General features: G+C 72.2%; 52 protein-coding genes and 3 pseudogenes (1 of these 55 running past the window's edge). 24 read left to right on the forward strand and 31 right to left on the reverse strand.

Going from position 1 to position 56,399, the window contains the following annotated elements:
- The 5 genes from AC3CH1_RS35185 to AC3CH1_RS35205 form a co-directional block, all read left to right on the forward strand.
- Positions 1-5, forward strand: partial view of an alpha/beta fold hydrolase gene (locus tag AC3CH1_RS35185; protein WP_488466585.1) — the 3' end only. 706 nt of this gene lie to the left of the window's left edge; 5 of the gene's 711 nt are visible here — the last part of the coding sequence; its start codon lies off the left edge, out of view; the stop codon is at positions 3-5.
- Entirely contained in the window at positions 2-217 is a 216-nt protein-coding gene (locus AC3CH1_RS35190) for a hypothetical protein (RefSeq protein ID WP_018956405.1), read from the forward strand. The genes AC3CH1_RS35185 and AC3CH1_RS35190 overlap by 4 nt, the downstream gene beginning before the upstream one ends.
- A gap of 138 nt (positions 218-355) precedes the next feature.
- Positions 356-895 (forward strand): DUF6630 family protein, encoded by a 540-nt coding sequence (locus tag AC3CH1_RS35195; protein WP_488466586.1) that lies wholly within the window; start codon positions 356-358, stop codon positions 893-895.
- A 171-nt stretch (positions 896-1,066) separates the two neighbouring features.
- Positions 1,067-1,228 carry a hypothetical protein gene (locus AC3CH1_RS35200; protein WP_018956403.1) on the forward strand — a complete coding sequence of 54 codons (162 nt, stop codon included), beginning with the start codon at positions 1,067-1,069 and terminating at the stop codon, positions 1,226-1,228.
- Positions 1,229-2,072: 844 nt separating this feature from the next.
- Positions 2,073-2,738, forward strand: coding sequence for a lysophospholipid acyltransferase family protein (locus AC3CH1_RS35205; protein ID WP_488466587.1), 666 nt, complete (start codon positions 2,073-2,075; stop codon positions 2,736-2,738).
- 28 nt (positions 2,739-2,766) lie between these two features.
- Here the strand turns inward: AC3CH1_RS35205 and AC3CH1_RS35210 are convergent, their stop codons facing one another.
- The gene (locus AC3CH1_RS35210) at positions 2,767-3,351 is read right to left on the reverse strand and encodes a DinB family protein (protein ID WP_488466588.1); all 585 of its coding nucleotides are present in this window, start codon (positions 3,349-3,351) and stop codon (positions 2,767-2,769) included.
- A 253-nt stretch (positions 3,352-3,604) separates the two neighbouring features.
- On the opposite strand from AC3CH1_RS35210, the gene AC3CH1_RS35215 reads away from it, so the two are divergent.
- On the forward strand, positions 3,605-4,402 hold the full coding sequence (locus AC3CH1_RS35215) for a VOC family protein (RefSeq protein ID WP_488466818.1): 798 nt from the start codon (positions 3,605-3,607) through the stop codon (positions 4,400-4,402).
- 25 nt (positions 4,403-4,427) lie between these two features.
- Here AC3CH1_RS35215 and AC3CH1_RS35220 read toward each other — a convergent pair whose 3' ends face one another.
- A complete protein-coding gene (locus AC3CH1_RS35220; RefSeq protein ID WP_488466589.1) occupies positions 4,428-5,276 on the reverse strand; it encodes an endo alpha-1,4 polygalactosaminidase in 849 nt (282 codons plus the stop codon).
- Positions 5,277-5,531: 255 nt separating this feature from the next.
- Positions 5,532-6,452 carry a LysR family transcriptional regulator ArgP gene (locus AC3CH1_RS35225; protein WP_488466590.1) on the reverse strand — a complete coding sequence of 307 codons (921 nt, stop codon included), beginning with the start codon at positions 6,450-6,452 and terminating at the stop codon, positions 5,532-5,534.
- Positions 6,453-6,518: 66 nt separating this feature from the next.
- On the opposite strand from AC3CH1_RS35225, the gene AC3CH1_RS35230 reads away from it, so the two are divergent.
- The 3 genes from AC3CH1_RS35230 to AC3CH1_RS35240 all read left to right on the forward strand — a co-directional run bounded on the left by AC3CH1_RS35230 (position 6,519) and on the right by AC3CH1_RS35240 (position 9,265).
- On the forward strand, positions 6,519-7,130 hold the full coding sequence (locus AC3CH1_RS35230; RefSeq protein WP_488466591.1) for a LysE/ArgO family amino acid transporter: 612 nt from the start codon (positions 6,519-6,521) through the stop codon (positions 7,128-7,130).
- 329 nt (positions 7,131-7,459) lie between these two features.
- A complete protein-coding gene (gene afsA / locus AC3CH1_RS35235; RefSeq protein WP_488466592.1) occupies positions 7,460-8,404 on the forward strand; it encodes a 2-oxo-3-(phosphooxy)propyl 3-oxoalkanoate synthase in 945 nt (314 codons plus the stop codon).
- Between the two features lie 12 nt (positions 8,405-8,416).
- Positions 8,417-9,265: an NmrA family NAD(P)-binding protein gene (locus AC3CH1_RS35240; RefSeq protein ID WP_488466593.1), complete on the forward strand. Its 849-nt coding sequence runs from the start codon at positions 8,417-8,419 to the stop codon at positions 9,263-9,265.
- Between the two features lie 233 nt (positions 9,266-9,498).
- Here AC3CH1_RS35240 and AC3CH1_RS35245 read toward each other — a convergent pair whose 3' ends face one another.
- A complete protein-coding gene (locus AC3CH1_RS35245; protein WP_488466594.1) occupies positions 9,499-10,431 on the reverse strand; it encodes a helix-turn-helix domain-containing protein in 933 nt (310 codons plus the stop codon).
- A gap of 162 nt (positions 10,432-10,593) precedes the next feature.
- Between AC3CH1_RS35245 and AC3CH1_RS35250 the strand changes: the two genes are divergently transcribed.
- Positions 10,594-11,634, forward strand: a complete 1,041-nt coding sequence (locus tag AC3CH1_RS35250) for an NAD(P)-dependent alcohol dehydrogenase (RefSeq protein WP_488466595.1) — start codon at positions 10,594-10,596, stop codon at positions 11,632-11,634.
- A 76-nt stretch (positions 11,635-11,710) separates the two neighbouring features.
- Here the strand turns inward: AC3CH1_RS35250 and AC3CH1_RS35255 are convergent, their stop codons facing one another.
- Entirely contained in the window at positions 11,711-12,073 is a 363-nt protein-coding gene (locus tag AC3CH1_RS35255) for an ArsR/SmtB family transcription factor (RefSeq protein WP_488466596.1), read from the reverse strand.
- Between the two features lie 135 nt (positions 12,074-12,208).
- On the opposite strand from AC3CH1_RS35255, the gene AC3CH1_RS35260 reads away from it, so the two are divergent.
- From AC3CH1_RS35260 to AC3CH1_RS35270, 3 genes are all read left to right on the forward strand, one after another.
- On the forward strand, positions 12,209-13,324 hold the full coding sequence (locus AC3CH1_RS35260) for an NADH:flavin oxidoreductase/NADH oxidase (RefSeq protein WP_488466597.1): 1,116 nt from the start codon (positions 12,209-12,211) through the stop codon (positions 13,322-13,324).
- A gap of 303 nt (positions 13,325-13,627) precedes the next feature.
- Complete coding sequence (locus tag AC3CH1_RS35265) at positions 13,628-15,268, forward strand: alpha/beta hydrolase (RefSeq protein WP_488466598.1); 1,641 nt, start codon at positions 13,628-13,630, stop codon at positions 15,266-15,268.
- A gap of 130 nt (positions 15,269-15,398) precedes the next feature.
- On the forward strand, positions 15,399-16,415 hold the full coding sequence (locus AC3CH1_RS35270; RefSeq protein ID WP_488466599.1) for an alpha/beta hydrolase: 1,017 nt from the start codon (positions 15,399-15,401) through the stop codon (positions 16,413-16,415).
- A gap of 12 nt (positions 16,416-16,427) precedes the next feature.
- On the opposite strand, the gene AC3CH1_RS35275 is transcribed toward AC3CH1_RS35270, so the two are convergent.
- From AC3CH1_RS35275 to AC3CH1_RS35330, 12 genes are all read right to left on the reverse strand, one after another.
- Entirely contained in the window at positions 16,428-17,546 is a 1,119-nt protein-coding gene (locus AC3CH1_RS35275) for an AI-2E family transporter (RefSeq protein WP_488466600.1), read from the reverse strand.
- A 90-nt stretch (positions 17,547-17,636) separates the two neighbouring features.
- Positions 17,637-19,850 (reverse strand): HelD family protein, encoded by a 2,214-nt coding sequence (locus AC3CH1_RS35280; protein ID WP_488466819.1) that lies wholly within the window; start codon positions 19,848-19,850, stop codon positions 17,637-17,639.
- A 161-nt stretch (positions 19,851-20,011) separates the two neighbouring features.
- On the reverse strand, positions 20,012-21,271 hold the full coding sequence (locus tag AC3CH1_RS35285; protein WP_488466601.1) for a phosphopentomutase: 1,260 nt from the start codon (positions 21,269-21,271) through the stop codon (positions 20,012-20,014).
- Between the two features lie 11 nt (positions 21,272-21,282).
- Positions 21,283-22,446 (reverse strand): YhfX family PLP-dependent enzyme, encoded by a 1,164-nt coding sequence (locus tag AC3CH1_RS35290; RefSeq protein WP_488466602.1) that lies wholly within the window; start codon positions 22,444-22,446, stop codon positions 21,283-21,285.
- Between the two features lie 2 nt (positions 22,447-22,448).
- Entirely contained in the window at positions 22,449-23,576 is a 1,128-nt protein-coding gene (locus AC3CH1_RS35295; RefSeq protein ID WP_488466603.1) for an aminotransferase class V-fold PLP-dependent enzyme, read from the reverse strand.
- Position 23,577: 1 nt separating this feature from the next.
- Positions 23,578-24,534, reverse strand: coding sequence for a phosphotriesterase family protein (locus tag AC3CH1_RS35300; protein WP_488466604.1), 957 nt, complete (start codon positions 24,532-24,534; stop codon positions 23,578-23,580).
- A 48-nt stretch (positions 24,535-24,582) separates the two neighbouring features.
- Positions 24,583-25,917 (reverse strand): YhfT family protein, encoded by a 1,335-nt coding sequence (locus AC3CH1_RS35305; protein WP_488466605.1) that lies wholly within the window; start codon positions 25,915-25,917, stop codon positions 24,583-24,585.
- A 44-nt stretch (positions 25,918-25,961) separates the two neighbouring features.
- Positions 25,962-26,318 carry a DUF2620 domain-containing protein gene (locus AC3CH1_RS35310; protein ID WP_488466606.1) on the reverse strand — a complete coding sequence of 119 codons (357 nt, stop codon included), beginning with the start codon at positions 26,316-26,318 and terminating at the stop codon, positions 25,962-25,964.
- Positions 26,319-26,388: 70 nt separating this feature from the next.
- Positions 26,389-26,775 (reverse strand): PRD domain-containing protein, encoded by a 387-nt coding sequence (locus AC3CH1_RS35315; protein WP_488466607.1) that lies wholly within the window; start codon positions 26,773-26,775, stop codon positions 26,389-26,391.
- A gap of 94 nt (positions 26,776-26,869) precedes the next feature.
- On the reverse strand, positions 26,870-27,808 hold the full coding sequence (gene yhfZ, locus AC3CH1_RS35320; protein WP_488466608.1) for a GntR family transcriptional regulator YhfZ: 939 nt from the start codon (positions 27,806-27,808) through the stop codon (positions 26,870-26,872).
- A gap of 79 nt (positions 27,809-27,887) precedes the next feature.
- Positions 27,888-28,100: a hypothetical protein gene (locus AC3CH1_RS35325; protein WP_488466609.1), complete on the reverse strand. Its 213-nt coding sequence runs from the start codon at positions 28,098-28,100 to the stop codon at positions 27,888-27,890.
- 148 nt (positions 28,101-28,248) lie between these two features.
- Entirely contained in the window at positions 28,249-30,147 is a 1,899-nt protein-coding gene (locus tag AC3CH1_RS35330) for an RICIN domain-containing protein (RefSeq protein ID WP_488466610.1), read from the reverse strand.
- Positions 30,148-30,364: 217 nt separating this feature from the next.
- Here AC3CH1_RS35330 and AC3CH1_RS35335 point away from each other — a divergent pair, with 217 nt between their 5' ends.
- Both AC3CH1_RS35335 and AC3CH1_RS35340 read left to right on the forward strand, forming a co-directional pair.
- Positions 30,365-31,027 (forward strand): TetR/AcrR family transcriptional regulator, encoded by a 663-nt coding sequence (locus AC3CH1_RS35335; RefSeq protein WP_488466611.1) that lies wholly within the window; start codon positions 30,365-30,367, stop codon positions 31,025-31,027.
- A gap of 137 nt (positions 31,028-31,164) precedes the next feature.
- Positions 31,165-32,024: pseudogene (locus AC3CH1_RS35340) on the forward strand (LysR substrate-binding domain-containing protein).
- Here the strand turns inward: AC3CH1_RS35340 and AC3CH1_RS35345 are convergent.
- Positions 32,013-33,080: a MerR family transcriptional regulator gene (locus tag AC3CH1_RS35345; protein ID WP_488466820.1), complete on the reverse strand. Its 1,068-nt coding sequence runs from the start codon at positions 33,078-33,080 to the stop codon at positions 32,013-32,015. The pseudogene AC3CH1_RS35340 and the gene AC3CH1_RS35345 sit on opposite strands and share 12 nt — an antisense overlap.
- A gap of 93 nt (positions 33,081-33,173) precedes the next feature.
- On the opposite strand from AC3CH1_RS35345, the gene AC3CH1_RS35350 reads away from it, so the two are divergent.
- Positions 33,174-34,706 carry an alpha/beta hydrolase gene (locus AC3CH1_RS35350; RefSeq protein WP_488466612.1) on the forward strand — a complete coding sequence of 511 codons (1,533 nt, stop codon included), beginning with the start codon at positions 33,174-33,176 and terminating at the stop codon, positions 34,704-34,706.
- 46 nt (positions 34,707-34,752) lie between these two features.
- Here the strand turns inward: AC3CH1_RS35350 and AC3CH1_RS35355 are convergent, their stop codons facing one another.
- Positions 34,753-35,163 carry an Ohr family peroxiredoxin gene (locus tag AC3CH1_RS35355; RefSeq protein ID WP_488466613.1) on the reverse strand — a complete coding sequence of 137 codons (411 nt, stop codon included), beginning with the start codon at positions 35,161-35,163 and terminating at the stop codon, positions 34,753-34,755.
- 114 nt (positions 35,164-35,277) lie between these two features.
- Here AC3CH1_RS35355 and AC3CH1_RS35360 point away from each other — a divergent pair, with 114 nt between their 5' ends.
- On the forward strand, positions 35,278-35,766 hold the full coding sequence (locus tag AC3CH1_RS35360; RefSeq protein ID WP_488466614.1) for a MarR family winged helix-turn-helix transcriptional regulator: 489 nt from the start codon (positions 35,278-35,280) through the stop codon (positions 35,764-35,766).
- A 27-nt stretch (positions 35,767-35,793) separates the two neighbouring features.
- Here the strand turns inward: AC3CH1_RS35360 and AC3CH1_RS35365 are convergent, their stop codons facing one another.
- Positions 35,794-36,339: a TetR/AcrR family transcriptional regulator gene (locus AC3CH1_RS35365; RefSeq protein ID WP_488466615.1), complete on the reverse strand. Its 546-nt coding sequence runs from the start codon at positions 36,337-36,339 to the stop codon at positions 35,794-35,796.
- Positions 36,340-36,431: 92 nt separating this feature from the next.
- Complete coding sequence (locus tag AC3CH1_RS35370) at positions 36,432-37,940, reverse strand: MFS transporter (RefSeq protein ID WP_488466616.1); 1,509 nt, start codon at positions 37,938-37,940, stop codon at positions 36,432-36,434.
- Positions 37,941-38,093: 153 nt separating this feature from the next.
- Here AC3CH1_RS35370 and AC3CH1_RS35375 point away from each other — a divergent pair, with 153 nt between their 5' ends.
- Entirely contained in the window at positions 38,094-38,705 is a 612-nt protein-coding gene (locus AC3CH1_RS35375) for a hypothetical protein (RefSeq protein WP_488466617.1), read from the forward strand.
- 88 nt (positions 38,706-38,793) lie between these two features.
- Here AC3CH1_RS35375 and thpR read toward each other — a convergent pair whose 3' ends face one another.
- Positions 38,794-39,423 carry an RNA 2',3'-cyclic phosphodiesterase gene (gene thpR, locus AC3CH1_RS35380; RefSeq protein WP_488466618.1) on the reverse strand — a complete coding sequence of 210 codons (630 nt, stop codon included), beginning with the start codon at positions 39,421-39,423 and terminating at the stop codon, positions 38,794-38,796.
- A gap of 222 nt (positions 39,424-39,645) precedes the next feature.
- Here thpR and AC3CH1_RS35385 point away from each other — a divergent pair.
- Positions 39,646-40,671, forward strand: a pseudogene (locus tag AC3CH1_RS35385) (aminoglycoside phosphotransferase family protein); the annotation flags it as partial.
- 25 nt (positions 40,672-40,696) lie between these two features.
- On the opposite strand, the gene AC3CH1_RS35390 reads toward AC3CH1_RS35385, so the two are convergent.
- Positions 40,697-41,623: a LysR family transcriptional regulator gene (locus tag AC3CH1_RS35390; RefSeq protein ID WP_488466619.1), complete on the reverse strand. Its 927-nt coding sequence runs from the start codon at positions 41,621-41,623 to the stop codon at positions 40,697-40,699.
- An 85-nt stretch (positions 41,624-41,708) separates the two neighbouring features.
- Here AC3CH1_RS35390 and AC3CH1_RS35395 point away from each other — a divergent pair, with 85 nt between their 5' ends.
- Complete coding sequence (locus tag AC3CH1_RS35395; protein ID WP_488466620.1) at positions 41,709-42,320, forward strand: helix-turn-helix domain-containing protein; 612 nt, start codon at positions 41,709-41,711, stop codon at positions 42,318-42,320.
- Between the two features lie 154 nt (positions 42,321-42,474).
- Here AC3CH1_RS35395 and AC3CH1_RS35400 read toward each other — a convergent pair whose 3' ends face one another.
- Positions 42,475-43,611, reverse strand: coding sequence for a PQQ-dependent sugar dehydrogenase (locus tag AC3CH1_RS35400; RefSeq protein WP_488466621.1), 1,137 nt, complete (start codon positions 43,609-43,611; stop codon positions 42,475-42,477).
- A gap of 477 nt (positions 43,612-44,088) precedes the next feature.
- Between AC3CH1_RS35400 and AC3CH1_RS35405 the strand changes: the two genes are divergently transcribed.
- The gene (locus AC3CH1_RS35405; RefSeq protein WP_488466622.1) at positions 44,089-46,209 is read left to right on the forward strand and encodes a glycoside hydrolase family 6 protein; all 2,121 of its coding nucleotides are present in this window, start codon (positions 44,089-44,091) and stop codon (positions 46,207-46,209) included.
- 101 nt (positions 46,210-46,310) lie between these two features.
- On the opposite strand, the pseudogene AC3CH1_RS35410 reads toward AC3CH1_RS35405, so the two are convergent.
- The 7 genes and pseudogenes from AC3CH1_RS35410 to AC3CH1_RS35440 all read right to left on the reverse strand — a co-directional run bounded on the left by AC3CH1_RS35410 (position 46,311) and on the right by AC3CH1_RS35440 (position 53,685).
- A pseudogene (locus AC3CH1_RS35410) lies at positions 46,311-48,241 on the reverse strand (HtaA domain-containing protein).
- A 151-nt stretch (positions 48,242-48,392) separates the two neighbouring features.
- The gene (locus AC3CH1_RS35415) at positions 48,393-49,568 is read right to left on the reverse strand and encodes an oxygenase MpaB family protein (protein WP_488466623.1); all 1,176 of its coding nucleotides are present in this window, start codon (positions 49,566-49,568) and stop codon (positions 48,393-48,395) included.
- Positions 49,569-49,654: 86 nt separating this feature from the next.
- Entirely contained in the window at positions 49,655-50,710 is a 1,056-nt protein-coding gene (locus tag AC3CH1_RS35420; RefSeq protein WP_488466624.1) for a polyprenyl synthetase family protein, read from the reverse strand.
- Positions 50,700-50,978, reverse strand: coding sequence for a polyprenyl synthetase (locus AC3CH1_RS35425; protein ID WP_488466625.1), 279 nt, complete (start codon positions 50,976-50,978; stop codon positions 50,700-50,702). The genes AC3CH1_RS35420 and AC3CH1_RS35425 overlap by 11 nt, the downstream gene beginning before the upstream one ends.
- Positions 50,979-51,307: 329 nt before the next feature.
- A complete protein-coding gene (locus tag AC3CH1_RS35430) occupies positions 51,308-52,453 on the reverse strand; it encodes an RNA polymerase sigma factor (RefSeq protein ID WP_488466626.1) in 1,146 nt (381 codons plus the stop codon).
- A gap of 7 nt (positions 52,454-52,460) precedes the next feature.
- Positions 52,461-52,868: a YciI family protein gene (locus AC3CH1_RS35435; protein WP_488466627.1), complete on the reverse strand. Its 408-nt coding sequence runs from the start codon at positions 52,866-52,868 to the stop codon at positions 52,461-52,463.
- A gap of 325 nt (positions 52,869-53,193) precedes the next feature.
- Positions 53,194-53,685, reverse strand: a complete 492-nt coding sequence (locus AC3CH1_RS35440) for a MarR family winged helix-turn-helix transcriptional regulator (protein WP_488466628.1) — start codon at positions 53,683-53,685, stop codon at positions 53,194-53,196.
- A gap of 26 nt (positions 53,686-53,711) precedes the next feature.
- Here AC3CH1_RS35440 and AC3CH1_RS35445 point away from each other — a divergent pair, with 26 nt between their 5' ends.
- The 3 genes from AC3CH1_RS35445 (at position 53,712) to AC3CH1_RS35455 (ending at position 56,162) form a co-directional block, all read left to right on the forward strand.
- The gene (locus AC3CH1_RS35445) at positions 53,712-54,131 is read left to right on the forward strand and encodes a DoxX family protein (RefSeq protein ID WP_488466629.1); all 420 of its coding nucleotides are present in this window, start codon (positions 53,712-53,714) and stop codon (positions 54,129-54,131) included.
- A 103-nt stretch (positions 54,132-54,234) separates the two neighbouring features.
- Positions 54,235-54,819, forward strand: coding sequence for a DUF998 domain-containing protein (locus AC3CH1_RS35450; protein WP_488466630.1), 585 nt, complete (start codon positions 54,235-54,237; stop codon positions 54,817-54,819).
- Positions 54,820-55,136: 317 nt separating this feature from the next.
- Positions 55,137-56,162, forward strand: coding sequence for a hypothetical protein (locus AC3CH1_RS35455; RefSeq protein ID WP_488466631.1), 1,026 nt, complete (start codon positions 55,137-55,139; stop codon positions 56,160-56,162).
- The last annotated feature ends 237 nt before the right edge of the window (positions 56,163-56,399 follow it).

The raw sequence follows: 56,399 nt of genomic DNA on the forward strand, positions 1-56,399 counted from the left end.
GATGACGGCCTCACCCCGCCCGGAGCGGCGCTCCCCGGACGAAGCGGCCACGGAGCACCCGGAGATCACCTACATCGGATGCGCGCGTTGCGGCACCCTGATCGCGGGCCTCGACGGGCGGTACGCCTGTTCGGGCTGCGGCTGGGTCAACGAGTGGACCGAGGGCCACCGGCCCCTGCCCGAGGCCCGGCGGCGGCGCTCGGCGGAGACGGCCTAGAGCACGCCCGGAACGCCCCGGCCCCGCGCGCCGGCGTCCGGCCCGGCCCCGCGCACCGCTTGCCGGTCCCCACCCCGCCCGCCGGTCCCCGCCCCGCGCCGTGCGGCGCTCTCGCCCGCCCTTCGAGGAGTGCACGACATGTCCGACCCGCACGACGCCCAAGCGATCCGCACGGCCCTGGCCGAGATCGCCTCACTGCTCGCCCCCGCGCGCCCCACCGTGGCCGAGGAGGTGCTGCGCGCCCACGACAGCCCGCACGACTACGTCAGCGCCTTCGGGGACCGCCTGGAGGGCCGGGGCATCGACGAGCCGGTGGACGACCTCGCCTGGATCGCGCTCATCGACGCGCTCGACGCACACGGTCTGCTCGCGGAGTTCGACTGGAAGGAGGACACGCAGGAGATCCGGGCCCGGCTGCGCAAGCTGGAATCGAGGCCCTCCGTGGATCCGTGGGCGCTCTTCGAGCCCGAGGAGGCGCTCCTGCCGACCGAGGAGTTCCTGCACGCCTGCGGACGCCGCTACCGGGAGATCGGTACGGCGCTGGCCGTCCTCGACATCGAGTCCGACTGCTATCCGGTGGTGGGCCTGCGGGCGGCCCGTGCCGGCGAGCTGACCCAGCTCGCCGCCCGCGCGGGCTTTCCCGTGCGGCACCTCGGCGCCGACCGTCGCAGGCGGTGACAAGACTCCGCCCGCGCCCCGGGGGCGCGGGCAGGGCGCTGTTCCATCAGGTGGGGCAGGGTCCGTGCGCCGGAATGGAATCGCGACCGCCGCCGCCCACCACGTACACTCGCCCCCGCCTCCGCCGACCGGCGAGGGTTTTACGCACCAGACCACCGGGAAAAAAATCGTATGAGTTCCGCAGACAGCACCGAAGCACCGATCTACGCCGGCCTAGTGGAGGAGCACGGCGATGTGCCCGCCGAAGTACGCAGAGTGGCCGAGGAGGTCCTGCGCGAGGCCGACCGCGCCATCGACTTCGGCACGGTACGGACAGCCGCCGCAGCACGCTGAGGGGCGCTCGGGTTCCGCAGACCGGCACCCTCGGCCGCAGCCGCCTCGCGGCGGCCATGTCCGCCACAGGACGATAAACGTCCTGCAACTATTGCCATATTCTTGCGTTCGTGACGCGATGGTTTGCTGAACAGTCATCGTCAGTGAAAGCGGGTGAGGCTGCGGTAGGCCGGGTCTCCGACATCACGCCCGATGCCACCGCGGCCCCCGGCCACCCCGTCGCGACCGCCCGGCGGCCGTGCTTCGGTGAGCGGTCCACGCAGCCGCGTGGAGAGCGCTCCCAGCCAGTCGTCGAGAGGCGACGGGCAGCAGGGCCGACCCCGCGCGCGTCGTCGGCCGGGCCTCCGCCCACCGGGCGCCTTCTCGCTCGTTTTCCATGGTGACCTGCGCCCTGCGCGCCCTCGCAGGCCGCCCCGGAGACCCCGGCCCCGATGCCCGCGCTCGTAGGCATTTCTCGCGGGCGTCGCCCGCCCAGCGATACGTCACCCGCCGGAGACCGCCGCACCCCCCCTGCCCCGAGGCTCCCGCCGTCCGTCCACTTCCGTGGGGGCGGCAGCCCGGCACTGTCCTGGTTCGGGCACACCGCCCGCGGCCCACGGGTGACCTCTCGTACCGGGGCCCGCGCCGGGTTCTCCACGGTTTCGTCCGTCCGCGGGGCTCGTAGCAGGCAACGGGATGTCAACGATTTGCGCAATGCCGATCGACCAGAGGGCCTGAGTACCCGCACTCAGGCCCCACGCCCCGGCCCCCGCGACGATGAGGGTGTGGCGGGCGAAGCCGGCAGAGGCGGACCCCGCACCGCCGTCACCACGACGGCCCCCGCACGCCGAACCCCAGGAGAACCGTGCTCAGCCGCATCGCCGCCGCCGTCGTCCCCTCGCTCGGACGACTCACCGTCACGTCCGACCACGCCACGGCCCCGGCCGCCGGCAGCATCATCGTCGCCAACCACACCTCCCTGGCCGACCCGGGCATCGTCCTCGCCGCACTGCTGCGCCTCGGCGTCGAACCCGTCGTCATGGCCACCGCGGGGCTGTGGCGCATACCGGTCCTCGGCCGGCTCCTGGAACGCGGCGGCCACGTGCCCGTGCACCGGAACACCGACCGGGCCGCGGCCGCCCTCGACGCGGCGGCCGTCGCGCTCGGGGACGGCCGTCAGCTGCTCATCTACGGCGAGGGACGGCTGCCCCGCCGCACGGACGTGGCGGAGGCTCCGCCGGAGAGCTTCCGCAGCGGCCTCGCCCGTCTCGCGCACGCGTCCGGCGCGCCCGTCGTCCCGCTCGGCCAGGCGGGAGCCCGCCGGGTGACCTCGGGCCCCCGCGTCAAGCAGATCTCCGGGCTCCTCACCGCTCCGGCCCGCCGCCCCCGGCTCCACGTCCACGTCGGCGCCCCGCTGTGTCTCCCGCCGGATGTCGAGGCGGCGACCGCCACGGCCCGCGAAGCCGTCACCGCGGCCTGGCGCACCGCCGCCCACCACCTCGGCGAACCCGCTGCGCTCGCCGGACGCTGAAACGGGGAGGGAACCGGGGGAGGAGCGGCTACCCGGCCTCCCGCGCCACCTGCTCCAGACGCTGCCGGTACTCCTCCCACCACGCGCGGTCGCCCGGCGGCATGTTGTCGGTGCCGGACCGCAGTCCGACCGTCCCGTCGACGAGCTCCCGGACGATGTCGGCGTGCCCGGCGTGCCGCTGGAGGTCGGCGATCACATGGATGAGGATCTGGTGCAGCGTCACGCGGCCCCGCTCGCCGGGCCACCACCGGACGTGCCCGACCGCGTCGAGCGGCAGTTCGGCGATCGTGGCGTCCGCGTGCTCCGCCACCCGGCGGTAGAAGGCGAGGATGTCCTCGCGCGACTCGTCGGCGGTCGCCCACATGTCCTGGTTCGCCTCGGCGTCGTCACCGAAGGCGGGCGGCGTCTCGTCGAACGGCCGACGGAACGTCTCGCCGAAGTAGCCCAGCTCCACCCCGGCGGCGTGCTTGACCAGCCCGAGGAGATTGGTGCCGGTCGGCGTCAAAGGGCGCCGGACGTCGTACTCGCAGAGCCCTTCGAGCTTCCAGAGCAGGGCGTCACGAGCGGAATGCAGATAGTGCTGGAGGTCAGCCTTCGGCCGCGAGTCGGTCATGGGGGCAGTCTGCCACCGGGCACTGACACGCGATCCCCGCCCGGAGCGGTCGGGGTGTGCGCCCCGCACCGTTCCGGGACGCGGCCGGGTGGCGGCGGCGACCCCGGCGGCGTAGGTATGGAGGCGTGCCGTTCCAGGGACGCCCGACGCCACGGAGCGCACCGGCCCGCGACGGCCGGTGACCAGCAGGCTCACCCGCCGGACCGGCGTCCGCGTCCGGCGGCTCACCACCGGGGACGAGGAGACGATCCCGATGACCGCGGCAGAGCAGAGCACCCCGGTGCACGGGGTTCCGTGCTGGGTCAGTCTCATGACCCCGGACGTGCGGGCCACCCAGGACTTCTACGGGACCGTCCTCGGGTGGACCTTCCGCTCCGGCACCCTCGGCGAGGGCTTCAGCGTCGCCCACCTCGACGCCCTGCCGGTCGCGGGGATCGCCAGGATCGCCCCCGGTCTGCCCACCGCCGTCTCCTGGACCCCGTACTTCGCCGTCGATGACGCGGACGCGACAGCGGCCCGGGTCCGGGAACGGGGTGGCACCATCGCCGTCGGCCCGATCCGGCTGGGCCCCGGGAGGGGGGCCGTGGCCGCAGACCGGGAAGGGGCCGGATTCGGCTTCTGGGAAGGCCGGACCCCGCCCTGGTCGTTCGGCCGCGATGATCCGCCCGCCTCCATCGAACTGCGGACGAGCCACGCCTTCGACTGCGCGATCTTCTATGCCGAGGTGTTCGGCTGGGCCTCCGAGGAACCCGGCGGCTGCGAGGTCGGCTACGCGTACGAACAGGACGCCGTCGTCGTACGGCAGGGCGGCCGCACCGTGGCCACGCTGCGCGGAGGCGGCGACGCCTCTTCCCCCGACCCCCGGCTGCGCCCGCGCTGGCACGTCCGTTTCCCGGTCGCGGACCCGGAAGCGGCGACCGAGGCGGCCCGCGCGGCCGGCGGTGCGGTGGGACCGCTGGTGGACTCGCCCGCCGACGGAACCGAAGCGGTGATCAGGGACCCCCACGGCGGCATTTTCACCGTCTGCGCCCACCCGCCGGACGCCCCCTGAGCCCTCCCGTTCCCCGAAGCGCCCTTCAGCAGGTGCGGAACACGTACCCCGGCTGTCCGGCCGGCCGGACGTCGAGATCCCGGCGCACCACCGAGACCTCCGCCCCCACGGACGCACACGCCTTCGCGTAGTCGTCTTCGGTGTACTCGACGACGAACACCCGGTCGTCGTACGCGGCGGCGTAGGCGTCGCACTCGTCGTAGCGGCCGCACTCCTCGGCGACGGCGAAGTCGAACCCGATCGTCTCCCGCCGCTCCAGCAGACCGGTGGTGTTCTTCTGGCCGATCGCCAGCCCGGCGGCGTGCGCCCGGTCGGCCAGGAGCTTCGCGAACGCCGCGTTGTGCGCCCGGGTCAGCAGGCCTTTCGACCGCTCGTAGGAGTCCAGGTTGTCCGGCTCCACCGCCTGGAAACGGGACTGCGCACAGCCGTCGACCCAGCCCCCGACGATGTCCGCCAGCCGGGTGCGCTTGTCCGCGGTCGAGGTGTCCAGCAGCGCCTCGCCCCACTCCTCGTCATTGACCAGGTCGCCGTCGCCGTCGCGCAGCAGCAGATCGGGGTTGTCCTTCTCCCATCGGTCCAGCGCGTCGGGCTGGGCCTGGAAGGCGTTCACGTAACAGACGTTGTACAGGCCCTCGGCCGGCTCGTCGCCACGGTCGCGGGAGACCGCCCCGACCCCGGCGGGCGGGGCGTACGCGCCGCCGATCTGGTAGTCGAAGGTCACGTCGGCCTCGGGCGGCACGACCTGGGGCCCCGACCCCGAGGCGAAGCCGTTGGACAGGAGCAGTCCCGCTCCCGTCGCGATCGCGACACCGCAGGCCAGACCGGCGAGCGTACTTCCGCGGCGGAGGAACGGACGGTTGGCGGGCTGAGACATACGTGACTCCCGTGCGTGGGCTTTCGAACCTGCCCCTCCATCATGGACGGCCGATCATGAACGAATCGTCAGCGCCCGCCCGGCTCCGCTCCACGACCGGGCGGGCGCGAGCCGCAGGACGAACTCCGCGCCGCCGCCGGGACGCGCCGGATCCGGGGCAGCTGCGCCTCGAGCCGCCCGGAGCCCCGGCGGCCGCCCACGCTCCGGAGTGCGAAACCGCCCAGCCGGTCCGCGTGCCCAGCGCTCGGGCGGCCGTCAGGCCGGCCAGTCGCCGTCGAGTGCCTCGGCGGCCTCCGCCACCACCGCCTCGGCCACGGCCGCCAGGGCAGGTGATGACAGCTTCCACTGCTGCCAGTACAGCGGGACGTCCACGGTGTGGTCCGGGGCGAGCCGCACCAGCCGACCGTCGCTCAGCAACGGCTCCGCCTGGACCTCGGGCAGCATGCCCCAGCCCATCCCCGATGCCACGGCGTCCGCGAACCCCTCCGACGTGGGCACCAGGTGGCGCCGGGCGCTCGGCCGGGGGCCGGGGCCGAGTCGGCGCACGAAGGCGTCCTGAAGATCGTCGCGCCGGTCGAAGCCGATCACCGGGGCGTCGCCGATCAGCTCGCGCAGCGCGGCGCCCTCCCGCCGCCCCAGCCACCGGTCGGCGAAAGGGGGACTGGCCACCGGCAGATACCGCATGCGGCCCAGCCGGCGCACCGAGCAACCCGTCACCGCCTCCGGCGACGAGGTCACCGCGGCCATCGCCAGCCCCTCCCGCAGCAGGGCGGCCGTATGGTCCTGGTCCTCCCGGCGCAGCTCGTAACTGAGTCCCAGTTCCTCCGGCACGCGCCGCAGGGCGGGCAGGAACCAGGTCGCCAGCGAATCGGAGTTCACCGCGATCGGCAGGAGCGTCGGCTCGCCCGGCCCGGACATCCCGAGCGCCGCCTGTGCGTCGTGCTCCAGCCTGGCGAGCTGGCGGGCGAAGCGCACCACCACCTCACCGGACTCGGTGGGCCGCACCGGCTTCGTCCGCATCAGCAGGACCCGGCCCGTGCGCTGCTCCAGCGCCTTCACCCGCTGGCTGACCGCCGACGGCGTCAGGCGCAGGGCGTTCGCCGCCGCGTCGAAGGTGCCCTCGTCGACCACGGCCAGCAGGGTCCGCACCTGATCGAGAGGAAGCTCGGACATCATGACTGTTAATGATACGTAAGAATCTTTAGCTGGACACCAGGATTCCTCGCTCCGTAGCGTCGTTGTATGACGAACGCCCTGACCACCGCAGCCGCCGGTTTCGGCACCGGCCTCTCGCTCATCGTCGCCATCGGAGCCCAGAACGCCCTGGTGCTGCGCCAGGGCGTCCGCCGCGACGGCGTGCTCGCGGTGGTCGCGATCTGCGCCCTGTCCGACGCGGTGCTCATCGCGCTGGGAGTCGCCGGCGTCGGCGCTCTCGTCGTGGCCTGGCCGTCGGCGCTGACGGTGGTGGGGCTGCTCGGCGGGGTGTTCCTGATCGGCTACGGCCTGCTCGCCGCGCGCCGGGTCCTGCGGCCGTCGGCCCTGCGCGCGGGGGACGCTCCGGCCGCCTCGCGCCGGGGCGTGGTGCTGACCTGCCTGGCGATGACCTGGCTGAACCCGCACGTGTACCTCGACACCGTGTTCCTTCTCGGGTCCGTCGCCGCCGACCGGGGGCCGTTGCGCTGGACCTTCGGCCTCGGCGCGATCCTCGCCAGCGTGTGCTGGTTCGCGGCGCTCGGGTTCGGCGCCCGGCTGCTGAGCGGAGTCCTCGCACGGCCCTCCGCGTGGCGAGTGCTGGACGGTCTGGTCGCCGTGACGATGATCGGCCTCGGCGCGAAGCTGGCGCTGAGCGCCTGAGCGCCTGAGCGCCTCCCGTGCTCAGCGGCCTCCCTGGACGCTCCACGCGGCCAGGGTCGAGGGCGCTCGCCCGGCGTACCATGCCATGATCGCCATCTTTCGACAGGATCGGTGCCATGCGGGAAAAGGGGGCGGGTGCGACCTTTCGCGCGGTCGGCGCCCCGGAAATTCCGGTATTCGTCGCGGCCCGGCAGATGTATTTCTCGGTTGCCCGCGGGGTGCGGGGTCTCGTTCCGGCATGGAGAAAATAACCGACTATTCTGTATCTTGTCCTACCAGTACGCGCATCGCAGGAACGGCTCGCCACTACATGACCCCTGGGGGGAGTTATGCCCGAAGCAGCAGTCTTGATCGATCCGGTGCCGACTATGGACGTGGAGGCCGAGGTGGTGCATCCCGTGGGGATCGACATGGTGCACCGGACCAGGCCGGAGGACGCCTTTCCGCGGAACTGGGTACGCCTGGGACGCGACCGTTTCGCGGTGGAGGCGGTTCTTCCGCACGACCATCCCTTCTTCGCCCCGGTGGGTGACGACCGGCACGATCCACTGCTGGTCGCGGAGGCGATGCGGCAGGCGGCCATGCTCGCCTTCCACGCCGGGTACGGGATCCCGCTCGGCTACCAGTTCCTGATGACGGGACTGGACTACGTCTGCCATCAAGAACAGCTGGCGGTGGGGGGCACGCCCACCGAGATCGACGTGGAGGTGTTCTGTTCCGACCTGAAGTGGCGGGGCGGGCTCCCGGCCCAGGGGCGGGTCGGCTGGGCGGTGCACCGGGACGGTCAGCTCGCCGCGACGGGGATGGGGGCGACCCGGTTCAGCACCCCCCAGGCGTACAGGCGAATACGCGGCCACGCCCCGGTAGAGGGAATATCCATACCGGAGAGCGTGCCGGTTCCGGCCGTCCTCGCGGGCCGCGCCCGCGTCGAGGACGTGGTGCTCTCGGAGACGGGGCAGGACGGAGTCTGGGAACTACGCGTGGACACCCGGCATCCCACCCTCTTCCAGCGCCCCAACGACCATGTCCCGGGCATGTTGCTGCTGGAGGCGGCCCGCCAGGCGGCGTGCCTGGTGGCAGGGCCCGCCGGAATCGTTCCGCTGGAGGCGAGCACCCGGTTCCACCGGTACTCCGAGTTCGGCAGCCCGTGCTGGATAGGGGCGGTGGTCCTGCCGGGGGAGGACGAGGATACGGTGACGGTCCAGGTGACAGGGCGTCAGGACGACGAGACGGTCTTCTCCACGGTCCTGTCCGGCCCCCGGGCCGGCGGCTGAGAGGTTGCTCGAGTGATTCTCGTGACGGGTGCGACCGGAGCGGTGGGCCGTGAGGTCGCCGGACAGCTCGCGGAGGCCGGCCCCGTGCGGATTCTCGCGCGCCGCCCCGAGCGGCTCACGGCGCGGGGAGCAGGGGTCGAGGTCGTCGGGGGGGAGTACGGGGACCGCGCCGCTCTCGACCGGGCCCTGCGGGGCGTCGCCTCGGTGTTCCTGGTGACGAACAGCCCGACGGAGCCCGACGACGAGCGGGTCGCCGCGGCGGCGGCCGCGGCGGGCGTACGCCACCTGGTCAAGCTGTCCATGATGGCGGTGGAGGAGCCGGGCGCCGACGACTTCATCACCCGGCGTCAGCGGGAGAACGAACAGGCGATCAGGGATTCGGGAGTCCCGTGGACGTTCGTGCGCCCCAGGACGTTCATGTCCAACACCCTTTCCTGGGCCCCCGGCATCCGGTCGTCGGGAGTGGTGCGCGCCCTGTACGGCGACGCTCCCGTAGCGTGCGTCGACCCGCGCGACGTCGCCGCGGCGGCCGTCGCCGTTCTCACCGGCACGGGGCACGAGGGCAGGGCGTACGCCGTGTCCGGCCCGGAGGCGATCACCGCACGGGAGCAGACGGCCCAGCTCTCCCGGCTGCTGGGACGGCCGTTGCGCTTCGAGGAACTGGGCGCGGACGCCGCCCGCACGGCCCTGCTGGCAAAGTATCCGCGGCCCGTCGCGGAAGCGTTCCTGGAGAGCGCCGAGCGGCAACGGCTGGGCGCGAAGGCGGCCGTGGCGCCCACCATCGGGGAACTGACGGGCCGTCCGGCGAGACCGTTCCGTATCTGGGCGGCCGATCACGCGGAGGCTTTCGCACCGGAATAGGACCGCTTCGCGGGCGAGCGGAGAGCCTTTGTTCCTTGGGGGCGGCAGACAAGCGCGACTGCGCATGTATTCCCTTTTCCCGTCCGCTTTCACGACGTGCGGTGGGCGCGGGCCCCGAAAAGGGCCCGGGAGTCACTGCCGTATTTATCCGTGCTCCGAAAGGAAGACCGGCGAGGTGAATTCGGCGACTCCAGATCTTTGAGTCGGGCGGGCCCGGCTCCGCGCGTTCGTCCTCATCGCTCGTCGGCCCGGCCCCGCCTCGCGTCGCCGATGACATCGACCCGCCCCGCGTCCGCTCCCCAGCTCGCCAGCAGGCGCAGGGCCTGGGCGGACTCCGAGCCCGGCTCCGCGTGGTACGTCACCAGATGCTGCTCCTCGTCGTCCGGGAGGTTCAGCGTCTCGTACGACAGGGTCAGCTCCCCGACGAGCGGATGCCGCAGCAGCTTGACGCCGTGGCCCTTCTCCTTGACGTTGTGCGTGGCCCACAACCGCCGGAACTCGTCGCTCTTGACCGAGAGTTCGCCCACCAGCGCCGACAGCTCCGGATCGTCGGGGTGGCAGCCCGCGTACAGCCGCAGATAGCTGACCATGTCCGAGGCCTTGGAATCCCAGTTCACGAACAGGTCCCGATAGGCGGGGGAGAGGAACACCAGCCGCGCCCAGTTGCGCTCAGCCGGCGGCAGCGCGCCCCAGTCGCCGAACACCGCCGCCGCCATCGGATTCCAGGCAAGGACGTCGGACCGCGCCCCGGTCACGTACGCGGGGATGCCGTCCATGCTGTCGAGCAGGTACAGCAGGCCCTTCCGCACCCGCTGCACCCTGGCCGGGCGACGCTTCTTCCTCTGCTGCGCGGGCTTGGCCAGGTGGGTCAGGTGTGCGCTCTCGGCGTCCGTGAGCCGCAGCGCACGCGCGATCGCGTCGAGCACCTCGGCCGACACATTGCGCCCGTTGCCCTGCTCCAGACGCGTGTAGTACGCCACGGACACCCCGGCCAGCTGCGCCAGCTCCTCCCGGCGCAGGCCCGGCACCCGGCGGTGCCGGCCGAACTCCGGCAGGCCCACGTCCCCCGGCTGGAGCTTGGCCCTCCGGGTGCGCAGGAACTCACTGAGCTCGGCGCGTCCGTCCAGCGGCTCGGGGGCGGCGGCGGCCTCTGGTCGATCGTCCATGGTTTCCATTATTCCTGTGATTCCTGGGGTTACGAGCCTGAGCCTGTCCCCGTCAGTAGTAGGACCGCTGGACGTAGGCAAAGCGGTGACCTGGGTAAACAGCCGTCCCGGCGTGATGCTGGGAGACGTTCCTACCGCATCACCCAGAGGAGAACCTCCGGCATGACCACCGTTGCCGCCTATGCCGCTCCCCGTGCCAAGGCCCCGCTGGAGCGCACCACGATCGAACGCCGCCCGGTGGGAGAGTTCGACGTCCTGATCGACATCAAGTTCGCCGGGATCTGCCACTCCGACATCCACCAGGCCCGCGACGGCTGGGGAGAGGGCATCTTCCCCATGGTGCCCGGCCACGAGATCGCCGGGATCGTCGCCGAGACCGGCCCCGGGGTCACCCGGTTCAAGGTCGGCGACCGCGTCGGCGTCGGCTGCATGGTCGACTCCTGCGGAAAGTGCGACGCGTGCCTGATGGGCCGCGAGCAGCACTGCGCCGAGGGGAACACCCAGACGTACAACGCCCTCGACCGCGGCGGCGAGCCCACGTACGGCGGCTACTCGACGCACATCGTCGTGGCCGAGACGTTCGCCCTCTCCATCCCCGAGGGCATCGCCCTGGACGAGGCCGCGCCGCTCCTGTGCGCGGGCATCACCACCTACTCCCCGCTCAAGCGCTGGGGAGCGGGCCCGGGCAAGAAGGTCGCCGTCGTCGGCCTCGGCGGTCTCGGCCACATGGCCGTCAAGATCGCGCACGCGCTCGGCGCCGAGGTCACCGTCCTCTCCCAGTCGCTGCGGAAGAAGGACGACGGGCTCGAGCTGGGCGCCGACCACTACTACGCGACCAGCGATCCGCGGACCTTCGAGGAACTGGCCGGCACGTTCGACGTCATCCTCTCCACGGTCTCGGCCCCGCTGGACTTCGGCTCCTACCTCGCGCTGCTGCGGACCGACGGCACCCTGGTCAACGTGGGCGCCCCCGAGGCGCCGATCTCGCTGAACCTGTTCTCGCTGATCCTGGGCAACAAGTCGATCGCGGGTTCGATGATCGGCGGGATCAAGGAGACCCAGGAGATGCTGGACTTCTGCGCCGTGCACGGGCTCGGCGCAGAGATCGAGGTGATCGGCGCGGACCAGGTCAACGAGGCGTACGAGCGGGTTCTCGCCAGTGACGTCCGCTACCGCTTCGTGATCGACACGGCGACGATCTGAGGCGTCGGCCGCCCCGCCGCCCCCACCACGCGAACGTCCGCCCCGAGCGCCCGAGGTGATCGGGGCGGACCCGTGCTCATGCCTGGTCCGGTGCTCCCGCCGAGCGGCGCGCGCCTTCCAGGACGGCCGGCAGCAGCCCCGGGAAGAGCGACTCCAGGTCGTCCTCGCGCAGCCGGCTCAGGCGGGAGGTCCCCTCGTAGTGCTGGCGGATGACGCCCGCCTCGCGCAGCACCTTGAAGTGGTATGTGCTGGTGGACTTGCTCACCGGGAGGTCGAACGCGATACAGGCCATGTCGATGTGCCCGTCCGCCAGCTCACGGGCGATGCGCAGCCTGACGGGGTCGGCCAGGGCGTGCAGGACCGCTTCCAGACGGATCTCCGTCCGGAGCGGGTGGGCGGGCTGCCGCCCGGACGCGGCTCCACGGGCTGTGGTGGACATGGGTGGCAGGCCTCCTCGGGGTCTCCATCAAAGTACGAGAATTATCGTAGTTTGACAATCGACGTACTACGAGGTCTATCGTACTTACCTTGGAGTCGCCGCCCGGCGACCGCCCCCCACGCGAGGAGACAACCTGTGAGCGCCCTGTTCACGCCCCTGACTCTGCGGTCCCTGGAGATCCCCAACCGTGTGTGGATGTCGCCGATGTGCATGTACTCCGCGGCCCCCGACGGGCCGGAGGCGGGCGCTCCCACGGACTTCCACCTCGCCCATCTCGCGGGTCGGGCAGCCGGAGGCGCCGGCCTCGTGATGACGGAGGCCACCGGTGTGCGCCCGGACGGCCGGATCAGCCCCTGGGACCTGGGCCTGTGGAACGACCGCCAGCAGGAGGGCTTCGCCCGGATCGCCGCCGCGATCACCTCGCACGGATCGGTGCCCGCGATCCAGCTCGCCCACGCCGGGCGCAAGGCCTCGACCGACCGGCCCTGGATCGCGGACCGCTACGTGCCCGAGGAGGAGGGCGGCTGGGCGTCCGTCGCCCCCAGCGCCGTCGCGTTCACGGGCCTGCCCGTGCCGCATGAGCTGACCGAGGACGAGATCCGGCAGCTGGTGCGTGACTTCGCCGCAGCCGCCGAGCGGGCCCTCGCCGCCGGCTTCCGGGTCGTCGACATCCACGGCGCACACGGCTACCTGATCAACTCCTTCCTGTCCCCGGCCACCAACCGTCGCACCGACGCCTACGGCGGAAGCTGGGAGAACCGGCTGCGCTTTCCGCTCCAGGTGGTCGACGCCGTCCGCGCGGTATGGCCGGACGACCTGCCGGTCCTCTTCCGCACCTCGGCCACCGACTGGCTGACCGAGAACCCCGAGGACCCGCGCGAGGGCTGGACCGGCGACGACACCGCCCGCCTCGCCCAGGAGCTGGCCGCACACGGCGTCGATCTGCTCGACGTCTCCACCGGCGGCATCGTCCAGGACGCCGCGATCTCCGCACACCCCGGCTACCAGGTCCCCTTCGCCGAACAGGTCCGGCGGACGGCCGGCATCCCCACCTCCGCCGTGGGCCTGATCCTCGACGCCGGCCAGGCCGAGGAGATCGTCGCGGCGGGGCGGGCGGACGCGGTCATGATCGGCCGCGAGATGCTCCGTGATCCGCACTGGGCCCATCACGCGGCCGAGGCCCTGGCGGCCGGGCCCCGCTGGCCCGACCAGTACGGCTACGCCCTGGCGCGCCGCCCCGCGCAGGTCTGACCGCCCACCGGGTCGCCCGGCCGGACCGGGCGACCCGCGCTCCTCTCCCGGCCGCCCCCGGGCCATTCTCCGGCTGCGCCTCGCCGGGGCGGCTCCGCGCGGTACCGCGCCGAAATGACGGGCCTCGCCCGGCAACTCACCCGCGTCGAAGCCTCGCTGACTCCCGCACCGGCACCCTCCCCCTACGGGAGTGGACCGGCGGTCCTGGACCCGGGAACCCGACGAAAGGGGGAGGTGACCCCCGCCGCGCTGGGGTGCCAGCCCCAGTGATCCCCAACGGTCCTTCTCCTAGCGTCTCTTGATGTGAGTTACGCACAGGACGCAGAGAAGACCATCCGACCCCTGGCGGCCGCCCGCACCACCACGGCCGCCCGGACGACCGCCAGGGCCGCCGCCGCGGGCCTTGCCCTGGCCCTCGCGGCGGGCATCACGGCCTCACCGGCCCTGGCCACCGCGCGGCCCGGCCCCGAACCCCGTACGGTCGCACCGCCGACGACCGCCGGAGCGCTCGACCGCTATCACCACCAACCCCTGGACTGGGGCACCTGTATGAGCTCCCCCCAGGACGAGACGGGCAGAGACCTGGACAGGGCGGGCGTGCAGTGTGCCGACGTCACGGTCCCGCTGGACTACACAGCCCCCGGAGGCCGGACGATCACGGTCGCGATATCCCGTCTGAAGGCCACCGACACCCGCCGCCGCATCGGCGCGATCCTCCTCAACAACGGCGGACCCGGCGGCCCGGCCGTGGACTCCCCGCCGATCGTCCGCACGGCGATGAAGGAGGTCGGCCCGCGCTACGACATCGTCGGCTTCGACCCACGCTTCGTCGGCCGGAGCACCCCGCTGGACTGCGGCTGGCCCGTCAGCTTCACCTGGTTCTCGGCCGGTGCGAGCCGGGCGGGCTTCGACCGCCAGGTGGCGCTGAGCAAGAGCCTGGCCGACAAGTGCCGCGCCACGAACGCCTCGGTGCTCCCGCACATCACCACCCGCAACACTGCCAGGGACATGGACGTGATCCGGGGCGCACTGGGCGAGCGGAAGATCTCCTACCTGGGCTATTCGTACGGCACCTACCTGGGCACGGTCTACACCCAGATGTTCCCCGGCCGCTACGACCGGATGGTCCTGGACGGAGCGGTGGGTCCGGACGACTACAACCCGCGGCTGCTGAAGCACACCGTGCGCGAGAACGAGCAGGCGCTCTCCGACTGGGCCGCCTGGGCGGCCACCCGCCACGCGACGTACGGCCTGGGCCGCTCCCGTACCGCGGTGCTCTCCACCATCGACCACGTCATGGCGAAGGCGGCCCGCGCCCCGCTGACGCTCGGCACCGACCCCGACGTCTTCCGGGTCGACGACACTCACATACCGACGCTGCTCTTCATGGGCGTGGCCGACGACGGCGACGGCTCGCGGGACCTCCTGGCCCAGCAGGTGGCGGCACTGTCCCGGGCGTCGAAGGACCGTGAGGCTCCGTTGCCCCCGGGGTTCGCCGAGACGCTGCGTCTCCTGTTCTCCGGCGCGAGCTCCTCCTTCGGCAGCTCCCAGACGGCGATCATCTGCGGTGACGTACCGGCCCCGCGCGAGACCGAGCGCTACTGGCGCGACATCCAACGGAGCCGTGGCGCACACCCCCTGTTCGGCCCCCTCACCGAGAACATCGGCCCCTGCGCCTTCTGGGACGCGCCACGGGAAGCCCCCACCCGTATCAGCCACGACGCCCCCGTCCTCCTGGTCGCGGCCACGGGCGACCCCCGCACCACCTACCGGAGCACCACCACCCTGCACAGCAGGCTTCCCGGCTCCAGGCTCCTCACCCTGGAGAACGCCAACCGCCACGCCCTGTACGGGGAGTACGGGAACGCCTGCGTGGACGCCGAGGTCAACCGCTACCTCGCGACGGGCCGGCTCCCGAAGAGGGACGAGACCTGCGTGAAGTGACCCGGGGCGGAAGACCGCCTCCCGTCGGTGTACGGGCGGACTCCCGTCGGAGGATGCCGGCGCCCGTCCCGCTCCGTACCGTCCGAGGCGTCGGGCGAAGTCCGGCCGACGGTGTCGGGAGGTCGCGGTGATGAGCATGGTGCGCAAGGTGATCGCATGGGGCGCTGCCCTGCTGCTGCTCGTGCCCGGAACAGCGGCGGCAGCGCCCCCGCCCGAGGACCTGCCCCCGGGGATACGGGTGACGGGGGAGCGGTGGATCGGCGACCGGCTCCTCGAACTGACCGTGCGGTCGGCGGCGTTGGAGGGCGTCGGCACGGTCCGTCTGCTCACCCCGGACGGCTGGGAGGATCGCCGGCGCGGCGAGCGGTGGCCGGTCCTCTATCTGCTGGCGGGCGGCCACGGCGACCCCGAGGCCTGGACCGAGGACTACGCGGTTCAGCGGCTCCCGCACCTGCGCGACGTGCTCGTGGTCATGCCGTCGATGCCGCTCTTCGGGTTCTACAGCGACTGGTGGAACGGCGGCGCCGGCGGCGCGCCGCGCGTGGAGACCTTCCACCTCGACGAGGTGCGCCCGCTGCTGGAGCGCCTCTACGGCGCGGGGGACCGGCGGGTCGCGGCGGGGGAGTCGCAGGGCGGCTTCGGCGCGCTGACCTACGCGGCACGCCGCCCCGGCCTGTTCCGCGCGGTGGCGGGCCTCAGCGGCTACGTCCATCCGCTCCAGCACCCCCGGGCGGTCGGGGCCGGACTCGACTATCTGGGCCTGGACCGGTCCGCGCTGTGGGGCGACCCGGTGGCCCAGCGGCGGATCTGGCAGGACCATGATCCGTACTACCGGCCGGAGCGACTGCGCGGCGTCCAGGTCCACCTCTCCAGCGGCGACGGCCGGGCGGGCGCGCTCGACCCGCCCGGCACGGAGCCGGACCCGCACGTCCCCGGCCTGGAGGACCCCGACGCCCCCTTCCCCGAGGACGTCCTGTCCCCGACCGAGGCCATCATGGGGGCGGAGAACCGGGCGATGGCCTCCCGGCTGCGAGCCCACGGGGTGGCGGTCACCACGCACTTCTACCGGGGCACCCACTCCCCGCCCTACTGGGAGCGCGAGTTGCGCGGGGCGCTGCCGGGGCTGCTGCGCGGCCTCGGGCGGTGAGGGGGCCGGGCCCTACGCCGACGGGACCGGTGAGCCGTCCCCGTCGGCCGGGGCCTCGGCCTGGGGGGAATCCTCCATGAGCTGCTCGCGGAGGTAGTTCCACACCACGCCGAGCAGCGCCGCCACCGGCACGGCGAGCAAGGACCCCACCACGCCGGCCAGGCTGCCGCCCAGGGTCACGGCGAGCAGGACCGTGGCCGCGTGCAGCCCCAGCCCACGGCTCTGGATCATGGGCTGGAACACATTGCCCTCCAACTGCTGCACCACGACGATGATCGCCAGTACGAGCAGGGCGTCCATCGGCCCGTTCGAGACCAACGCGATGACCACCGCCACGAATCCGGCGAACAGCGCCCCCACGATCGGCACGAACGCGCAGACGAAGGTCAGCACCGCCAGCGGCAGCACCAGCGGCACGCCCAGGATCCACAGGCCGAGCCCGATGAAGACCGCGTCCAGCAGACCGACGAACGCCTGCGACCGCACGAACGCGCCCAGGGTGTCCCAACTGCGGGTGGCCACCTCGGGGATGTCGGTGGCGAGCCGGCCGGGAAGCTGACGGGTGAGCCACGGCAGGAAGCGCGGGCCGTCCTTGAGGAAGAAGAACATCAGGAAGATCGCCAGAACCGCGGTGACCAGCCCGTCGACCACGGTGCTCACCCCGGTGACGGCGGTGGTGACCACACTGCCGACACTGTCCTGGAGCTGGGCGGTCGCCGTGTCGAGGGCGCCGGTGATCTGGTCGTCGCCGATGTTCAGCGGCGGACCGGCCGCCCACTCGCGGAGCTTGTCGATGCCCTCGACCACCCCGTCGGCCAGCTCCCCGGACTCACCCGCCACCGGCACCGCGATCAGCGCCACGATGCCCGCCCCCACGAGCAGGGCGAACACCGTGACCACCGACGCGGCGAGCGCGGGCCACCAGCCGAGCCGGCGCAGGAAGCGGGCGAGCGGCCAGGTCAGCGTGGTGAGGAACAGACCGACTATCAGCGGCCATACGACCGACCACATCCGGCCCAGCACCCACAGCGCGACCGCCGCCGCCACGAGGACCAGCAGCGCCTCTGCGGATACCCGTGCCGACGTGCGGAGAGCGGCCGCGGTCTTTGTCGAACTCAATGGCGAAGACATGGCGTTACCCTATGGCTTCGCCAGGGGTGTTCCGGCCACGCCCGCGGCCCGCCGACGCCGATCACCATGAGGGCGGGCCGCCAGGACCCGTCAGCGCAGGGCCGGGGGCAGTTCCTCCCGATGGACGATGCCCAGGCGCTGGGTGGCACGGGTGAGCGCCACATACAGATCGCTCGTGCCGAACCGGCCGGGCTCCACGACCAGCACATGGTCAAATTCCAGCCCCTTGGCCTGGCGCGGATCCAGCAGCACCACCGGGCGCGTGAGATCGGGGGCCTCGCCCGCCACGACGCCCTCCAGCGGGGCGGCGATCTCCTCGTGCAGCTCACGCGGCGCGATCACCGCGAGGCGCCCCTCCCGGGGCGTCAACTCCACGACCGCCCGGGCCACCTCGCCCGCCAGGTCCTCTCCGGCATCCCGCGTCCACGGCTTCTCGCCGGTCGACCGCACCGAGACGGGGGCGGTGAAGGAGGGGTCCCTCTCCCGCAGGACCCCGGCCGCCAGCTCCATGATCTCCGCGGGCGTACGGTAGTTGACCTCCAGCGTGACGTGCTCGAAGCGGTCGCCGACATACGGCCCGAGAATCTTCTCCCACGACCCGACGCCGGCCTCCTCCGAGGTCTGGGCCGGGTCGCCGACCAGCGTCAGCGAGCGGCTCGGCGCCCGGCGCATCAGCAGCCGCCACGCCATCGGCGACAGCTCCTGCGCCTCGTCGACGATGATGTGCCCGAAGGCCCAGGTGCGGTCGGCGGCGGCCCGCTCGGCGGCGGTGCGGTGGTCGGCCTCCTCGTGCCGCTCCGCCATCCGCTCGGCGTCGATGATGTCGTGGGCGGCGAGGACCTCGGACTCCTCGTCCTCGAACTCGTAGCTCTCCGAGCCGCGCGACAGCTCCAGCACACCCTGCGCGTAGCCGACCCGCTCCTGACGGGCGGCCTCGGCGGCCGCCTGCTCCGCACTGTCGTCGACGCCGAGCAGCTCGGCGGCCTCGTCGAGCAGCGGTACGTCGGCGGGCGTCCACGCCCCGGCGGCGGCCGGACGGCGGATCGCGTCGGCGTCCTCGTCCGGTACGTACACCGGGTCGGCCAGATAGTCGTCGAGGAACGCCTCGGGGGTCAGCGGCGGCCACAGCTCGTCCACCGCCGCGTGCACCTCCTTGCTCAGCGCGACGTCCCGGCCGAGCTGGGCCACGTCGTCGGGGCCGAGGAAGTTGGGCCCGCCGTAGGGGTCCGCGCCGATGCGCTCCACGAGCTGCGCGGTGAGCGCGTCGATGACGCGGAAGACGAAGTGGGGGCGGGCGAGATTGTGCGGCAGACGGGTGTCCCTGGCCGCCTGCCGCGCCTCGTAGGCGATCTCCCAGTCCAGGACCAGGTCCCCGCCGTCCTCGTGCGGGATGATCATCGCCGCGCCGGGCTCGGGCAGTTGCTGCCGGTCGCGTACGGCCAGGGCGAGCGCCTCGGCCATCGGTTCGCCGCCCTTGACGGCCGCGGCGCGCGCGGAGTCCGTACCGGTGGCGTGCACCCCGGGGAACAGCTCCGCCTGCGTCGCCAGCAGCACCCCGGTCTCGCCCAGTGCGGGAAGCACCTCCGCGATGTAGCGCAGGAACGCGGGGTTGGGCCCCACGATGAGCACCGCCCGCTTGGCGAGCAGCTCGCGGTGCTCGTACAGCAGGAAGGCGGCCCGGTGCAGCGCGACGGCCGTCTTGCCGGTGCCGGGTCCGCCCTCGACGACGAGGACGCCCCGGTGCGGCGCCCGGATGATGGTGTCCTGCTCGGCCTGGATGGTCCGCACGATGTCGCCCATGCGTCCCGTGCGCGCGGAGTCGAGCGCCGCGAGCAGTACGGCGTCGCCGTTCGGATCCTCGAAGCCGGTGCGGTCGCGGTCCCCGAGATCGAGGATCTCGTCATGGAGCTCGGTGACCGTGCGGCCCTCGGTGGTGATGTGCCGGCGCCGGCGCAGTCCCATCGGCGTGTGTCCCGTGGCGAGATAGAAAGGACGCGCCACCGGCGCACGCCAGTCGATCAGAACAGGGGTGTGCTCGGCGTTGTCCTCACGGATCCCGATACGGCCGATATGGTGCGCGAGCCCGTCGGAGCGGTCGATGCGCCCGAAACACAGCGAGCCGTCCACCGCGTCGAGCGCGGCGAGCAGACCCGAGCGCTCCGCGACGAGGATGTCGCGCTCCAGCCGCGCCTGCTGACCCGTCCCGACCGGTGTCAGCGCGTGCTCGACGCCATCGGCGGCCACCCCGCGCAGGGCGTCGACCCGGGCATGGAGCCGGTCGATGAATTCCTGCTCTTCCCGCAATTCGTCGCTTTCCCGGTTTGACAAAACGGCTCCCCGCCAGATATATTCGTACTCATAAGGTCCCCGAGTGGGGCCTTTCTGCATGAGCGCAGAAGAATTCAATATACCCGCGATAATCCCCGGACCGCAATGACGGCCCGGGGATTGTTCGTGCCCGGCGACTACGTCCGGAGTGCGGCGGCCCGCGCCTCCCCGTCCGTGCCGATCGGCGTTCCCGCCGCCAGGTCCCGCGGCGACAGGGCCAGCGACCGGGCGGCCGTCGCGCCCACGTCGGCGAGACTCCGCGCGTCCGGCAGCAGCTCCACCCCGGCCCCGTCGGGGCGGTGGATCAGCACCGGCACGTACTCCCGGGTGTGGTGGGCGTGCCCGATCGAGGGGTCGTTGCCGTGGTCGCCGGTGACGATCAGCCGGTCCCCGGAGTCCGTGAGCAGTGCCAGGAGCCCGGCGAGCCCCGAGTCCACCTGCTCCAGCACCTGCCCGTAGCGCCCGGTGTCCTGCTGGTGCCCCGCCAGATCCGTCTCCTGGACGTTCGCGACCACCAGGGCGTCGCCCCCGGCGCGTACCGCGTCCAGGGTGTGCGCAAGGACATCGGCGGTGCCCACGGCAGGCCGCCGGTCCGCCTGTTCGCACACCAGGATGTCGGCGGCCTTCCCCACCAGGGTGACCGGGATGCCGGCCCGCGCCGCGAGAGAGGGGAGCTGACGGGTGTGGTCGAGCGGGGCGCCGAGGTGCTGGACCTCCAGGCCGCCGTTGCGGTAGAAGCCGGTGGCCGGGGTGTCCAGCCCGACGGTGCCCCCGTCCCCGCCCCGTACGTAGGAACCGAGAGGACCGTCCGCGTGCCCGCCCACGGCGATGACCCGGGCGACCGGGGCGACCGCCCGCACCGTACGGGCGACGGCGAGAATCCCGCCCGGGCCGTCGAACGGCAGATCCTCCAGGCGCCCCGAGGCGTTCCAGTTGATCCCGGGATCGGCCTCCAGGTTGTCGTGGACCAGCACCGCCCCGTCGACCAGCAGCAGCGGCTTCCCGTCCAGCCGCTCCACCCGGTGACCGGCCGTCGTGAGCGCCTCGGTCACCTCGTCGAGGTGGTCGGCGAGCCGGGCCACGGTCACCCGGCTGAAGTCCGCGCCCATCATGGTCTGGTGGCCCGCGAAGGTGTCCGCGCCCGGGTAGCCGAGGGCGGCCCGGCCGGCCGCCACGGGTAGCCGGGTGCTGCGCGCCAGGTCCCGGTGCGGGTGGACCAGACCGAGGCCCAGCGCCCCGAGCACCGGGAGCCGCAGCGGCCGCCCGAACGCGGCGCGGGCGTGGTCGAGAACGTGCCCGCAGGTGTCGGCGGCGAGGTCGCCGGGGCGCAGGGCGCCCGCGTCGGGCATGGCGCCGACGCCGAATCCGTCGATGACGACGATGACGGTCCTGGCCATGGGATCACTCCTTACAGGGCTCGGCCGTGGGCGTCGTAGAGCCCGTTCAGCCGAGGCCTGCCGGAGGCGAGTCCGGAGACGACGGCGACGGTCGAGCGGGTGACGAAGATCTGGGTGCGGAAGGCGAGCAGCGCGGTGTCGCCCAGCCGGACGTCCGAGCCGGGCGGGGGCGCGTCGAGCAGCCGGTAGTAGTCGATGTTCTCGGCGGGCGCGTCCTGCACGCCCAGCCGCACGCCGGTGCGCGGCAGGAGGGCGCTGCGGATGTGGGAGCGCGCGTAGAACCCGCCGCCGAACAGGGCCGGTCGGCCGTCGTCGAGGGTGTGGGCGACCTCGCTGACGTACACGTACGCCGGCTTCTCGGGCTGGGACGGGTCCAGGGCGTGCAGCGGAGTGGTGCCGGTGAGGGCGTGGCCCGGCTCCCCGTGCGTCGCCCCGCGCTCGGCGAGCAGCGGGAGGGACGCCATCGAGGTGGCGCTGGGCGCGCTCAGCCTCAGGTCCTGGTGCCCGCGCGCCGCCAGCAGGTCGCGGGCCTTGAGCGCCAGGTCGAAGGTGGCCGTCGCGGTGGGCAGACCCGTCGCGGGGTCGCACAGCACGCACGGGAAGGCGGTGACGCCGGCGATCCGGATGCCCGGCAGCGCCTCGGCCGCCTCGGCGAAGGCGTCCAGCCGCTCCACCGGAACACCGCCCTCCTGCCCCGGGTAGACGACGCCCCCGGCGCCTTCGAGCCGGATGAGGACGTCCTGGACGAAGCCCAGCTCCCGGGCCGCCTCCGAGACGGCACGGGCGTTGGCCAGGTCGAAGACCGTGACGTTCTCCGGTCGCCACGCCAGCATGCCGGGCAGCTCCCGCCGGGGGATCTGGACGAGGTGGCCGAGGTTGCCCGGCCTCGCCCCGGCCGCGTGCAGGGTCCGGGCCTCGGCCGGGTCGATGGCGGCGGAGCGGGGGATGTGCCGGGCGACGGCCCGGATCAGTTCGGGGTTGCGGCCGATCTGTTTGACGACGAACCACAGACCGATGCCGAGGTGTTCGGCCTCGGCCGCCAGAGCCGCGGCGTTGGACTCGACGGCGTCGAGATCCATCACATACGTGTCGGGCGGGATCTCGCCACGCCGGTGCAGGGTGGCCGCGGCGTCGACGAGCTCGGGGTTGCGGGTGAGCAGGGTGTCGAGAAACACGGTCAGTGGTCCTTCGGGTCGGCCATCGCGGCGAGCGAGCGGCGCAGGATGTCGATGACGAGGTCCGCGCCGGCCCGCATCGGGTTGACGCGCACGGTCCAGTCGGCCAGCTCCGGGGCGTCGTCCAGGGCGGAGCTGGACATCCGGTAGAAGAGCGGCGCGATCTCGTAGCGCGAGTTGGAGCCGACGGGGTAGGGCGCGGCGCCGTACCGTGCCGCGACGGACGGCAGTTCAGCGGCGATGGGCCGGTCCAGGCGGATCAGCAGGCAGCGGTCCTGGGCATTGGCGACACGCACCTCCGCCACCCCGGCCACCTCACCGGCCGCGAGTCGTTGGGCGACCTCGGTCCCCACCCGGGACTGCACGGCCCACAGGATCGGTACGTGGGTGAGGGCGCGCAGCGCGTCCAGCGCCTGGTGGCCCTGGACCTGCCCGCCGCCGGAGTAGTTGTCGCGGCGGACGCCCTCGACCAGGTCGCGGGCGCCCACGACCAAGCCGACGCCCTCGGGCCCGTGGAGTTTGAACAGCGAGAAGCAGGAGGCGTCGGCGCCCAGTTCGACACCGGCGGCCGGGGTGCGCATGACGGCGTAGTTGTCGTCCACGATCGTGCGGACCCCGGCCGCCCGGCAGGCGGCGATGACCTCGGCCGGATCGTAGGAGTCGGCCAGCCGCTGCCGGGTGTGCTGGACGTACGCCCACCGGAACCGCCCGGACGCCAGAGCGGCGTCGAGCGCCGCCCGGTCGTTGAAGTCGGCCTCCGTGGTGCGTACGCCGATGCCTCGGAAGGTGACCTCGGTGGTGCGGTAGACCGGGGCCCGGTGGATGAGCAGATCGTCGCCCGCCCGGACGACGGCGTTAAGCGCGGCCCGGATCGCCCCGGTGCCCGCGCCCTGTACGAGGGCGGCGTCCTCGGCGCCGAAGAAGTCGGCGAGGACCTCCTCGACGCGGGCGGTGGTCCGGGGCCGGCCGAGTCCGGGGACGACTCCCGCGTCGGCGGCGAACAACTGCTCGCCCTCGAAGTGCGCGGCGGTGGCCTCCAGCAGCCGGAACTGCCGGGTCACGGCGTCCTCCAGGGCCACCGTCGGCAGCGGAAACGTCACGGGGAGCGCGGGTGGGGGTGCGGGGCTCATGTCAGTTCTCCTCCACGGTCGCGCCGGTCAGGAAGCGCACCGGATTGCGACGGGTCAGCAGGTCGATCAGGTCGTCGTCGGCCCCGGCCGCCCGCAGCCGGGGCAGGAAGTCCGCGAAGAGGTGCCCGTACCCCTGGCCGCCCTCGCCGCGCAGATAGCCGTGGCGGGAGATGTCGCAGCTGAGCAGGGCCCGGTCGGCGTGGCCCGCCTCCAGCAGCGCGAGCAGCAGCCGCAGCCGGGTCCCGTCGCTCTGGTACGCGCTCTTGCCCACGGTGTCGAACGCGACGTACGCCCCGCGCGCCGCCAGCTCCCGGTGGACGCCGGGGTCGTCCAGCAGGTCCTGGTGCCCGATGCTCACGCGGTGGGCGGGCAGGCCCTCACCGGTGAGCAGCTCCAGCTGGGCGAGGCCGCCCCGGCCGAGCTGGGCGTGGGTGGCGACGGAGAGTCCGGTGGCGAGCGCGGCGCGTGCGCCGGCCCGCAGTACCTTGGCCTCGGCGGCGGTGGGTGCGTCGCCGTGGCTGCCGATCTCCCCGAGGACGCCGGGCCGGACCCCGCTCCCGTCGATGCCGTCCTCGATCTCCCGGACGAGGATGCCGGTGAGCGCCGCCACGTCCAGGGCGTCGATCTCGGGCGTGTGGAACGGCTCGTAGTACCAGCCGGTCGCGGCGACGACGGCGACACCGGTCTCCCGGGCGATCCGGGCCAGGGTCCGCACGTCGCGCCCCATGCCCCGGCAGGTGAGCTCGACGACCAGGGCGAGGCCGTACGCCTCGCGCAGTGCGGCGAGCTCGGCGGCCACGGCCCCCGCGTGGCGTTCCGGTCCGAGGACGGCCGCCCCGTCGCCCACCCGGTCCAGATCGAGGACGAGGTGCTCGTGGGCGAGGGCGGGACCGCGTACCGAAGCGGCCCGGAGCTCTCCGGTGACGGTGCGCAGGGAGTGCGAGGCGGGGTGGTTCATCGTGGGGCTTCCTTCTCCGCGTACGGCACGGGCGGATCCGCTCAAGGCTCAGCCCTTGACCGGGGTGAACAGGTCGAGCCAGTACAGGACGTTGAGGAGGACACCGCCGACGATCACGGCCGCCGGGGCCGCGGCCATCCGCACGACCGGCCGGCCCATCGACTCGTTCAGCAGGTAGAGCCCGCCGACGACCAGGATGCCGAGCCCGCCTCCCATGGCGTTGGCGGCCATCAGGGAACCGAACAGGATCGCGAGCTGGAGCGCGTCCCCGATGGCGCTGCGCAGATGCTCCGAGGAGTCCCGGACGCTCGGCAGCTTGCCGAGCACCTTGCCGATCCAGGAGAGGGCCAGCACCTCGACGGCGAACACGAGCGCACCGACGACGGCGGCCAGGAAGGGGTTCGGCATGAGGTACCCGATCGGGTACACCAGGGTGAAGCCCGCGATGCCGTACGCGCCGGACGCCAGGGCGGTGGTCGCGATCAGCGGAATGAAGCCGAAGACCCGGTAGAAGTCGACCTGCGCCGCCTCGGCGTACTGCCCCTTCGCGATCAGGAAGCTGGTCGCCTCCCCGCCGCCGAACACATGCATCTGGGCGAGCACGCACACGCCGGCGCCCAGCACCATGAACAGGGGGAGGTACTTCCGCAGCCGGGCCGCGCTGGCGCTGAAGAGGGACGCCATCGGGTCGTCCCCGGTCACCTCCTCCACGACGCCCGCCGCTCGGTCGGCCCGGCGCTGCCGCAGGTCCTTGGAGACGGCGAGGCCGATGAGCATCAGCACGCCCACCGCCATGGCCAGCGCACCGGCGAACATGTCGGGCCACAACTTCATCGTCATGACGACGAGGGCCAGTTCGAGGACGCCCGCGACGCCGCCCCACTTGCGGCCGAACTGCTTGGTGATGGCGAGCACCGGGAAGAGCGTGAAAAGGAACAGGATCGGCGTCGACATCTGCTGCATCGCGGTCAGGAAGTCGACCGGGAGGTCATGGGCGATGTTGTTGGCGCCGTTCAGCCCGAAGACCACCACCGCGCCCCACGCGCCGCCGAGGATCGGGGCCAGCCACTTCTTCGGTGACAGCATCCCGAGGATGTCCGTCGGCAGGAAGAGCAGCCACGGGTTCAGCACGCCGGTGGACAGGGCCATCGGCGCGCCGAGCCCGAAGATGAATCCGGCGGAGAGCCCGAACGAGACGGCGGTCGTCGCGCTGCGGGTGGTGCGCCCCTGGATGAAGTCCAGCAGGAAGGGGCGCACGCCGTCGTTGAAGACGGCCAGCGCCATGTGCGCGATGAACGCCGTGAGCGCGCAGAGGGCTATCACGGTCAGTTGCTGGGCCAGCGAGAAGTCGAGTTCCGCGCCGGCGGCGAGGGTGGTGCTCACGAGTCACTCCTTGGTGCCCGGGATGATGGTGAAGGAGGCTGTGATCAGCCGCGGGCCGCGATGGCGCGGGCCATCAGCGGGGCGATGACGTCGATCTGGTCCATCGAGAAGCCGAAGGCCTTCTTGCCGTCGGCGAGGAGGGCGGCGATCGCGTCCTCGGTGGGGACGCTCCGGCCGAAGGTGTGGCAGGAGGCGCTGCCCAGGAGGCCGACGAGCACGCCCAGCGACGCGCCCGCGCCGGTGTGGCAGGTGCCCAGGTAGTAGTCGGCCTGGCCGACCCGCAGCTTCATCGCGGCGTCCATGTCGCTGGAGGGGACGACATCGAGGGAGTCGATGCCGAGCTTGCCGATGGTCTGGGTGACCTCGACCTTGCCGACTCCACCGGTGAGGATCTTCGTCATGGCTGTTCTGCTTTCTACGTGTTCCTGCGGGGCGTACGGGGAGAGGCGACGTACGGGGAGAGGCGACCGGTCAGGCCGCGGGGGCGGGCGGGGCGTTCCGGGCCAGCACGGCCAGGTGCATGCCGAGGAAGTTGATCTCGGACTCGGGGAGAGCGGCCCCGAGCTCCCGCTCGGCCCGTGCGGCGACCGCCCGGGCGCGGGCGACCGCTTCCGGATGGTCCGCCAGTTCGGCGGCGACCTGGTCGTCGGTGAGGAACTGCTCGATCGGCTCACCGTTCAGCAGTCGGCCGATGGCCATCATGAGATGGCTGGTCAGCATGGAGGCTGTCTCCTCGGTGACGAGGAGCCCCTCGGCTTCCAGGGCGGCGAGTTCGGCGGCGACGAAGTCGGCCACCTCGGGTTTGACCTGACCGCCTTCGCGGAACAGCTGGATCCGCAGTGCGAGCTGGGCGTCCATGACGATCCTCCTCAATCAACAATAACCAGGATTCTGTATTTTCGAGGTGTGCGGCGCTCCGGAGCATCCACCTCGCGGGGGCCGGGCCGGCGGGTCAGTACGAGGGGACGCGTTCCCCCCGCAGTACCTCACTCTGTAGCCGTGTCACCGTCGACAGGTCGAGCGACTCGCGGACGGCGGCGAGAGCCTTGGCTCCCTCGGTCCGGCCGATCACGGCGGCGGTGGAGTTGCGCAGGGCCAGCTCCCGGGTGACCTCGTCGCCGAGCGGCAGCACGTCGACGCCGAGCCCGAGCCGGTCCTGCGCCTCGTCGAGGTTCCAGACGGTCGCGTCCACCTCGTTCCGGGCGAACAGATCGTGCAGCTGCATGTAGGAGGCCTCCCGCCACTCGATGTCCTCCCGGCCGGCGAACACGCGCTCCACGAGCATGCGCAGATCCTCCGAGGCGTGGTCGATGGCCACCCGGAGCCCCGGCGCGGCCAGGTCGACCCCGTGCCGTACGAGCATGCCGTGTGCGCCGACGTAGGTGGCGGGGCCGAGGTCGGCCACCAGCTCCACCGGATGCTCGGCGATCAGCTGGTCGGCGGCGAAGCGCGACAGCACCACCAGATCGACCTTGCCCTCCAGCAGGGCGGCGGTGCGGGCTCCGGCGCCCCGCATGAACGTGATCGCGAACGGCGCGCCCGCCTCCTCGAAGGCGCTGCGCAGTCCGGTCGCCAGCCCCTCGTACCTACGGGAGTAGGGGAGCGGCATGGCGGCGAGCAGGGTGCCGAGGCCGGACAGCCGCCACAGGACGGTGCGGTCCGAGCGGACCAGGAAGGTCCCCAGGTGGCCGCGCGCGGTCGTGGAGATCGCCCCTGCCTCTTCCAGCAGCTGGAGGGCCGCCTGGACGGTTCCGTTGCCGCAGCCCAGCTCCTCGGCGAAGTCGCGCACGCGGGGCAGCCGGGTGTCCGGCTCGTGATGCAGGAGCAGGACGGCCAGCTGCCGGGCGGCGAGGCCGTTGCGCGTGAGGAGTCGGTCGTCGAGGTCGTTCACGGATCAAACAGTAAACAGGATTCTGGATACTGGCAAGGGTCGCGTTACCGGGCCTGAGGGGGACGGCCAGAGGCCGGCCTCAGTCCGGCAGGGGGACGCGGATGACGGGGTCGAACGGGTGCTTGTTGAAACCGCTGCGCACGTTGCGACAGCCCGGCGCCTGGCACATGAAGAACTCGTCGACGCTCCGACGGCCCGTCCGACCGCGGAGCCAGGTCTTCTCGTCGGTGGTGAGGGAACGGTGCTGCTCGTCGGAATCGCACGTGTAGCAGTACATGGCGCGGGCCGGCACGGGGCCTCCTGAAGCGGGCGAACTGGCAGAAGGCGAAGCATATGAGGACGCGTCGGCCGTGGGCGGTGTACGGCGCGCCCGACCCGGTCGGTGTCGGCACCGCAGCGGCCCCCCCGTCCGGAGAGCCGCTGCGGTCCGGACGCCCGCGTCAGCGGGTCAGGGCGAACGCCTGGGCCGGGGAGCCGGAGCACGGCTGCTGCGAGAGCCCGGCCCCATTGGCTGTCGAGGAGTTGACGACACCGAGGCACTTGCCGCTGTGGCGGGCGACGAAGCGGTACTGCCCGCCGGCGCCCAGGGCCTCCGGTCGCCACTGCTGGTTGAGGCCGCCCTCGTAGGACCACAGGTGCACCTTGGTGCCGTCGGCGGTCGCCCCGGAACCGCCGTCGACGTCCCAGGCCTTCGCGTTGTGCCGGTTCACCACCTGGTAGTGGCCGCCGTCCGTCGGCCGGAACTGCCAGCCCTGGTTGGCCCCGGCCCCACAGGCCCACTGCTGCAGCGCGGTGCCGTCGCCCGTACCCCAGTCGGCCGCGTCGAGGCAGGCCCCGCTGTTGCCGTTCCGCACCTGGTACCAGGCCGCGGGGTCGATGGAGCCCGCGGGCGGGTCCGTCGTCCCGCCGGTCCCGTCCCAGGTGAAGGTGGCGACGGCCCCGGCGGGCAGGGTGTACGCGAGTGACTTCCCGTGGTCGGTCAGGGAGAAGCGCTGCGCTCCGGAAGCAGTGTTGACGACCACGGCCGCGCGGCTGCCGTCGGTGTTCTGGAAGGCGATGTTCCGCACCCCTCCGGCGCCCTGACTGGTGGAGCCGATCCGTGTCGCGCCCGCCTCGACGAACTTGGAGACATGGCCCAGGACGTAGAACTCGGCGTTACGGGTGACCTGACCGCCGTTGATCTCGACGATGCCGTTGCAGCGGTCGGTGCAGTGACCCTGGTGGGGGCCGCCGTCTTGATCGAGGGCGAGGTTCCAGTTGATGACCGTCTCGCCGCCGTTGCGCATGTTCTGCACCACGAGGTTCTCGGCGTGCCACGTGAGCGTGTCGCCGAACGTCGTCGCCGGGTTCGCGCTGTCGGTGCCCGAGCACTCCGTGAAGAAGACCCGCTTCCCGGCGTCGGCGATCTGCTTCTGCGCCGCCGGCGCTCCGCCGTAGCAGTGGAACGCGGCGCCGATGATCCGCTGGATGCCACCCGTCCGCGCGAACACGTCGAGCGGGTAGTTCGGATGATCCCAGTTGTGGTCGTAGGCCAGGATGTTCGTCGGCAGGTTCGCCGCGGTGAGCGCCCCGTCCAGCACCCGCAGGAATTCCGCCTGTTGGGCCGAGGTCATGCTCATGGACGGATAGCTGGTCGCGAACTCCGGCTCGTTCTGTGCCGTGAGGTCGGTGAGGGTGATGCCCTCCTGGCCGTACGCCCTGATCGCCTTGACGAGGTAGTCGGCGTACGCCTGATAGTGCTCGGGCCGCAGACTGCCGCCGTTGAGCGAGTCGTCGGTCTTCATCCAGGCCGGCGGCGACCACGGGGAGCCCATGAAGCGGATGGCCGGGTTGATGGCCGTGGCCTGCTTCAGGACCGGGATGATCTGGCTCCGGTCCCGGTCGATGGAGAAGGCGCCCCGGGTGTCCTCGTACGTGTAAGCGTTGCCGTTCGCGTCGAAGTCGGTGCTTCCCAGGGGCTGGCGAAGGTAGTTGAGCCCGATGCCGTCGCCCTCCGTGGAGAACAGCGACCTGAGCACCGCTGTGCGCTGCGTCTGGGGGAGGCTCTGGAGGAGATGGGCCGACGCGCCCGTCACCGATGCCCCCGCACCGGTGAACCTCTGGCCCTTCTCCGCGGCGTCGATACGGATGTCGACCGCCTGCGGGGTCCCGGTGAAGGGGATGCTCCCTTCCGGGGTGAGCTTCTTGGAGCCGTCGGGAGTGGTGACCCACACCTGTGCGGCCGGGTCGGCCGCCCGGGCGGTACCGACGGCGCCGTCGACGCCGAGGGCGGCCACGGCGAGGACGAGTGCGGCGGCTGCCGCGCGCGCTAGGGAACGTGGGGGAGCGGAGCTTGGCATGGTTGCGGCTCTCCTTGGGTTCGTTCCTGCTGACAGGTTGCTCCCCGGCCGGCGGAGGGCGTGGCGGACGCCGCGCTCCGGGCGGGCCGGTCACAAGAAGGCGGGACAACGGCATGAAAGCACAGCTACTAAGTGGTTAGTAAGTAGTCTGCTCGCGTGTTCTTTCCCGTTGCCCGGAGGATCTTCGCCGGGGCCTCGGCAGGCTTAAGGTGAACCGGTGAGCAACCAGTCAGTGGGCAGGCCGACGCGCGGTCCGGCCAAGCCCCGCACGCCGCGCAGCCCGGAAGCCCGGCAGCGACAGCAGGACATCCTGGCCATCGCCATGGACACCTTCGCCGCCCGTGGGTACAACAACGCCTCGCTCGCCGAGATCGCGGACCGGGTCGGCCTCACGCAGGCGGGGGTGCTGCACTACTTCCGTTCCAAGGCCCTTCTCCTCACCAGCGTCCTCGAACTGCGCGACCGGAGAGACATTGAGCACCTCGGCCCCGACCGCCCGCAAGGGCTGGACTTCCTGCGTCACCTGGTGGACACCGCACTGCGCAACGCGGAGCGCGAGGGCATCGTCCGGCTGTACGCGGTGCTCTCGGCGGAGTCCGTCACCGACGACCATCCGGCCCAGGACTACTTCCGCGACCGCTACCACGGGCTGCGCGCCTTCGTCGCCGACGCCCTGCGCGAGGCCTGCGAACCGGCCGCAGAACGGGCGGAGTTGACCGCCAACGCGGCCAACGCCATCATCGCGGTCATGGACGGCCTGCAGGTCCAGTGGCTCCTGTCACCGGAATCCGTGGACATGGCCGCATCGACCGATCTCGTGGTCACTTCGCTGCTGGCCACCCTCGATCCCGGGCGCTTCGGCCCGCACCCGGCAGGCTGACCCATCCCGGCCGGGCCGGTCGCCTACTCCGGACCGTTGCGTGCGGCGAGCCTCAACAGGACCCCGACCAGGGCGGGTTCGAACCCGAGAGCCGTGAAGGTGAGCGGCGGCGCGCCCCGCCGTTCGATCTCGACGCGGTGGAAGGCCAGGAGGAGGGAGGCGCTGCTCGTCCTGCGGGGACCGGTCACCTCCCGCCGCACCACCGCGTCCCGCGCGGTCCGCTGCTCGTACGCCTCCCGCGAGGCGTACGGCTCACCCCCGCGGGGCGGGTACTGCACCGGCACGCCGTGGACGTGCTCGACCGCCTGGCCCGGGCCGAGCGGGACCTGACCGTGCTGCACGCCGGAGGCGGCGGGCCCCTGCACACCGGCGCGTTCGCCACCGCCGACATCGCACTCCTGCCGACCGTGCCGCGCGCCCTCGAGGACGCCCGGCCGGGGATCGACGTGGTGGCCTCCGAGAACCCGACCGGCACGCTGATGCGGCGACTGGCGGACGGAACGCTGGACCTCGCCGTCGTGAGCGACTACCCCTACGGCCTTCCCCCGGCCGACGGGACCACCACCACCACCACCGTGCTGTGCGAGGACGAACTGCTCGTCGCCCTCCCGCGCCGACACCCCTGGCGGCGGCCGAAGCCGTCGACCTGTACGAACTCCGTGACGAGACCTGGATCCAGAGCGCCTACGCCGACCGAACCACGATGCTCGCCGGCGCCTGCGCCCGAGCGGGCTTCACCCCGGGGAAAGTGATGCGGATTGCCGGGTGGGCGGGCGAGTTCGGCTACGCGGTCGCCGGGCTCGGCGTGGCCCTGGTCCCCTCGCCGGCGGCGCCGGCGGTGCCGGGCGAACTCGTCCTGCGACCCCTCACCGACCCCGCCATGCGCCGGACCGTGCACGTGGCACTGCCCGACACGCCGCTCCCGGCGGCCCTGGCCCCGCGGGAGTGTCTGATCGGGGCGGTCGCGGACCAGGAACGGCTCCGCTCACCGGGGTGAAACGGCCCGTGCCCCGTCCCGTACGCCCGTTCCGGGCGAGGGTGCGACAGAACCGCGCCGCTCCCGCACGTCGACGCCGTCCATCGCCCCCAACTGCGCGTCCAGGGAGGCCAGGAGCCAGTCGTGCGCGGAGCCCGGAGTCGGCTCGGGGCGGCCGCCGGGAGCACTGATCACCTCGGCCGTCAGGTCCCAGTAGCGGTCGATGCGCGGATCGTCCGCGAGCCGGCCGGCCAGCACGCGGCGGAAGGCCGCCGTGTCGGGGGCGCCGTACGTGCTCGCGTACGCGTCCACGAAACCGTCCAGCGCCTCGCCGGGACAGGGCTCCGCATCGCGGCGCAGCTCCCCGCCCGCCAGGTCGTAGGCCTCGGCGAGACCCGCGTACAGCACGGCCGACGCGCGGGCCCCCGTGACGCCGTGCGCCCGGGGTTGGCAGGAGCCACCGCCACCACCGCCCCCGCACGGACGGGTCACGTAGGCGTGCAGCCGTGCGAAGGCGAGGACCTGGTCCGGTCGCGGGGCGTCGGGCAGGTCCGGCACCGCCGCCTCCAGGAACGCGGTGACCGACCGACCGGGCATGCGGGGCGGCAGCCACGCACGCCAGAATCGGGCCAGCGAGGCGGTACTCGGCGGGGCGGCGACCGCACCGACCAGCCGCAGCCGGTCGGGCCGTTCGGCCGGCGGGCTCTCCTGTACCAGCCTGAGCGCGGCCTCCCGCCAGCGCAGCGCGGCGAGCTCGGAGCCCAGGGAGCGCAGCCGGCCGGCCACGGCCTCCTCCAACGCGCCACCCTCCCCGGCCCCGTCGCTGCGCTCGCCCTGCTCGTCCTGCTCGTCGAGGATGCGGCGGACCTCGGGAACCGGCAGGTCGAGGCCGCGCAGGGAGCGGATCATGCGCAACCGCTCCACCGCCTCCGGGGCGTACCTGCGGTGCCCGCCGGCGCTGCGGGACGCCTCCGGAAGCAGCCCTCGATCCGAATAGAAGCGGACGGTCTTGACGCTCACGCCCGTCTGCTCGGCCAGTTCGCCGATGGTGCACAGACCGTCGTACGACGAGAACACTTGAACCTCCACCAGGGGGAGTTCCTACGGTAACGGCGAGCGCTGCCGGGAGATCGGGCCGGGGCGCGGAAGACACCGTGACGAGGAGGGACCATGACTGTATTCATCCTGGTGGCCGGGGCGTTCACCGGACCCCACGTGTGGCGGGACACCGCCGCTCGGCTGACCGCCGACGGCGCCGAGGTGCGAACGGTGGCGCTCACCGCGCTCGGCGGACGCCCCGCAGCTCCCGGCGAGGCCGTCGACCTGGAGACCCATGTCGCGGACGTGCTCGCGGTGATCGACGCGGTGGCGGCGGAGGCCGCCGACCCGGAGATCGTGCTCGTCGGCCATGACTACGGCATCCACCCGGTGCTCGGCGCGGCCGACCGGAGGGCAGGGGCGATCGCCCGAATCGTCTACCTGGACGCCGGGATGCCGCGGGACGGAGTCCCGGCCCTGGCCGCCGTGCCCGACCAGCGTGTGCGTGAGGAAGTGGTGGAGCGTGCCGCCGAGGGCGGGGAGCCGGGGGCCGGCGGTGAGCTGCCGCCCCCGGCCCGGGACGGGTGGTCCCGTTGGGGGAGCACCGCCGGTCTCTCCGGGGCGGCGCTCGACGGACTCACCGCCCTCGCGGCACCGCAGCCGCTGGGCACGCTGCTCCAGCCGTTGCGGCTCACCGGAGCCGTGACCGACGTGCCCGTGACCGGGGTGCTCTGCACCGGCAACGGACCGGGCGTCGAGATGCTCCAGATCCTGGTGGACGTCGGCGACCCGGCGCTCCGGTCGCTGGCCGAGACCCGGGTGCCCTTCCTCGAACTGCCCACCGGGCACTGGCCGATGCTGTCCTGCCCCGCCGCGCTGGCCGAGACCCTGATGGAGGCCGCGTCCGGCGGGGGGCAGCGGCTGGCCGCCGCCGACGCCTCCCGTACGCCCGCCCATCTGCGGCCGTTCCTGCTCGACGTGCCGGAAAGGCCCCGCGAACGGACCGGGAACACCGACCTGTACCTGCCGGACGGCCCGGGCCCGCACCCGGCCGTGGTCTTCGTGCACGGCGGCCCGGTGCCCGCCGACGCACGGCCCACGCCCCGGGACTGGCCGACCCTGGCGGGATACGCACGCCACGTCGCCGGGCAGGGAGTCGTGGGCGTGACGCTCGACCACCGGCTGCACGCCCTGACCGACTACGAGGTGGCCGCCGGGGACGTGGCCGACGCGGTGGAGCGGGTGCGCGCCGATCCGCGGGTGGACGCGGACCGGATCGTCCTGTGGTTCTTCTCGGGCGGAGGCCCGATCGTGGCGGACTGGCTGACGGACCCGCCGCCGTGGCTGCGCTGCGTGGCCGCGAACTATCCGATCCTCTCGCCGCTGCCGTGGTGGGGGCTGGGCGACACCCGTTTCCACCCGGTCCGGGCGGTCTCCCGGGCCGGTCGCCTTCCCGTCGTGCTGGTCCGGGCGGAACGCGAGAGTGCCGAGATCGCCGCCACCGTCGAGGAGTTCCTGACCGAGGCCACCCGCTGCGGAGCGAACGTCGAGGTCATCGACGTACCGGAGGGGCGTCACGGCTTCGAGACCCTGGACCCGACCGACGGGGCGCGCGAGGCCGTGCACCGCGCGGTGGGCGCGGTGCTGGCCCGCTTGAAGGGGTGACGTCTGGATGAGGACGAAAGGGAGTGGGTGGCCAGGGGCGGGGCGACTACTCGATGACCAGCTCGACGTCGATGTTTCCCCGAGTGGCCTTGGAGTACGGGCAGTAGGCGTGGGTGGCCTCGACCAGCTTGCGCCCGGCCTCGCCCGCGAGGGCGTCCGGGAGTTCCACGCGCATGACCACCGAGAGCCCGAAGCCGTCGCCGTCCTTGCCGATGGTGACCTCGGCGGTCACGGACGCGTCCTTGGTGTCGACCTTCATCTCACGACCGACCGCGGCCATCGCGCCGGCGAAACAGGCGGCGTAGCCGGCGGCGAAGAGCTGCTCGGGGTTGGTGCCCCGGCCGTTGCCGCCGAGAGCCGGAGGCAGGGCGAGGGGCAGGTCGATCTGACCGTCCGAGCTCACGGCACGGCCCTCGCGGCCGTTGGCGGTGGCGGCGGCGGTGTACAACGCGTCCATGGGTGGTGACCCTCCACTGGAGCCCCGACCGGGATGGTCGCGGCGACGAAATAAAGATCGCACACAACTAAGTTGTGCACAACTGAATGGCGTGGTCGGCGGTACGCTGGTTCCATGACCACTGCTCCGGGCGCCTCGCCCGATCTCTCCGGCGTCCCCGACGCGGAGCTGCTGCGACTGGACCACCAGGTCTGCTTCTCGCTGCACTCCGCGTCGCGCGCGTTCGGCGGCTTCTACCGGCGGGCTCTCAAGGACCTGGGCCTCACGTACTCGCAGTACCTGGTCATGCTGGTCCTGTGGGAGCACGGCCCCCAGCCGGTCAAGGGCATCGGGGACCGCCTCCAGCTGGACTCCGGAACCCTCTCGCCGCTGCTGAAACGGCTGGAGACGGCCGGACTGGTCCGGCGCGAACGCAGCCGCGAGGACGAGCGGTCCGTACTGATCGACCTGACCGACGAGGGCGCGCGCCTGCGTGAGCGCGCGCTGTCCGTCCCCCGCGGCGTGCTGGACGCCACCGGCCTGTCCCTGGACGAGGTTCTCGGGCTGCAGGAAGTCCTGGGCCGCCTCACCGCCGCTCTGGGCGAGGCGGCCGACGCCTACTGAGCGGCCAAGGGCCGGCGTGGCCGGTGATCAGCTGTCGCGGTGGGGCAGGGCGTCGGCTATGCGGTCGGCGACGGCCCGCCGCATCTCGGGGTCCAGCCGCTCCGAGGTCAGGGATTCGTACAGCCACAATCCGTCGGCCGCGAGGCGGACGATGAACCGGTCGAGCGCGGCCGGATCCTCGGCCGCCGACGCCGGGGGCGGCGCCCACCGTTCCGTCACGGCTTCCCACACGGCCGCGTGCGCGGGGTTCGTCGAGCCTTCGAGCATCAGCAGGAGCTCGGCCCGTGTGGCGCTCTGGATGGCGACCCGGGTGTATGCGGCGAGTCGTTCCTCCCGGGTGGCCTCGGCCGCGGACTTCCCGGCCGCCGCGACCAGGTCGGCTTCCCACCGGTCGGCCAGATGCTGGTGGATCGCCCGGACGAGGTCGTCGCGCGAGGCGAAGTGGTAGAGGAGGCCGCCCTTCGTCAGGCCCGCCTCCGCGGCGACGGAGTCGAAGGTGACGCTCTTGACGCCTTCACGTTGTACGACACGGGTGGCGGCTTCGAGGATCTGGATCCGTTTGCTGGTGCGCATGGGTGGCTCCCGGTGCCGTCGGGTCGATGGTGTCCCGGACTCGGTGGTGTGCCGAGCCCAGGGGCGTACGGAGCTGAGCGGGGTACGGCGCTTCAGTGGTGTGCGGGGCCGGACAGCGCCGAGCCGGGGCCGTGGCGGCGCAGCAGCACGCCGGTCGCGAGGGCGCCGACGGCGAGAACGGCGGCGACCACGATCATCACGGCGAGGTACGCGCCGTCGAACGCCTCGGACGCCGCGGTGACCAGCGCGTCGTTGGCCCCCGCCCCCTCGCCGGCCAGGGCGAGCGCGCTGTCGAGGCTGTCGCGCGCCCGGTCGGGCACCCCGGCGGGGAGGTTGATGGTCGCGGAGTACACGGCGGTCAGCAGGCTGCCGAGGAGGGCGACCGCGACCAGGCTGCCGAACTCGTAGGAGACCTCCTCGACGGACGAGGCCATGCCCGCCCTGCGGGCCGGGACATTGCCCATGATCGCGCTGGAGGCGACGGACATGGCCGCGCCGAGGCCGCTGCCGGTGATGATCAGCCCGGTGACGAGGAGTCCCATGCTGGTGGCGAAGTTCGTGAGCACCAGCACGGTGCCGACGGCGCCCAGTGCGAGCCCCCCGGTAATGAGGGGCAGCAGCCCCACCCGGTGGAGGATCGCGCCCCCGAGCATCGCGGTGGGGAACGCGCCCACGGCGACGGCCGCGACGAGGAATCCGGCCCGCAGCGGGGTGAAGCCCTCCACGAGCTGGAAACGCTGGGTGGTGACGAGCTGGATGCCGGCGATGGCGAAGAGGGCGAATCCGGCGGCCAGCACCCCCGCGAGGAAGGCCCGGTTGCGGAAGATCGCGAAGTCCAGCAGCGGGTAGGGCAGTCGGTGCTGACGTCGGGCGAACGTCCATCCGCCGACCGCGGCCGCGAGGACGGCGGCGGCGATGAGGGCCGGAGCGGGGTCGGTCCTCGCCGTCTCCTTGATCGCGATGACGAGGCCGACCAGGGCGACGAGCGCCAGGAGCGAGGAGAGAAGGTCCCAGCGCTTGGAGGGGTCCGGATCGTTCGGCGGGGCGACGAACAGCGTGGCCACGACCGCCGCGAGGACGACCGGGATGTTGATGATGAAGACCGATCCCCACCAGAAGTGCTGCAGCAGGATCCCGCTGATGATCGGCCCCAGCGCGCTGCCCACGACCGCCATGGTGCCCCAGACCGCGATGGCCATGTTGCGCTCGCGCTCGTCGTCGAAGGTGACGCGGATCAGGGCGAGGGTGGCGGGCATCATCGCGGCCGCGCCGACGGCGAGGAAGGCCCGCGCGGCGATCAGGGCCTCCGGGCTGGTGGAGAACGCCGCGACGAGCGAGGCCGCACCGAAGACCACGAGACCGATCAGGAACATCCGCCGGTGTCCCACCCGGTCACCGAGCGTGCCGCTGCCCAGGAGCAGGCCGGCCATCACGACCGGATAGGCGTTGATGATCCAGAGCCCCTCGGAGCTGCTCGCGCCGAGATCCTCCACCAGCGTCGGCAGCGCCGCGTAAAGGATGGAGTTGTCCAGCGTGATCAGCAGGAGCCCCGCGCTCACCACGGCCAGGAGCAGCCAGCGCCGCTTCGTGCTGATGGTCATCCCTGATGAGCCTCACTGTGAGAACCGCCCCGATCTTCATAACTGTACCTTATGAAAAGTATAGTTATGGGGCGCGAATGACAGGTGAATCTGTCATAAATTGAGGCGACAAATATAATTGCCCACATGTTCAGTGACAGCTAAAATTGTCACATGGACGATGCGAAGACGATCCCGACCCCTGATCAAAGCGATGAGAACTTCTGGGCCACGGTCCTGACCCCGGTGGACCCGGCATGGATCGAGCCCCGCGACGACGACACGTTCGCCATGGACGAGCAGGTGCTCGAAGCGGTCCGGTCACTGGCGGAACGGATCTCGACGCGCGCGCTCGCCTACCGCGCGGCCGGCAAACCCTTCGACGCCGCCCTCATGGCCGCGCCCGATGTGCAGCTGGCGATGGTGCGGTCGCTCTACGAGGCCAAGCGGTCCGTCGACCGGCTGGCCGAGAGCGCGGCCACCGTCGCCGGACGCGGTGGATCCAGCTACGCGCAGCTCGGCGCGGCCTGGGGTGGCATCAAGCGTCAGTCGGCGCGGGTCAAGTGGCCGCACGCGGTGCCCAAGAAGTCCGCCAGCGAGTCCATTCCCCTTCACTACGCGGGCGGCGACGCCGTGATTCACCACGATCCGGGCGCCGACGCCTGGTGGTACACCGCCACGGGCGCGGACTTGCAGGAGGACGAGTCGGAGGCCGTCCACGGCACATCCGCCGAGGCCATCGCGCGGGCCACCGAGTTCCTGCTGTCGCACGACCGGTCCGCGTGAGACGGGGCAGCGCGAGCGGCGTGCGTAACTCGGAACCGCGTGCCACGGGACCGTGACCGTGCGTCCGCCGTGGGAGTGCGGCGGACGCTCAGGTTCCGTCCGCACCGTGGTGGAAGTCCCAGGCGTCGATGTCGCGGTAGTGGATCGGCCCCGGGCCTCGGCCGATGTTGCTGCCGACCAGGTGGAGCCGGACCGCATCCCAACTCCGGCCGGTGAACGCGGTGAGCCCCGCCGCGGCCTCCACCGTGGCCCTGTGGTCACCCCGGCGGGACCGGGCCAACGTCAGATGGGGCCGCAGGGGCCGCTCGGGGAAGGAGACACCGCACTCCCTGACGAGGGCGCGTACGTCGGTGGCGAGGTGGTGCAGCCCCGCGAGGTCTCCCGTGACCCCGGCCCACAGGACCCGCTCGTCGAAGTGCCCACCGCCGTGCAGCGCCAGCCGCAGGGGACGTCGCCGCGCCGCGAGCCCGGCGAGCGGAGGCATCAGAGGCGGGACGGCCCAGACCGGCAGCTCACCGAGGAACGCCAGGGTGATGTGCCAGTCGTCGACGCGGTTCCACCGCATGCGGGGATGGGCGTCGTAGGCGGGGCGCAGCGCCTGCGCCAGCTCGTTCTTCGCGTCGTCGGGCGGGGCGAGAGCCAGGAACACGCGGGTCGTCGCAGCCCGGACGCGTTCGTCCACAGGGGGACCGGTCACGGCTTCGAGCGGTTCGTTCACCTGCCGTACCGTACGTGCCGGCCATGCCCCCGCCGCAACGCGGGGCCCGATGCCGGACCCGGGCGCGGGCCGACGTCGTACGGAACGCCGCGATGCGCCCCGGAGGAGCGCCTGAACCCGCGCGGGCGGCACGCAGAAGAGCGTCTCGACCCAGGGCGCTCCACGGGGTCGGCGGCCGGGCATCCCCCGGTCAGAACAGGACCCCCGTGCGAGGATGAGCGCATGAGGCGGCGACTGCCCTGGGGGGACGAGTTACGGACCGGACTGGGCGCGCCCGGACGTTCCCGGCGGCTGAGCAGCAGCCCGCGCTCACGGGTGTGGCGGGTAGAGACGGCCGGGGCGCCGGTGGTGGTGAAGCAGGTCGTCGACGGCCCCGACTCCGATGAGCGGTACGCCCGTGAACTGGCCGCGTTGCGTCTCGCCGCCGGAGCCGACCCGGCCGTGGTCCCCGCACTCCTGGGCGCCGCCCCCGACGACCGGGTGCTGGTCCTGGAACACCTGGACCACCGACGACCCTCCGGCGACTGGATCGCGGACTACGCGGCGGCACTGGCCCGGCTGCATGCCGTCGCCCGTCCCGAGCACGCCGGAGTGCTGCCCCGTTGGCAGGGCCCGGACGCCGCCGACGCCGCCTCCTTCCTCCGGCTGGCCGCCGCTCTCGACGCCCCCGTCCCTCCAGGCGTGCCCGGCGAGCTCGACGACCTCGTGCACCGGCTCGCCCGGGCTCCCGGGCACGCCCTGCTCCACGGCGACCCGTGCCCCGGCAACGACCTGCACACCACCGGCGGGACCCGGTTCATCGACTTCGAACAGGCCTCACTGGGCAGCGGGCTGGTGGAACTCGCCTACCTGCGCATCGGCTTCCCGACCTGCTGGTGTGTCACCGCGGCCCCGGCCCCGCTACTGGAACGGGCGGAGACCGCCTACCGCACGGCATGGCGCACCGAGACCGGCGACCAACTCCACGGCGACCTCACCGACTTCTGCGCCGGCTGGCTGATCCGGGGTGACGCACTGGTCCAGCGGGCCCACCGCGAAGGCGCCGATCACCTGGCCCGGATCCCGGTCCGCGACTGGAAGTGGGGAACGGTGACGGCCCGTCAACGCCTCGTCCACCGGCTCGGTGTCGTCGGCGGCATGACCGCCGGCCGCGATGGTCCCAGCGGACTGGGCGCCCTCTGTACGGACATGCGCCGGCGGATGCTCGCCCGCTGGCCGGGGCTCCGGCCCGTCCCGCGCGACGCCCCTGACCGAGCCGGTTCGCCGTGCGGCGTCAGCGGGCCCAGCCCGGTGTCCAGGCGTCGGCCGGCGGCGTCGGCCGTACCTGCGCGAGGTACCTGCGCAGCGCCGCCAGAACCGGGTGCGGATTGCCCGTCCGGTACAGGAAAACGTGCGGATAGACCGGAGTCGGACCCACGACCGGGATCCGCCGCAGGTCGTGCGAGGCCGGCCACACGTATCGGTCCCGGGAGCCGACGAGGGTGGCCAGCGCGTCGGAGTCGGCGATCGAGTCCATCAGAGCCTCGGTCCCGAAGTCGGGCCCCACGGCGTCGATGCGCAGACCGAAGTCCTCCGCGAGCCGGTCGTAGTAGGCGGCCCACTCGGTGCCCTGCTTGATGCCCGGGATCCAGATCCGGTGCCCGGCCAGGACCGCCGGCGCCAATGACCGGGCGGAGGCCAGCGGGTGGCGCGGTCCGACGAGGAGCTGCAACGGATCGTCCAGGACACGCTCGGCGCTGATCCCGTCGGGCGGCGCGCCCGCGGGCACGGCGCGGAAGGTCGCGTCGATCTCGCCGGCCCGCACCGCCTCGGCCGCCCCGGTCGCGTTCGCGTCCGCGAGCGTCACCACGTCGAGGTCCGTGCCGGGGTGGGCCTGGTAGAAGCTCCGTACGGCCAGCGCCGGGGCGATGCGCCGGTGGAGCACGTCCACACGCAGCACCCGGTCCCCGGGGCGTACCGAGGCGACGGCCCGCTCCACGGCCCGCAGCACCTCACGGGCGTGGGGCAGGAAGGCCTGCCCGTCCGGAGTGGGGCGCGCTCCCCGGGCGCCGCGGACGAACAACGTCACCCCGAGCACACGTTCCAGGCCCGCCACGCGCTTGGAGACGGCCTGCTGACTGATGCGCAGGTCCACGGCGGCTTCCCGGAACTGCCCGGTCTCCGCGACGGTGACGAACGTGCGCACGGCTTCGATGTCCACACCCTGAAGCCTAGGTGCCCACAACCGTTGGTTGTGGCTCCCCGACCACAGGTGTGCCTTGCCCTAACGGCATAAACTCATGCACATGACGCAAGAAGATGGTGAGCTGGACAGTCTGGTGCGCAAACGTATCCGCGCCCTGCGCGTGGCCCAGGGCTGGTCCCTGGAAGAGCTCGCCGCCCGTGCGAAGGTCAGCCAGTCCACGCTCAGCCGCATCGAGAACGGCAGGCGCCGGCTGGCCCTGGACCAGCTGGTCACGCTCGCCCGTGCCCTGGACACCTCCCTCGACCAGCTGGTCGAGACGGCCTCCGACGACATCGTCTCCAACCCGATGATCGACGGGGCCCACGGTCAGCTGCGGTGGCCCATCAAAGCGGAACCCGGCATGACCGTCATCCGTCAGCGCGTGACCGAGCCACCGCCCGACAACCCCTCCCGGCTGCGCGCCCATCCGGGGCGCGAGTGGCTCGTCGTCCTCTCCGGCACCGCGATCCTGCTCCTGGGCAACCGGCGCCTGCGGATCGAGACGAACCAGGCGGCGGAGTTCCCGACGATGCTCCCGCACGCGATCGGCGCCGAGGGCGGGCCGTGCGAGCTGCTGGGCATCTTCGACCGGGACGCCCGCCGTGGCCATCAGCGCGGCGAAGGCGTGGAGAGGACGAACCGCCCGGCCCCGCCCGGGCGGAGCCTTTCGTGACACGTGCGGGGCGGCGCGTCCGAGCGCCTGCCGTACGGCCGGGCCCGAGCCCCCTGACGTACGGCCGGAGCAGGGGGCAGGGGCCCGCCGACCACGACGATCGGCGGGCCCCGGCACCGGTCCGCGCAGCTGACGGCCCGTGCGTTTCAGCGACTCACGCGGGGTCGACGCGTGAGACGGCGCCGGCGCTGCCGAGGACGTACAGCTCGCCGTCACCGCCCTCGACGAACGAGATGACCTCGCCGCCGCTGACTCCGAGGTCGCCCACGCCGGTCACCTCGCCGTTCTCCAGCTGGAGCGTACGCAGCGTGCCGTCGCAGTAGTCGCTGAAGACATAGCTCCCCCGAAGCTCCGGGAGCGCCTCGCCGCGGTAGACGAATCCTCCGGTCACCGAGCAGCCGAGGCCCGTACGGTCGTACTCGTGGACCGGCGGGACGTGGTTCGCCGGCTCCGTGCCGCCCCGGAAGGGGTGGGTGCCCTCCATGGAGGACCAGCCGAAGTTCTCGCCGCCCTCGCTGTCCGCCGGGGCCCAGTCGATCTCCTCCCAGTCGCTCTGGCCGACATCGCCGATCAGCAGGTCGCCCGTGCCCGCGTCGAAGGAGAACCGCCACGGATTGCGCAGCCCGTAGGACCAGATCTCGTCCTTCGTGTTCGCGTCGCCCACGAACGGGTTGTCCGCCGGGATCGCGTACGGTTCGCCTCCGCTCGGGTCGATCCGCAGCAGCTTGCCGAGCAGCGTGTCGAGCTTCTGCCCGTTGCCGTGCGGGTCGCCGCCCGATCCGCCGTCACCGAAGGCGATGTACAGATAGCCGTCGGGGCCGAACTTGATGTCCCCGCCGTTGTGGTTCGCGTACGGCTGCGTCTGGGTGAGGACGGTGCGCCGGCTCTCCGGCTGGAGTCGGCCGTCCTCCACGGCGAACTCGTCCACCGTGCTGGTGCCTTCGAGGTCCGTGAACGAGATGTAGAAGTGGGCGAACGTCTTGTCGAACGCGACGCCCAGCAGGCCGCGTTCGCCGTCCGTGGTGGTCTCGTCGGAGATGTCGAGCACGGGCGCGCCGAGGCCTTGATCGTCCAGCACCCTTACCGTGCCCGCGCGTTCGGCGATCCACAGGGTGTCATCGGGTCCGGCCGCCCCGGCGGACGGGCTCTGGGCCCTGGCCACCTCGGTCAGGGACGCGTTCACCGGCTGGACCGGGGCGGCGGGCTCGTCGGCCGACGCCGTGGCCAACGCCAGTGACGTGACGAGGCAGAGCGTGCCGATGATCGCCGAGCTTCTGGTGCGAAATTTCACCGTGGCCTCCTGGAGGCGGCGAAGGGGGGAGGTCACCCGGCTGCTCGAGCGGAGTTGAGTGGGGGGCACGAGCCGGCAGGCAACCTGGGTGGGGGAGTGGGTGTGTCACCGGCTACAGGCGAGGATAGGGGGACGGACGTGGTCTGGCCTAGACCAGCGTTGCGGCGTCTTCTCCCGCCGCGTCGTTCGCGTACTCCGCAAGTCGGTAGTCGGCCAATCGTCGACGCGAACATGACCGGGGATCTCTACGTGCCGCCTGCTGCGCCGTTGATGGGAGCGCTCCAATTTCCTTCAACTACACGTTCGTGCAACGTAATTGCGCTGCATCGCTTGACAGTCATCGAATGCCGCGCCAGTTTGGGAGCGCTCCCACACACACGCTTCCCCACTTGAATCCCCTACCTCCTGAGCGTCACGGACCCCTGAACCCGTCCGTCGCCACCCTCGACGGACGTACGAGAGGAGCACGGAGCCGCAATGAGAAGCAGAGGCACCACCCCGCACGCACTCCGCAGAAGAGCGGCCGCCGCACTGTCCGCACTGGTCATGGGCGCCGCACTCGCGGTGGCCGTCCCCGGACAGGCGTCGGCCGCCGACCGCGTCGACAACCCCTACACGGGCGCCACCGCGTACGTGAACCCCGACTGGTCCGCCAGGGCCGCCGCCGAGCCCGGCGGCGACGTCATCGCGGACGAGCCGTCCTTCGTCTGGATGGACCGCATCGCCGCGATCGGCGGCACACCCGGCGCACGAGGCCTGCGCGCGCACCTCGACACGGCCGTGAGTCAGGGAGCCGACCTCTTCCAGGTCGTCATCTACAACCTCCCCGGCCGGGACTGCGCCGCCCTCGCCTCCAACGGTGAGCTCGGCCCCACCGAGCTGAGCCGCTACAAGGACGACTACATCGACCCCATCGCCGACATCCTCGGCGACCCCGCCTACGCGAGCCTGCGCATCGTCACGCTCATCGAACCGGACTCGCTGCCCAACCTGGTCACCAACGCCGGAGGGACCGCCGGCTCCACCCCCGAGTGCGCCACGATGAAGGCCAACGGCAACTACGAGAAGGGCATCGGATACGCCCTGCACACCCTGGGCGCGCTGCCCAACGTCTACAACTACGTCGACGCCGCCCACCACGGCTGGCTCGGCTGGGACTCCAACTTCGTCCCCGCGGCACAGCAGTTCAAGAAGGCCGCGACGACGGAGGGCGCCACCGTCTCCGACGTGCACGGCTTCATCGTGAACACGGCCAACTACTCGGCGCTCCGGGAGCCGCACTTCGCGGTGACCGACTCCGTGAACGGGACCACGGTGCGCCAGTCGCGCTGGGTGGACTGGAACTACTACGTGGACGAGCTCTCGTTCGCCAAGGCCCTGCGCACGGAACTGGTCCGGCAGGGCTTCGCCTCCGACATCGGCATGCTCATCGACACCGCCCGCAACGGCTGGGGCGGCTCCTCCCGGCCCGCCGGCCCCGGACCGCTGACCAGCGCCGACGCCTTTGTCGACGGTGGCCGGACCGACCGCCGCATCCACGCGGGCAATTGGTGCAACCAGAGCGGCGCGGGCATCGGCGAGCGCCCCACGACCGCCCCCGAGCCGGGGATCGACGCCTACGTCTGGGCCAAGCCCCCGGGTGAGTCCGACGGCAGCAGCGAGCCCAGGGACAACGACGAGGGCAAGGGCTTCGACCGGATGTGCGACCCGACGTACACCGGCAACGGCCGCAACGGCTTCAACCTCACGGGCGCGCTGCCCGACTCCCCGGTGGCCGGGCACTGGTTCTCCGGACAGTTCCAGGAACTGCTCCGCAACGCCCATCCTCCGCTGGGCGGCGGCAGCGGGGGCGAGGACGACACACAGGCGCCGACCGTGCCCACGAACCTGCGGGTGACGGCCAAGTCCAGCAGCAGCGTCACCCTCGCCTGGACGGCGTCCACGGACGACACCGGCGTCACGGGATACGACGTCCTACGCGACGGCACCCGGGTGGGGACGACGGCCACGACGACCTACACGGACACCGGCGTGAGCGCTTCGACCGCCTACCGCTACTCGGTCAGGGCCAAGGACGCCGCAGGGAACCTCTCGGCCGGGACCCCCGCCGCACAGGTCACCACCGAGCCGGGCGGCGGCACCGGAACGGGCGCGCTCAAGGCCGAATACCGCAACACCGACGGCTCTCCGACCGACAACCAGATCCGGATGTCCCTCCGCCTGGTCAACACCGGTTCGGCCGCCATCGACCTGTCCACGGTCACCGCCCGCTACTGGTTCACCTCCGAAGGCGGCGCGAGCACCTTCGCCACCGCCTGCGACTACGCGGTGCTGGGCTGCGGCAGCGTGACGCACGGCGTCCGGCCGGTGAGCACACCGGCCACCGGCGCCGGCCACTACCTGGAGGTCGGCTTCGGCGCCGGCAGCCTCGCGGCGGGCGCCACGACCGGCGAGATCCAACTGCGGCTCAACAAGAGCGACTGGTCGGCGTTCCAGGAGAGCGACGACTACAGCCGCTCCACCAACACCGCCTTCGCCGACGCCCCGAGGATCGGCGTCTTCACCGGCTCCACGCTCGCCTGGGGCACCGCCCCCTGACCCGCTCCACCACCGGCAAGGCCCCGGCACTGCCGCTGCCCCTCTCCCCGGACGACGGGAGGGGGGCAGCGGCGCGGAGGCCGGGACGGTCAGGAACCGGGTCAGCGCACGTCGACCCGGTCGCCGGAGCCGATCGTGCCCAGACGGGACGACGTGGCCTTGAACTGTGCCTTCCAGGTGCCGTCCTTCTTGGCGGTGAACCCCTTCGAGAAAACGCCCTTGCCGTTCGTGCGTACGGTCGCCGACTTGCTCCACTTGCTGGAGCCGTCGGCCTTGAACAGGATGATCACCGACTGGCCGGAGGCGTTCTTCCAAGTGCCGTCCAGGCTGCGCAGGGTGCCCTTGACGGTGATGGTGCGTCCCTTGCGGACCGGCTCGGGGGAGGCGTTGAAGCCGGAGACGGCGGTCCGCAGCTTGACGTCCACGTTGTCGGAGGTGCTGACGGCCGCGGCGCGGTCCGGGGTCCCCGCGTAACGGGCGCGCCAGGTGCCGTCCTTGACGGCGGTGACCGATGCCGAGGCGACGCCCTTGCCCGTGGTGCTGACCGTGGTGGCCCGGCTCCAGGTCTTGCCGCCCTTCGCCCGGAACTCGACCACGACGGGCGCCTTGGCCAGCGGCCGCCAGACGTCGTCCGTGGCGCCGGCGGTCTGGAGCGTGGCGACCACCTTCAGCTTGCCGCCCTTGCCGACCGGCTCGGGAGAGGCATTGAAGGAGACGATCCGGGCGGGCACCGCGGACACCGTGAGAGCGGCGGCCGAAGTGGCCGTCGCACCGGACGCGTTGACGAAGACGGCACGGTAGCGGTGGCCGTTGAGCTCGGCCGACGCCTTGACCGACAGGGTGGTCGTGGCGGCTCCGGCCACGGTGCTCCACGTCGCGCCACGGTCGGTGCTGCGCTCCCAGCGGACCGAGTCCGCGCCGGTCGCGGCGGCGGTGAACGTGCCGGTCGCGCCGGAGCGGACGGTACGCGAAGCGGGGTGCCGGGTCACGGTGGCGGCAGGGACCTCGACACCGAACTTGAGCGGCTGGGCGACGTCCTGGGCCCGGGAGGGCATCCAGGTGGAGTCGCTGCCGTCGTGCGAGTTGAAGCTCGTCACGAAGCAGGCGGTGGCGCGGCAGTCGACGACGGGCGCCCGGAGGGGGCGAAGGTCTCGGTGAGCTTCAGCGTGACGCCGAAGGTGCCGTCCGCGCCGACCTGACGGACGTACGCCGCGTTGCCGAAAACGCTGGGGTAGGTGGTGCCGGGCAGGGCGATGGACTGGGCCAGATACACGCCGCGCCCGGGCTGGTAGCCCTTGCCGCTGACGGTGACCTCGTTCTCGGCGCCCAGGCCGGTGACCTGGCTGACCGTCAGGGTGGGGACGCTGACACCGCCGCTGATCGCGAGGTGGTCCAGCGCCGTGCCGACCGCGTACATGGGCCGACCCTGGTAGGCGAAGATGGCCGCGCCATCGTCGGTGAGCGTGGCCGTGATGCCCGTCCAGTCCAGGACGGCTCCGTCGAGCGCGTCGGCGGAGGCGGTGAGCGCGGCGAGCGGCACGCCGGTCGTGGTCACCGGGGCCTTGCCGGCGGCGATGTCGGTCGTCACGTCCATGTGGAGCGTGCCCTTGCCGTCCTTGAGGACGACACGAGGGTTGGCGAGCGTGATGGCGGTTATTCCGTGACTCGGGACCGCGTAGGTGACCGAGCCGCCGAAGCGCACATCGGCGGAGCGCTTGGCAGGGTCCACCGATCCGTGCTTGACGGGATAGCCGACCCGTCCGGTCGCGTCCGCGGTCGCGCCGCCGGACACGTTCACCGAGCCGCCCGCGCCGGTGACGTAGCGGACCCAGGAGTCCTTGAAGCCCCAGGTTGACCGGCCGGACACCAGGATCGGGGAGGCCGCGGACGTGGTACCGCCGGCCTCGGCCCGCTCGGCCGCGTGGATGCCCGGAGTGGCGGCGGAGGCGGGAACGGCGAGGACGCCGGCGCCCACGGATACGACGGTCAGGGCGGCAAGAGCGGCCAGGCGGCCGCGGCGAGGCATGGACATGCGCTGCATGTCTCCTTCGGGGGAGGGGCACGGCGCACGTCTGGACGGAGCCGTTCCCGGGAGGCGAACGAAAGAAGGGGGGAGACCGGCTTCTCGGCGTGTGGGGACCCGAAGACGACACATCGCATATTAGGTGAGGCTTACCTAATTGTCACGACGGGGTGTGGCCGGGAACGGTGACGGCGGGCGGACTCCAGCGGCGGGCGCGGGACGGCCCGGGGGAGACGCCGTACTCCTCCTTGAGCTGTTCGGGGATGGCGTAGTGCATCACGCGTCCACGGGTGAGGGAGGACAGTTCGAGGACGGTGGTGAGGTGACCGAGGCGGTCCAGGGCCCAGGCGCCGAGGGGGGACCGGTCCTCGACGGTCTCCAGGACGCCGAGGAGGTGGGGTACGGCCTTGACGACGGTGTCCCAGGAGGTACGGGGCACCTGGAGCCAGTCGGCGCAGGTGGAGCCGACCAGGTGCCGGATGAGCGCGGAGACGATCGGGTCGAAGAGGGTCCCGGGTACGACCTCCTCGTAGAGGTCGATGAGCTGCCGGGTCAGCAGCGCGCCCTCCTCGGAGGGCCCCATGTGCCGGATCATGTAGAGATCGAGGAACCGGCGTGCCTCGTCCAGGGTCCGGGGGACGGCCTCCTGGCTGACGCCCAGCATCGCGCCGACCACGCGCCAGGCGTAGTAGTAGGCCGCCGCGCCCTCCTCCGACATATGGATGCCGAGGCGGTGGAGGCTGTCGAGCACGAGCAGCGAGAAGAACATCTGCCCGCCGATCAGGTCCTCCTGGCAGATCGGCGTCCCGAGCGCGTCGGTGTCCCACCGCTCCTCGCGCAGGAGGTGATGGCGGATCGACGCGTGCAGAAGCCGGACCTTCTGGGCGGCGGGGAGGAAGCGGCCCCCGGCCTCGAAGGCGTCGGGCCGCATCAGATAGACGGTGAACTGGCCGGTCTCCGCCATCCGTTTGGAGGGGTACTTCAACCCGTGGGTGGCGGAGAGGAGCTTCGCCACGTGCGGGACCACATAGCAGGTCGGCATGGAGGCGAACGACAGCGCGGTGGAGATATGCACGTTGTTGTCGATGAAGAACAGCCGGGCCCTCTCCATCTCCTCCCAGTCGACCCAGGCCGGCGGGGCGCTCGTGGCCTGGAGGTAGTCCCGGGCGACATCGGGCAACCCGTCCGGCAGGGGAGCGCCGGCGGTGGAGACGTAGCGCATCAGCGTGTTGAACGTGCCCACCTCCCCCCGTTCGAAGAGCGCGGCGACGGTGGCGTCGGCCAATTCGTCACCGCCCAGCCGCAGGGCGTTCATCGAAGCCTCGGTGTAGGTCAAGACGGACTTCCTTGTTCTCGGTGCGGTGCGGTGCGACGTGGTCCGGCGCGGCGCGGTGCGGGTGTCTTCGGCGGGCGGGCGGGGAGTCAGGACAGCCGGACGGTCGCCGAGTTCGCCAGCGCCGTCAGGGCGTCGGCCGCGTGTGACGGCACGTCCAGGTCATGGAGGGCGTCGAGGGCTTCCTCGACGCGCGCCGTGATCATGCCTTCGACAAGGCCGGGGGCCTTCAGCCCGCGCATGACCGCGCGCACCGCGTTGAGCCCGTCCTCGTCCAGGTCGCGCCGGCCCAGAAGGGCCCGTAGCCGGTCACGGTCGTCGTCACCGGCGACCCGCCAGGTCTCCGCCAGCAGGGCCGTGGGCCGGTGGCCGCACACGTCGTCGGCATTGGCCTTGCCGGTCCGTCCCGGGTCTCCGAACAGCCCGAGCAGATCGTCCCTCAGCTGGAAGGCCTCGCCCAGCGGCAGCCCGTAGGCGGAGTAGCCCGCCCGCAGCCGACCGCCGGCCCCGGCCAGCGCACCGCCGATCAACAGAGGCTGCTCGACGGTGTACTTGGCGGTCTTGTACCGGATCACCTTCAGCGAGGCGGCGGTGTCCGGCTCCGCCCCGGTGCGCAGGATCTCCAGGCACTCGCCCGCGATCAGCTCCCGGCCCAGCACCGTCCACAACGGGCGGGCCCGGCCCAGATAGGCGACGGGCAGACCGCTGGCTGTGAACAACTGCCCGGCCATCCCCATCAGCAGATCGCCCACCAGCATCGCCAGCGACCTGGCGGCGGCGACGGAACGCGGCCGACGGCGCACGGCGCCGCGCAGCGCGATGTGCGCGGTGGGGCGGCCGTGCCGCAGAGCGCTGTCGTCGATCAGATCGTCGTGCACGACAGCGGCGGCGTGGATCAGCTCCAGGGAGGCCGCGGCCCGCACCAGCGCGTCGCTGTCCGACTGCCCCGCCGCCCGCCAGCCCCAGTAACAGAACGCCGCCCGCAACCGTTTGCCGTCCGCGACGACCGCCTCCACCTGCTCGGCCACCGGGGTCAGGGCCGGGTCGATCGCCGCGAACAGCTCGGCCTCCCGGGCGACGAACGGGTGCAGCACCTCGTCGACCCGGAGCTTGAACGCGGTCGCGTCCCAGCGGTCAGGCGTCATCGGCGGCCCGCCGGGCGACGGCCTGCCGGGCGAGCAGCTCCAGATGGGCCGGCGGTGGGGCGGCGTACCGCCCCAGCACCAGGCGCCCGCGCGCCATCAGCTCGTGCTCGGCGTCCGCCGCCAGCTCCGCGGCGTCCGAGCGGCGCAGCAGCCCGCGCACCGCTCCCAGGGCCGAACCCACCGCGCTCACCGCCAGATCGGCCGCCCCCGCCACGAGCAGGACCACCCGCTCGTCCAGGTCCCCGTCGCGTCCCGCTTCTCGCGTCATGCCACTCCCCACCCCACAACTGCCGACGGCGCGGGTCGCGCGCCCGCCCCACAGCATTGCGACGCACCGGGTGTCGAAGGGGCGGAAGTCACGATCGAGTGATCTATTCGCTCGACCGTACGGTTCGCCGCTGCTGCTGCCGCAGTCGCGGGGGAGGTCACCGACCCGTCGTGACACGGGGAGGAGGCCGCGGTCTTGTGGTTTCCGCCAGTACGGCGGTGCGCCGGGGGCACGCGAGACTGTCCGCCGGAGCCGTGTGGCGTTGCCGCGCCGGAGGCGTATGACCTACCGGCCGCGCACCTCCGGACGCTGTGGGCGCTGTCGATCCGTCAGGGCCGAAGACCGGCGTTCAGCCGCGCGGCCTGGCGCGTGAGGTGGTCGCGCTCGGCGAGTGTGGGGGCCCGGTGGGCGGCCTCCGCGTACAGCCGGGCCGCCTTCGGCAGATCGCCGTCGCGCTCGTGGAGATACGCCGCCACCGCAGTGTGGCGGGGCAACGTGTCGCTCAGCGCGGCGAGTTCGGCCAGCCCGGCGCGCGGTCCGTCGGCCTCGCCGACGGCCACCGCACGGTTGAGCCGGACGACCGGGCTGTCCGTCAGGGCGGCCAGTTCGTCGTACCACTCGACGATCTGCACCCAGTCGGTCTCCCCGGCGGCCGGCGCGTCGGCGTGGAGCGCCGCGATGGCGGCCTGCGCCTGGAACTCGCCCAGCCGGTCGCGGGCGAGGGCCCCTTGCAGGATCTCGACGCCCTCGGTGATCGCTCCGGTGTCCCAGCGGCCCCGCTCCTGCTCGGCGAGCGGCACCAGGCTCCCGTCGGGCGCGGTCCGGCTGGCGCGGCGGGCATGGTGGAGCAGCATGAGGGCGAGCAGCCCCGCCACCTCCGGGTGGTCGATCGCCGCCGCGAGCTGCCGGGTGAGCCGGATCGCCTCGGCGGCGAGGTCGACGTCTCCGGAATAGCCCTCGTTGAAGACCAGATAGAGGACGCGCAGCACAGTGGCGACGTCGCCGGGCTGATCGAACGGCACGCCGGAGACGGTGCGCTTGGCCCGGCTGATGCGCTGTGCCATCGTCGCCTCGGGCACCAGGTAGGCCCGGGCGATCTGGCGGGTCGTGAGCCCGCCGACGGCGCGCAGGGTGAGTGCGACGGCGGACGACGCCGTCAGCGACGGGTGGGCGCACAGGAAATAGAGCTGGAGCGTGTCGTCCACCGTCGGCACGGGGCCGGGCGCGGGCTCCTCGTCGACGAGGTCCTCCCGCCGACGCCGGGCGGCCTCCGCCCGGGTCGCGTCGAGGAACCGCCGCCAGGCCACGGTGACCAGCCAGCCCTTCGGGTCCCGCGGTCGCTCGTCCGGCCATACACGCACCGCCTCGACCAGGGCGTCCTGCACGGCGTCCTCGGCCGCCGCGAAATCTGCTCCGCGGCGGACGAGGATTCCGAGGACGCTCGGTGTGAGGCTCCGCAGGAGGGCCTCGTTCATCGTGGCGTCACTCCGTGACGGTGGGCGGCGCGGACAGGAACGGGCGGACCTCCAGCCACTCGTGGATGGGCTTCCCGCCCGCCCCCGGAGCGGCGGACAGCTCCCCGGCCAGTTCGACGGCGCGGTCGTAGCCGTCGACGTCGATGATCATCCAGCCGGCGATGAGGTCCTTGGTCTCGGCGAACGGCCCGTCGGTGACCGGCGGGCGGCCCTCGCCGTCGTACCGGACCCACGCGCCCTCGGGGGCGAGTGCCGAGCCCTCGACGAACTCCCCGGTCTTCTCCAGCCGGTCCGCGAAGTCCTGCATGTACTGCATGTGCGCCGAGATCTCCTCGGGCGTCCACCGGTCCATCGGTACGTCGTTGACCGAGGCCGGGGCTCCGCGGTAGTGCTTGAGCAGAAGGTACTTGGCCATGGTGTCACTCCTCGGTGCTGTGCGGCTCATTGCGGCCGCTTTCACTCCAGGGACGGAGCCGGATGCGGGTTCTCGACATCGTCGCCCGAAAACCTCGCGAAATCTTTTCGGCGGGCCGGGCACGAGCCCGCGATCCCCGCTCGCGCGGGCCCCACGGACGTAACCGCACAGGCCCCGCGTGACGGCCCACGGGACCGCCACGCGGACTGCACGGACCCCACCGCGTTCACCTGCCGGAACGGCGCTGACGCCCTTGGAGCACACGGCCCGGGGCTGCCCCGGAGGGCAGCACGGTCCCTGCCGACGGCGCCAAGGACAGCGGGGCTCATTCCTCCGTGCAGCTGAAGTCCTGTGGGGAGGTCCGCAGCTTGCCCAGCAGTCGGCGCAGCGTGGCCCGGTCGCGCTCTGACAGGTCCGCGAAGAGTTCGTCCTCCACGGTGTCGAGTGCCGTGTCCGAGGTTCGGAGCTGCGAGGCACCCCGTGGAGTGATCTCGACGATGTGGCGCCGCCGGTCGGCGGTGTCGCGACGACGGTGTACGAGATCGTCGCCCTCGAGATCGTTGAGGAGGGCCACGAGGATGCTGGGGTCGACGTCGAGCCTCTCGATGAGCGCCTTCTGGGTGACCGGCCCGTCGGCCAGCTGCAGGAGCGTCATCATGTGCCGCGGGGTGAGTCCGATGGCCGCGAGCGCCTTGTGGATGAGGGTCTGCGTCGCGTTGCCGTGGTAGGCGAGCAGGAACTCGAGGCGGTAGCCCGGATCACCGGGAGACGTCGAAGGCCCCGCCGATGGCTGGGCGGCCCTGTCCTGAGCTGGCATTCCACCACGGTATCAGGGCACATATTGTGGAACATCTAAAATCGTTTATAGTCATCAACGATCTAACCGTTCGCATCATTGATGATCCCGAGGTGGCCATGTTCATCGCCTACGCCGTGGTCGGCGTCCTTCTCGCCTTCGCGCTCGGCGCCTCCGCCGTGCTGACGTTCACGCGCAACGAGGCCATCACGGCCTCGATGGCCAAGGTGGGCGTCCCCGGCGCCTGGTTCCCCTGGCTGGCCTCGCTCAAGGCGGCCGGTGCCCTCGGCCTCCTGATCGGCCTCGGCGTGCCGCTGATCGGATCCGCCGCAGCCGTCGGCGTCGTCCTCTACTTCATCGGGGCCGTCGTCACCCACCTGCGTGCCAAGGACTACGAGATCGCGCCGCCCGTGGTGCTCGCCCTGCTGGCCGCCGCCGCACTGGTCCTGCGCGTGCTGTCGGCCTGAGCGCCCCGACCGCTGCCGGCTCCGGTGCGTGGACGGGGGCACGGGTCGATCGAATCGAGCGGATGTCAGCAATGATCGAGATAATCGTATCTATGCTGCTTCGATGCGATCTGCTCCCTGGTGGGCCTTGGTCTCCTCCGGATGCGCCCCCGTCCTTCTGGTGGGCTCCTGGATGATCGCGCAGCTGCGCCAGGGGCCGGAGTACGACCCCGCGGGGCAGACCCTGAGCGTGCTGGCCTCCTACGGTGCTGCCAGCTACTGGCTGATGACGGGGATGCTGCTGGTACTGGGGACGTGCTACGTGGCGACCGCGCACGCGCTCCGCCAGGCGGCGCCCGCCGGCCGGGTGGCCCTGGCCGGCGGCGGACTGTGCGCACTGGCCCTGACGTTGGTGCCCGCCCCGAACAGCGGCGGGGCTTTGGAGCACGGCGCCGTGTCCACCATGGGCCTCGTGCTGCTGGCGGTGTGGCCTCCCCTGGCCGCCGTCCGGGACCGGAGACCGGTGCCGTGGGGGCTGAGGCTCGATGTGTCGCTCGCCGCGAGCGCGCTGATGGGCGCGAGCGCCCTGTGGTTCCTGGCCGAGCTGCAGAGTGCGGGGGCGGCCGGCGTGGCCGAGCGTGTTGTGACGTTCGTCCAGGCCCTGTGGCCCTTCCTGGTGGTCGTCTCCTGCCGTAGGAGCGCGGCCTGACGGAACCGAAGCCTCGAAGACGCGGAGGAAACGCGCCTACGCGCTGTTGGCCCCACGCCGCGGCCAGGCGTCGAGAGCCGGGCAGTCGCGGTCCGCCAGGCCGCGCCGGGGGCCACCCGGTGGAGCAGGGCCGGGCCGGGGTGCATGGCGACGAATCGCGCGCGTGGACGGACATCCACGCGGCGATCGTGGACCTGCTTGCGGGCCATCCACCGGACGGATCGGCGGTAGCGCTCTCCTGGTTGGCGCCCGTGCCGGAACTCTTCCTGGGGCGGTCATGAAGGCCGTTGTCAGAGGCGGTGGGCAGGATTGAGCCCATGAATGCCACTCCTGTCACTCCGCCCCGGCCCATCGACGTCGCCGCGGTCTTTCCCCAACTGGCCCCGCAGGCCCGCACGGCGACCCGCCTGCACCCGCGCCCCGGGGGGCCGACGTGGCACGACAGCTCGATCGGCGGGCCGCTGCTGTGGCCCGCCGAGGAGCCGTGGCCCCACTGCGAGGGACCGCATGGGGCGGATGGCGTCAACCGGGCCCGGCCCCTGGCGGATCTGCGGCTGGAACGACGGATCTTCGCCGCCTCGCACGGTCGGGACCTGACTTTGGAGGAACGGGAGACTCTCGAGCGGATCCGGCCTCCTCGGACGCGTCCGGTGAGGGCGGCGGTCCAGGCGTACGACGGCCCCATGGCGATGTTGCCCGTGGCGCAGCTGTACGCACGGGATGTCCCCGATCTGAGCCCGCCGGAGGGCAAGGACCTGCTGCAGGTTCTGTGGTGCCCCTTCGATCATCCGATCATGCCCAGGACCCTGCTCTTCTGGCGTTCGGCAGCCGCCGTCACCGATGTCCTCGACACGCCCCCCGAGCCGCCCGCAGTGCAGTTCGACGGCTATCTACCGGAACCGTGCGTGCTCGAACCGGAGCAGATCACCGAGTACCCCGACCATTTGGAGCTGAGCGAAGAACTTCGGGAGCAGCTCCAACAATGGAGTGTGCCGCAGGCAGCAGAGGAAGACATGGACCCGGACACGTATTACGACTGTGTGCTGTCCAACGCACCCGGCTGGAAGGTCGGCGGCTGGCCCGCTTGGAGCTCCACCGACCCCAGCTCGCGGCTCTGCTCCGAGTGCGGCACCGGCATGGAGGTCCTGATGACCGTCGCCACGTTCGAGGAAGGGGACGACGCCGGGAACAGCTGGTCCCCGCACCCCCATCCAGGTGCTGGACCGTACCCCGGCCACCGCGGCTTCAACGCGACCGGGGTCCAGATAGGCAGTGGCTACCGGCAGCACCTGTTCGTCTGCACGGCGGAGCCCGAGCATCCGCACATCGAGTTGATGACGTAGCCCGTCCGCCGTGTGCAGCCGGGGCGTCACGGTGCGTCACGGTGCGAGCATGCCGTGACGCCGAGCGGCCACGAGGCTCAGGGTGCCTGCCCGCGGCCCGACATCCGAGAAGGAAGCAGGCCATCCCTGACCCGACCGCGCCGCATCGCCCCAGGTCGAGCACGTGGGACGAGCGACCGCCGACGTCGAGGAACAGCATCGGACGCTGCGCGGTGCGAGTCACAGGAGGACGAGGGC

The organism is Streptomyces sp. MGP-P1 (genome assembly GCF_057766565.1).

Coding starts and splice junctions, on each gene's coding strand:
- AC3CH1_RS35190 (WP_018956405.1), top strand. CDS start 2: ATGACGGCCTCACCCCGCCCGGAGCGGCGCTCCCCGGACGAAGCGGCC.
- AC3CH1_RS35195 (WP_488466586.1), top strand. CDS start 356: ATGTCCGACCCGCACGACGCCCAAGCGATCCGCACGGCCCTGGCCGAG.
- AC3CH1_RS35200 (WP_018956403.1), top strand. CDS start 1,067: ATGAGTTCCGCAGACAGCACCGAAGCACCGATCTACGCCGGCCTAGTG.
- AC3CH1_RS35210 (WP_488466588.1), bottom strand. CDS start 3,351: ATGACCGACTCGCGGCCGAAGGCTGACCTCCAGCACTATCTGCATTCC.
- AC3CH1_RS35215 (WP_488466818.1), top strand. CDS start 3,605: ATGACCGCGGCAGAGCAGAGCACCCCGGTGCACGGGGTTCCGTGCTGG.
- AC3CH1_RS35220 (WP_488466589.1), bottom strand. CDS start 5,276: ATGTCTCAGCCCGCCAACCGTCCGTTCCTCCGCCGCGGAAGTACGCTC.
- AC3CH1_RS35225 (WP_488466590.1), bottom strand. CDS start 6,452: ATGATGTCCGAGCTTCCTCTCGATCAGGTGCGGACCCTGCTGGCCGTG.
- AC3CH1_RS35230 (WP_488466591.1), top strand. CDS start 6,519: ATGACGAACGCCCTGACCACCGCAGCCGCCGGTTTCGGCACCGGCCTC.
- afsA (WP_488466592.1), top strand. CDS start 7,460: ATGCCCGAAGCAGCAGTCTTGATCGATCCGGTGCCGACTATGGACGTG.
- AC3CH1_RS35245 (WP_488466594.1), bottom strand. CDS start 10,431: ATGGACGATCGACCAGAGGCCGCCGCCGCCCCCGAGCCGCTGGACGGA.
- AC3CH1_RS35250 (WP_488466595.1), top strand. CDS start 10,594: ATGACCACCGTTGCCGCCTATGCCGCTCCCCGTGCCAAGGCCCCGCTG.
- AC3CH1_RS35255 (WP_488466596.1), bottom strand. CDS start 12,073: ATGTCCACCACAGCCCGTGGAGCCGCGTCCGGGCGGCAGCCCGCCCAC.
- AC3CH1_RS35270 (WP_488466599.1), top strand. CDS start 15,399: ATGAGCATGGTGCGCAAGGTGATCGCATGGGGCGCTGCCCTGCTGCTG.
- AC3CH1_RS35275 (WP_488466600.1), bottom strand. CDS start 17,546: ATGTCTTCGCCATTGAGTTCGACAAAGACCGCGGCCGCTCTCCGCACG.
- AC3CH1_RS35285 (WP_488466601.1), bottom strand. CDS start 21,271: ATGGCCAGGACCGTCATCGTCGTCATCGACGGATTCGGCGTCGGCGCC.
- AC3CH1_RS35295 (WP_488466603.1), bottom strand. CDS start 23,576: ATGAGCCCCGCACCCCCACCCGCGCTCCCCGTGACGTTTCCGCTGCCG.
- AC3CH1_RS35300 (WP_488466604.1), bottom strand. CDS start 24,534: ATGAACCACCCCGCCTCGCACTCCCTGCGCACCGTCACCGGAGAGCTC.
- AC3CH1_RS35310 (WP_488466606.1), bottom strand. CDS start 26,318: ATGACGAAGATCCTCACCGGTGGAGTCGGCAAGGTCGAGGTCACCCAG.
- AC3CH1_RS35315 (WP_488466607.1), bottom strand. CDS start 26,775: ATGGACGCCCAGCTCGCACTGCGGATCCAGCTGTTCCGCGAAGGCGGT.
- AC3CH1_RS35330 (WP_488466610.1), bottom strand. CDS start 30,147: ATGCCAAGCTCCGCTCCCCCACGTTCCCTAGCGCGCGCGGCAGCCGCC.
- AC3CH1_RS35350 (WP_488466612.1), top strand. CDS start 33,174: ATGACTGTATTCATCCTGGTGGCCGGGGCGTTCACCGGACCCCACGTG.
- AC3CH1_RS35355 (WP_488466613.1), bottom strand. CDS start 35,163: ATGGACGCGTTGTACACCGCCGCCGCCACCGCCAACGGCCGCGAGGGC.
- AC3CH1_RS35360 (WP_488466614.1), top strand. CDS start 35,278: ATGACCACTGCTCCGGGCGCCTCGCCCGATCTCTCCGGCGTCCCCGAC.
- AC3CH1_RS35365 (WP_488466615.1), bottom strand. CDS start 36,339: ATGCGCACCAGCAAACGGATCCAGATCCTCGAAGCCGCCACCCGTGTC.
- AC3CH1_RS35370 (WP_488466616.1), bottom strand. CDS start 37,940: ATGACCATCAGCACGAAGCGGCGCTGGCTGCTCCTGGCCGTGGTGAGC.
- AC3CH1_RS35375 (WP_488466617.1), top strand. CDS start 38,094: ATGGACGATGCGAAGACGATCCCGACCCCTGATCAAAGCGATGAGAAC.
- AC3CH1_RS35395 (WP_488466620.1), top strand. CDS start 41,709: ATGACGCAAGAAGATGGTGAGCTGGACAGTCTGGTGCGCAAACGTATC.
- AC3CH1_RS35405 (WP_488466622.1), top strand. CDS start 44,089: ATGAGAAGCAGAGGCACCACCCCGCACGCACTCCGCAGAAGAGCGGCC.
- AC3CH1_RS35420 (WP_488466624.1), bottom strand. CDS start 50,710: ATGACGCCTGACCGCTGGGACGCGACCGCGTTCAAGCTCCGGGTCGAC.
- AC3CH1_RS35425 (WP_488466625.1), bottom strand. CDS start 50,978: ATGACGCGAGAAGCGGGACGCGACGGGGACCTGGACGAGCGGGTGGTC.
- AC3CH1_RS35430 (WP_488466626.1), bottom strand. CDS start 52,453: ATGAACGAGGCCCTCCTGCGGAGCCTCACACCGAGCGTCCTCGGAATC.
- AC3CH1_RS35435 (WP_488466627.1), bottom strand. CDS start 52,868: ATGGCCAAGTACCTTCTGCTCAAGCACTACCGCGGAGCCCCGGCCTCG.
- AC3CH1_RS35440 (WP_488466628.1), bottom strand. CDS start 53,685: ATGCCAGCTCAGGACAGGGCCGCCCAGCCATCGGCGGGGCCTTCGACG.
- AC3CH1_RS35450 (WP_488466630.1), top strand. CDS start 54,235: ATGCGATCTGCTCCCTGGTGGGCCTTGGTCTCCTCCGGATGCGCCCCC.
- AC3CH1_RS35455 (WP_488466631.1), top strand. CDS start 55,137: ATGAATGCCACTCCTGTCACTCCGCCCCGGCCCATCGACGTCGCCGCG.